General features: G+C 71.0%; 48 protein-coding genes, 2 tRNA genes and 2 pseudogenes. 22 read left to right on the top strand and 30 right to left on the bottom strand.

Features of this window, described 5'->3' with window-relative positions; all coding sequences use genetic code 11:
- Positions 1-161: 161 nt before the first annotated feature.
- From ndk to ACIPXB_RS13435, 3 genes are all read right to left on the bottom strand, one after another.
- Positions 162-572, bottom strand: coding sequence for a nucleoside-diphosphate kinase (gene ndk / locus ACIPXB_RS13445; RefSeq protein ID WP_401448505.1), 411 nt, complete (start codon positions 570-572; stop codon positions 162-164).
- A gap of 145 nt (positions 573-717) precedes the next feature.
- Positions 718-1,074 (bottom strand): DUF4233 domain-containing protein, encoded by a 357-nt coding sequence (locus ACIPXB_RS13440; RefSeq protein ID WP_401448503.1) that lies wholly within the window; start codon positions 1,072-1,074, stop codon positions 718-720.
- A 3-nt stretch (positions 1,075-1,077) separates the two neighbouring features.
- Complete coding sequence (locus tag ACIPXB_RS13435; RefSeq protein WP_401448501.1) at positions 1,078-2,604, bottom strand: bifunctional folylpolyglutamate synthase/dihydrofolate synthase; 1,527 nt, start codon at positions 2,602-2,604, stop codon at positions 1,078-1,080.
- Positions 2,605-2,721: 117 nt separating this feature from the next.
- On the opposite strand from ACIPXB_RS13435, the gene ACIPXB_RS13430 reads away from it, so the two are divergent.
- Positions 2,722-3,771, top strand: a complete 1,050-nt coding sequence (locus ACIPXB_RS13430) for a rod shape-determining protein (protein WP_401448499.1) — start codon at positions 2,722-2,724, stop codon at positions 3,769-3,771.
- Positions 3,772-3,827: 56 nt separating this feature from the next.
- Here the strand turns inward: ACIPXB_RS13430 and ACIPXB_RS13425 are convergent, their stop codons facing one another.
- Together ACIPXB_RS13425 and ACIPXB_RS13420 are read right to left on the bottom strand one after the other, a co-directional pair.
- Positions 3,828-4,976: a sensor histidine kinase gene (locus ACIPXB_RS13425; protein ID WP_401448497.1), complete on the bottom strand. Its 1,149-nt coding sequence runs from the start codon at positions 4,974-4,976 to the stop codon at positions 3,828-3,830.
- Positions 4,977-5,134: 158 nt separating this feature from the next.
- Complete coding sequence (locus tag ACIPXB_RS13420) at positions 5,135-7,756, bottom strand: valine--tRNA ligase (protein ID WP_401448495.1); 2,622 nt, start codon at positions 7,754-7,756, stop codon at positions 5,135-5,137.
- 130 nt (positions 7,757-7,886) lie between these two features.
- Between ACIPXB_RS13420 and ACIPXB_RS13415 the strand changes: the two genes are divergently transcribed.
- Positions 7,887-8,831, top strand: a complete 945-nt coding sequence (locus tag ACIPXB_RS13415) for a hypothetical protein (protein ID WP_401448494.1) — start codon at positions 7,887-7,889, stop codon at positions 8,829-8,831.
- 84 nt (positions 8,832-8,915) lie between these two features.
- Here ACIPXB_RS13415 and clpX read toward each other — a convergent pair whose 3' ends face one another.
- The 5 genes from clpX to ACIPXB_RS13390 all read right to left on the bottom strand — a co-directional run bounded on the left by clpX (position 8,916) and on the right by ACIPXB_RS13390 (position 13,567).
- On the bottom strand, positions 8,916-10,202 hold the full coding sequence (gene clpX / locus ACIPXB_RS13410) for an ATP-dependent Clp protease ATP-binding subunit ClpX (protein ID WP_401448492.1): 1,287 nt from the start codon (positions 10,200-10,202) through the stop codon (positions 8,916-8,918).
- A gap of 103 nt (positions 10,203-10,305) precedes the next feature.
- Entirely contained in the window at positions 10,306-10,974 is a 669-nt protein-coding gene (locus ACIPXB_RS13405) for an ATP-dependent Clp protease proteolytic subunit (RefSeq protein WP_401448490.1), read from the bottom strand.
- A 53-nt stretch (positions 10,975-11,027) separates the two neighbouring features.
- Positions 11,028-11,645, bottom strand: a complete 618-nt coding sequence (locus ACIPXB_RS13400) for an ATP-dependent Clp protease proteolytic subunit (RefSeq protein ID WP_401448488.1) — start codon at positions 11,643-11,645, stop codon at positions 11,028-11,030.
- Positions 11,646-11,910: 265 nt separating this feature from the next.
- The gene (gene tig, locus ACIPXB_RS13395) at positions 11,911-13,311 is read right to left on the bottom strand and encodes a trigger factor (protein WP_401448486.1); all 1,401 of its coding nucleotides are present in this window, start codon (positions 13,309-13,311) and stop codon (positions 11,911-11,913) included.
- Between the two features lie 179 nt (positions 13,312-13,490).
- A tRNA-Pro gene (locus ACIPXB_RS13390) sits at positions 13,491-13,567 on the bottom strand.
- 178 nt (positions 13,568-13,745) lie between these two features.
- Between ACIPXB_RS13390 and ACIPXB_RS13385 the strand changes: the two genes are divergently transcribed.
- Positions 13,746-13,816 (top strand) — tRNA-Gly (locus ACIPXB_RS13385).
- Between the two features lie 73 nt (positions 13,817-13,889).
- Here the strand turns inward: ACIPXB_RS13385 and ACIPXB_RS13380 are convergent.
- From ACIPXB_RS13380 to ACIPXB_RS13370, 3 genes are all read right to left on the bottom strand, one after another.
- Complete coding sequence (locus tag ACIPXB_RS13380; RefSeq protein WP_401448484.1) at positions 13,890-14,084, bottom strand: hypothetical protein; 195 nt, start codon at positions 14,082-14,084, stop codon at positions 13,890-13,892.
- A 143-nt stretch (positions 14,085-14,227) separates the two neighbouring features.
- Entirely contained in the window at positions 14,228-14,689 is a 462-nt protein-coding gene (locus ACIPXB_RS13375; RefSeq protein ID WP_401448482.1) for an HD domain-containing protein, read from the bottom strand.
- The gene (locus ACIPXB_RS13370; RefSeq protein WP_401448480.1) at positions 14,686-16,098 is read right to left on the bottom strand and encodes a pyridoxal phosphate-dependent decarboxylase family protein; all 1,413 of its coding nucleotides are present in this window, start codon (positions 16,096-16,098) and stop codon (positions 14,686-14,688) included. The genes ACIPXB_RS13375 and ACIPXB_RS13370 overlap by 4 nt, the downstream gene beginning before the upstream one ends.
- Positions 16,099-16,181: 83 nt before the next feature.
- Between ACIPXB_RS13370 and ACIPXB_RS13365 the strand changes: the two genes are divergently transcribed.
- On the top strand, positions 16,182-16,829 hold the full coding sequence (locus ACIPXB_RS13365) for a DUF4232 domain-containing protein (protein WP_401448477.1): 648 nt from the start codon (positions 16,182-16,184) through the stop codon (positions 16,827-16,829).
- Between the two features lie 51 nt (positions 16,830-16,880).
- On the opposite strand, the gene ACIPXB_RS13360 is transcribed toward ACIPXB_RS13365, so the two are convergent.
- Together ACIPXB_RS13360 and ACIPXB_RS13355 are read right to left on the bottom strand one after the other, a co-directional pair.
- Positions 16,881-17,660: an ABC transporter ATP-binding protein gene (locus ACIPXB_RS13360; protein WP_401448475.1), complete on the bottom strand. Its 780-nt coding sequence runs from the start codon at positions 17,658-17,660 to the stop codon at positions 16,881-16,883.
- A gap of 173 nt (positions 17,661-17,833) precedes the next feature.
- The gene (locus tag ACIPXB_RS13355) at positions 17,834-18,976 is read right to left on the bottom strand and encodes a PP2C family protein-serine/threonine phosphatase (protein WP_401448473.1); all 1,143 of its coding nucleotides are present in this window, start codon (positions 18,974-18,976) and stop codon (positions 17,834-17,836) included.
- Positions 18,977-19,083: 107 nt separating this feature from the next.
- Between ACIPXB_RS13355 and ACIPXB_RS13350 the strand changes: the two genes are divergently transcribed.
- Positions 19,084-20,316 carry a GNAT family N-acetyltransferase gene (locus ACIPXB_RS13350; RefSeq protein ID WP_401448471.1) on the top strand — a complete coding sequence of 411 codons (1,233 nt, stop codon included), beginning with the start codon at positions 19,084-19,086 and terminating at the stop codon, positions 20,314-20,316.
- A gap of 101 nt (positions 20,317-20,417) precedes the next feature.
- Here the strand turns inward: ACIPXB_RS13350 and ACIPXB_RS13345 are convergent, their stop codons facing one another.
- Positions 20,418-21,224 (bottom strand): Fpg/Nei family DNA glycosylase, encoded by an 807-nt coding sequence (locus ACIPXB_RS13345; protein ID WP_401448468.1) that lies wholly within the window; start codon positions 21,222-21,224, stop codon positions 20,418-20,420.
- Between the two features lie 110 nt (positions 21,225-21,334).
- Positions 21,335-21,823, bottom strand: coding sequence for a ribose-5-phosphate isomerase (locus tag ACIPXB_RS13340; protein ID WP_401448466.1), 489 nt, complete (start codon positions 21,821-21,823; stop codon positions 21,335-21,337).
- A 257-nt stretch (positions 21,824-22,080) separates the two neighbouring features.
- Between ACIPXB_RS13340 and ACIPXB_RS13335 the strand changes: the two genes are divergently transcribed.
- On the top strand, positions 22,081-23,517 hold the full coding sequence (locus tag ACIPXB_RS13335) for an amino acid permease (protein WP_401448464.1): 1,437 nt from the start codon (positions 22,081-22,083) through the stop codon (positions 23,515-23,517).
- A 108-nt stretch (positions 23,518-23,625) separates the two neighbouring features.
- Here ACIPXB_RS13335 and ACIPXB_RS13330 read toward each other — a convergent pair whose 3' ends face one another.
- Entirely contained in the window at positions 23,626-24,222 is a 597-nt protein-coding gene (locus ACIPXB_RS13330) for a biotin transporter BioY (RefSeq protein WP_401448463.1), read from the bottom strand.
- Positions 24,223-24,469: 247 nt separating this feature from the next.
- Between ACIPXB_RS13330 and ACIPXB_RS13325 the strand changes: the two genes are divergently transcribed.
- From ACIPXB_RS13325 to ACIPXB_RS13310, 4 genes are all read left to right on the top strand, one after another.
- Positions 24,470-25,849 (top strand): amino acid permease, encoded by a 1,380-nt coding sequence (locus tag ACIPXB_RS13325; protein ID WP_401448462.1) that lies wholly within the window; start codon positions 24,470-24,472, stop codon positions 25,847-25,849.
- A 223-nt stretch (positions 25,850-26,072) separates the two neighbouring features.
- The gene (locus ACIPXB_RS13320) at positions 26,073-27,494 is read left to right on the top strand and encodes an amino acid permease (RefSeq protein ID WP_401448461.1); all 1,422 of its coding nucleotides are present in this window, start codon (positions 26,073-26,075) and stop codon (positions 27,492-27,494) included.
- 178 nt (positions 27,495-27,672) lie between these two features.
- Entirely contained in the window at positions 27,673-30,405 is a 2,733-nt protein-coding gene (locus ACIPXB_RS13315; RefSeq protein WP_401448459.1) for a PKD domain-containing protein, read from the top strand.
- Positions 30,406-30,575: 170 nt separating this feature from the next.
- The gene (locus ACIPXB_RS13310; protein WP_401448456.1) at positions 30,576-31,232 is read left to right on the top strand and encodes a superoxide dismutase; all 657 of its coding nucleotides are present in this window, start codon (positions 30,576-30,578) and stop codon (positions 31,230-31,232) included.
- Between the two features lie 124 nt (positions 31,233-31,356).
- Here the strand turns inward: ACIPXB_RS13310 and ACIPXB_RS13305 are convergent, their stop codons facing one another.
- Positions 31,357-32,001 (bottom strand): DsbA family protein, encoded by a 645-nt coding sequence (locus ACIPXB_RS13305; protein ID WP_401448454.1) that lies wholly within the window; start codon positions 31,999-32,001, stop codon positions 31,357-31,359.
- A 133-nt stretch (positions 32,002-32,134) separates the two neighbouring features.
- On the opposite strand from ACIPXB_RS13305, the gene pepN (ACIPXB_RS13300) reads away from it, so the two are divergent.
- Positions 32,135-34,690, top strand: coding sequence for an aminopeptidase N (pepN, locus tag ACIPXB_RS13300; protein ID WP_401448451.1), 2,556 nt, complete (start codon positions 32,135-32,137; stop codon positions 34,688-34,690).
- 180 nt (positions 34,691-34,870) lie between these two features.
- Positions 34,871-35,836 (top strand): hypothetical protein, encoded by a 966-nt coding sequence (locus ACIPXB_RS13295; RefSeq protein WP_401448449.1) that lies wholly within the window; start codon positions 34,871-34,873, stop codon positions 35,834-35,836.
- Here ACIPXB_RS13295 and ACIPXB_RS13290 read toward each other — a convergent pair.
- Both ACIPXB_RS13290 and ACIPXB_RS13285 read right to left on the bottom strand, forming a co-directional pair.
- The gene (locus ACIPXB_RS13290; RefSeq protein ID WP_401448911.1) at positions 35,812-36,723 is read right to left on the bottom strand and encodes a pyridoxamine 5'-phosphate oxidase family protein; all 912 of its coding nucleotides are present in this window, start codon (positions 36,721-36,723) and stop codon (positions 35,812-35,814) included. The two genes, ACIPXB_RS13295 and ACIPXB_RS13290, sit on opposite strands and share 25 nt — an antisense overlap.
- 12 nt (positions 36,724-36,735) lie before the next feature.
- Positions 36,736-37,194, bottom strand: coding sequence for a VOC family protein (locus ACIPXB_RS13285; protein WP_401448447.1), 459 nt, complete (start codon positions 37,192-37,194; stop codon positions 36,736-36,738).
- Between the two features lie 137 nt (positions 37,195-37,331).
- On the opposite strand from ACIPXB_RS13285, the gene ACIPXB_RS13280 reads away from it, so the two are divergent.
- Both ACIPXB_RS13280 and ACIPXB_RS13275 read left to right on the top strand, forming a co-directional pair.
- A complete protein-coding gene (locus ACIPXB_RS13280; protein WP_401448446.1) occupies positions 37,332-37,892 on the top strand; it encodes a CGNR zinc finger domain-containing protein in 561 nt (186 codons plus the stop codon).
- A 272-nt stretch (positions 37,893-38,164) separates the two neighbouring features.
- Positions 38,165-41,482, top strand: coding sequence for a S8 family serine peptidase (locus tag ACIPXB_RS13275; RefSeq protein WP_401448444.1), 3,318 nt, complete (start codon positions 38,165-38,167; stop codon positions 41,480-41,482).
- 91 nt (positions 41,483-41,573) lie between these two features.
- Here ACIPXB_RS13275 and ACIPXB_RS13270 read toward each other — a convergent pair.
- A pseudogene (locus ACIPXB_RS13270) lies at positions 41,574-42,325 on the bottom strand (M28 family peptidase); the annotation flags it as partial.
- Between the two features lie 309 nt (positions 42,326-42,634).
- Between ACIPXB_RS13270 and ACIPXB_RS13265 the strand changes: the two are divergent.
- Positions 42,635-43,666: an aspartate-semialdehyde dehydrogenase gene (locus ACIPXB_RS13265; protein ID WP_401448442.1), complete on the top strand. Its 1,032-nt coding sequence runs from the start codon at positions 42,635-42,637 to the stop codon at positions 43,664-43,666.
- Positions 43,667-43,719: 53 nt separating this feature from the next.
- Here the strand turns inward: ACIPXB_RS13265 and ACIPXB_RS13260 are convergent, their stop codons facing one another.
- Both ACIPXB_RS13260 and ACIPXB_RS13255 read right to left on the bottom strand, forming a co-directional pair.
- A complete protein-coding gene (locus ACIPXB_RS13260; protein WP_401448440.1) occupies positions 43,720-44,067 on the bottom strand; it encodes a type II toxin-antitoxin system PemK/MazF family toxin in 348 nt (115 codons plus the stop codon).
- Complete coding sequence (locus ACIPXB_RS13255; protein WP_401448438.1) at positions 44,054-44,284, bottom strand: ribbon-helix-helix domain-containing protein; 231 nt, start codon at positions 44,282-44,284, stop codon at positions 44,054-44,056. Before ACIPXB_RS13255 ends, ACIPXB_RS13260 begins: the two co-directional genes overlap by 14 nt.
- Positions 44,285-44,428: 144 nt before the next feature.
- On the opposite strand from ACIPXB_RS13255, the gene pepN (ACIPXB_RS13250) reads away from it, so the two are divergent.
- On the top strand, positions 44,429-47,011 hold the full coding sequence (gene pepN, locus ACIPXB_RS13250) for an aminopeptidase N (protein WP_401448436.1): 2,583 nt from the start codon (positions 44,429-44,431) through the stop codon (positions 47,009-47,011).
- Positions 47,012-47,065: 54 nt separating this feature from the next.
- Here the strand turns inward: pepN (ACIPXB_RS13250) and ACIPXB_RS13245 are convergent, their stop codons facing one another.
- From ACIPXB_RS13245 to ACIPXB_RS13230, 4 genes are all read right to left on the bottom strand, one after another.
- Positions 47,066-47,641 carry an RICIN domain-containing protein gene (locus tag ACIPXB_RS13245; protein WP_401448433.1) on the bottom strand — a complete coding sequence of 192 codons (576 nt, stop codon included), beginning with the start codon at positions 47,639-47,641 and terminating at the stop codon, positions 47,066-47,068.
- A 112-nt stretch (positions 47,642-47,753) separates the two neighbouring features.
- Positions 47,754-48,200, bottom strand: coding sequence for an ATP-binding protein (locus ACIPXB_RS13240; RefSeq protein ID WP_401448431.1), 447 nt, complete (start codon positions 48,198-48,200; stop codon positions 47,754-47,756).
- A 168-nt stretch (positions 48,201-48,368) separates the two neighbouring features.
- A complete protein-coding gene (locus ACIPXB_RS13235; protein ID WP_401448429.1) occupies positions 48,369-48,590 on the bottom strand; it encodes a DUF397 domain-containing protein in 222 nt (73 codons plus the stop codon).
- Positions 48,587-49,492 carry a helix-turn-helix transcriptional regulator gene (locus tag ACIPXB_RS13230; protein ID WP_401448426.1) on the bottom strand — a complete coding sequence of 302 codons (906 nt, stop codon included), beginning with the start codon at positions 49,490-49,492 and terminating at the stop codon, positions 48,587-48,589. Before ACIPXB_RS13230 ends, ACIPXB_RS13235 begins: the two co-directional genes overlap by 4 nt.
- Positions 49,493-49,683: 191 nt before the next feature.
- On the opposite strand from ACIPXB_RS13230, the gene ACIPXB_RS13225 reads away from it, so the two are divergent.
- Positions 49,684-50,115, top strand: a complete 432-nt coding sequence (locus tag ACIPXB_RS13225) for an ATP-binding protein (RefSeq protein WP_401448424.1) — start codon at positions 49,684-49,686, stop codon at positions 50,113-50,115.
- Positions 50,116-50,294: 179 nt separating this feature from the next.
- Positions 50,295-51,194, top strand: a complete 900-nt coding sequence (locus ACIPXB_RS13220; protein ID WP_401448421.1) for a TauD/TfdA family dioxygenase — start codon at positions 50,295-50,297, stop codon at positions 51,192-51,194.
- A 94-nt stretch (positions 51,195-51,288) separates the two neighbouring features.
- On the opposite strand, the gene ACIPXB_RS13215 is transcribed toward ACIPXB_RS13220, so the two are convergent.
- Positions 51,289-52,062, bottom strand: a complete 774-nt coding sequence (locus tag ACIPXB_RS13215; RefSeq protein ID WP_401448419.1) for a glycosyltransferase family 2 protein — start codon at positions 52,060-52,062, stop codon at positions 51,289-51,291.
- A 65-nt stretch (positions 52,063-52,127) separates the two neighbouring features.
- Here ACIPXB_RS13215 and ACIPXB_RS13210 point away from each other — a divergent pair, with 65 nt between their 5' ends.
- The 4 genes and pseudogenes from ACIPXB_RS13210 to ACIPXB_RS13195 all read left to right on the top strand — a co-directional run.
- Complete coding sequence (locus ACIPXB_RS13210; protein WP_401448417.1) at positions 52,128-53,387, top strand: nucleotide sugar dehydrogenase; 1,260 nt, start codon at positions 52,128-52,130, stop codon at positions 53,385-53,387.
- A gap of 47 nt (positions 53,388-53,434) precedes the next feature.
- Positions 53,435-54,739 (top strand): hypothetical protein, encoded by a 1,305-nt coding sequence (locus tag ACIPXB_RS13205; RefSeq protein ID WP_401448414.1) that lies wholly within the window; start codon positions 53,435-53,437, stop codon positions 54,737-54,739.
- A complete protein-coding gene (locus tag ACIPXB_RS13200; protein WP_401448413.1) occupies positions 54,736-55,893 on the top strand; it encodes a glycosyltransferase family 4 protein in 1,158 nt (385 codons plus the stop codon). The genes ACIPXB_RS13205 and ACIPXB_RS13200 overlap by 4 nt, the downstream gene beginning before the upstream one ends.
- Positions 55,894-55,911: 18 nt before the next feature.
- Positions 55,912-56,139: pseudogene (locus ACIPXB_RS13195) on the top strand (Scr1 family TA system antitoxin-like transcriptional regulator); the annotation flags it as partial.
- Positions 56,140-56,182: 43 nt separating this feature from the next.
- Here ACIPXB_RS13195 and ACIPXB_RS13190 read toward each other — a convergent pair.
- On the bottom strand, positions 56,183-56,693 hold a 511-nt coding region (locus ACIPXB_RS13190), incomplete at its 5' end, for a tetratricopeptide repeat protein (RefSeq protein ID WP_401448411.1).

The following is a 56,693-nucleotide window of genomic DNA, read 5'->3' as shown; positions in this document are numbered from 1 at the left end:
ACCTTCCCCGGCGGAACGGAAACCCGTCCCCTTAGTGGTGACGTTGCGTGTTGCCCATGCGTTCCCGGTGGCGCCGGGAAATACCGAAGGGCGACCGAACTTCATTCGGTCGCCCCAGGTCGAGAGCGCTATTCGGCTGATGTTACGTCAGGATGGCGTCTTCACAGCGCGGGGAAGAACAGCTTCAGCTCACGCTCCGCGGACTCCTCGCCGTCCGAGGCGTGGATCAGGTTCTCGCGGACGATCGTGCCGAAATCACCACGGATGGAACCGGGCGCCGCGGCGATCGGGTCGGTGGGACCGGCCAGCTGGCGGACCCCCTCGATCGCCCGCTCGCCCTCGACGACGAGGACGACGACGGGGCCGGACGCCATGAAGCCCATGAGGGGCTCGTAGAAAGGCTTGCCCTTGTGCTCGCCGTAGTGCGCTTCCAGCGTCTCCTGGTCGAGGGTGCGCAGCTCCATCGCGGGGATGGTCCAGCCGGCCTTGCGCTCGATACGGCCGATGATCTCGCCGATCAGGCCGCGACGGACGGCGTCGGGCTTGAGGATGACGAGCGTGCGCTGGGTCATGGGTTTCGGCTCCTTGCGGCATACGGGTGCGGTCGTACGAGGCTACAGGGGCGCCCGGAGGCGTACGCCGCCGCCCGGCGCCCCGGCGGAAGGCCTGCGCCGCCGCCCGGCGCCCCGCGCCCGCGTCCCCGCCGCCGGCCGGGCCCTACGCCTCCGCCGGTGCCTGGGCCTCCGCCTGCGCCGCCCAGCGGGCCTTGGCCTCGTCGATCTTGCGGCCGTAGTGGATCGAGCACCACCACAGGCCCGCGAAGACCGCGCCCAGGAAGAACATCATCGGGACGACCAGGCCGCTCGCGATCAGTCCGATCTGCAGGGCCCAGCCGATCTGCACCGCGCCGGGGCGGCCGAGCATCCCGCACAGCAGCACGGACAGCAGCATCGCGATCCCGCAGACCGTCCAGACCTGCGCCTGGGTGAGGTCGGGATTCTTCATGGCCACCAGGCCCGCGAATCCGACGACGAAGAACTCCCCGATCAGCGTCGAGGCGCACAGCGTACGCATGGGTCAGCCCCTCTTGAGCAGCAGGCGCGCCTCGCCCACCGTGATCACGGAACCGGTCACCAGGACCCCGGCCCCACCGTACTCGGCCTCTTCCTCCGCCAGCGTGATCGCCGCCTCCAGGGCGTCGTCCAGCCGCGGCTCCACCTGCACCCGGTCGGGCCCGAAGACCTCCACGGCGATGGCGGCGAGCTCGTCCGCGCCCATCGCCCGGTAGGTCGAGTTCGCGGTGATGACCACCTCGGCGAGGATCGGCTCGAAGGCCTCCAGGACACCGCGGACGTCCTTGCCCTCGCTGGTCCCCACCACACCGATGAGCCGGCTGAAGCCGAAGGACTCGGTGACGGCCTCGGCGGTCACGGCCGCGCCCGCCGGATTGTGGGCCGCGTCCAGGACCACGGTCGGGCTGCGGCGTACGACCTCCATCCGGCCCGGCGAGGTGACGCTCGCGAAGGCCTTGCGGACCGTGTCGATGTCCAGCGGCCGCGCCTGCTCCGCGCCGATGCCGAAGAACGCCTCGACCGCCGCCAGCGCCACCGCCGCGTTCTGCGCCATGTGGGCGCCGTACAACGGCAGGAAGATCTCCTCGTACTCGCCGCCCAGGCCGCGCAGCGTCACCTGCTGGCCGCCGACGGCCACCTCGCGCGCGACGACGCCGAACTCCATGCCCGCCCGGGCCACGGTCGCGTCCACCTCGACGGCCCGCCGCAGCAGCACCTGCGCCGCGTCCACCGGCTGCTGCGCCAGGATGACGGTCGCGTCCTGCTTGATGATGCCGCCCTTCTCGGCGGCGATCTCGCCCGGCGTGGTGCCGAGCCGGTCGGTGTGGTCCAGGCTGATCGGGGTGATCACCGCGACCGAGCCGTCGATGACGTTGGTCGCGTCCCAGCTGCCGCCCATGCCCACCTCGACGACGGCCACGTCCACGGGCGCGTCCGCGAAGGCCGCGTACGCCATGCCGGTGAGGACCTCGAAGAAGGACAGCCGGTACTCCTCGGCCGCGTCGACCATCTCCACGTACGGCTTGACGTCCCGGTACGTCTCGATGAAGCGTTCCGCCTCGATCGGGGCGCCGTCCAGGCTGATCCGCTCGGTGATCGTCTGCACGTGCGGGCTGGTGTAGCGGCCGGTGCGCAGCTCGAAGGCGTTCAGCAGGGCTTCGATCATGCGGGCGGTGCTGGTCTTGCCGTTGGTGCCGGTGATGTGGATCGAGGGGTACGCGCGCTGCGGCTCGCCGAGCACGTCCATCAGCGCCTTGATGCGCCGGACGGACGGCTCCAGCTTGGTCTCGCCCCAGCGGGTGGACAGCTCCTGCTCCACCTCGCGCAGCGCGGCGTCCACCGCCGGGTCCTCGGGCCGGCCGGGCACGGGGTCGCCCTGCGGCGGGCCGGCCTGGGTACGCAGGGTGCGGCTGCCGGCCTCGATCACCGCCAGATCGGGATCGCGGTCGGCTGCCTCGGCCACGATCTCGTCGAACTCGTCGAAGGCGTCGGACTTCTCGGACCGGCCGTCGCCGGGCTGCTGCTCACTCACAGGGCCAGTCTACGGACGGGGGCGGCCGGGACTTTCGGCCCGGCCGTTTCGGGACGTCCGGCGCACAGGGCGGCCGGATCGTTATGCAAGCCTTGCGAACAGGAGATAGGGGAACAAATGCCGCAGGCCAGCACCAACACGTCAGCCTCCAGCCGTGACATCGGGATAGACCTGGGGACCGCGAACACCCTGATCTATGCGCGGGGGCACGGGATCGTCCTCAATGAGCCGTCCGTGGTCGCGGTCAAGGCCGGCACCACCACGGCGCTGGCGGTGGGCAGCGACGCCAAGGAGACCATCGGCCGCACGCCCGGGTCCATCACCGCCATCCGCCCGCTGCGGGACGGTGTGATCAGCGACTACGAGGCCGCGGAGGAGATGATCCGGCACTTCGTGCGCAAGGCCGTCCCCGGGCGGCGGCCGCGCACCCGGATGGTCGTCTGCGTGCCGTCCGGGGTCACCCAGGTCGAGCGGCGGGCGATCGTCCACGCCTCCACCCGGGCCGGCGCCCGGGCCGTGCACCTGATCGAGGAGCCGATGGCGGCGGCGATCGGCGCCGGGCTGCCGGTCTCCGATCCGCGCGGCTCGATGGTGGTCGACATCGGGGGCGGCACCACGGAGGTCGCGGTGATCTCTCTGGGCGGCATCGTCACCGCCCGTTCCCTGCGGGTCGGCGGCGACCGGCTGGACGGCGCGATCGCGGATCACGTACGCAAGGAGCACGGGCTGCTCATCGGCGAGCGCACCGCCGAGGACGTCAAGGTCGCCATCGGCTCGGCCTGGCCGGTGCCGGACCGGCCGGAACTGGAGACCCGTACGTTCACGGTGCGGGGACGGGAGAAGGTCGGCGGCATGCCCCAGACGCTCGCGCTGGGCGCGCCGGACGTCCGGGCGGCCCTGGACGAACCGGTGGAGGCGATCATCGCGGCCGTCCGCACCACCCTGGAGGAGTGCCCGCCGGAGCTGTCGGGCGACGTGATGGAGCACGGCATCGTCCTGACCGGCGGCGGCGCCCTGCTGCCCGGTCTCGACCTGCGGATGGCCTCCGCGACCGGCATCCCGGTCTTCGTCGCCGACGACCCGCTGGACTGCGTGGCCCTGGGCTCGGGCCGCTGCGTCGAGGACCTCGACACCCTCCACACCCTCCTGACCCCGGCCCGCGCCTGACGGCGTTCCCGGACCGGCGGGTGCGGCGCCGCTGCGGGGACTCCGCCCCCGAGCCCCTAAAAGCACGGCAGCGTCGCGACGACCTCGTACGCCTCGTCCGTGCGGCGGGCCGTCAGGGTGCCGCCCAGGCTGTGGACGCGTTCGGACATGCTCGCCGTGCCCGAGCCCGCCGAGACCGGGGCGCGGGCGGGCCGGCGGGCCGGCAGCGGGTTGGTGACCGCGATCCGCAGCTGTGTCCCCTCGGCGGCGATGCACACGTCGATGGTCTCGCCGCCGGCGTGCTTGGCGGCGTTGGTCAGGCACTCCTGGACCACCCGGTAGACGGCTGCCTGCCGCAGCGGCGACAGCGCGTGCACGTCGGGGTCCATGGCCAGCCGTACGGGTGAGCCCGCCCGGCCGCTCTCCTCGGCCAGCGCCGGCAGCCCCTCGACGCCGGGCGTGGCCGTGCGTTCGCCGCGCTGCACGATGATCTCGTTCAGGACCAGGTGGGCCCGGCGCGCGGTGTCGGCGAGCTCTTCGAAGTCCTTCGCGTACGCCGTCTCGCGCGACCGCATCGACAGCACCTCGGAGCGCACCGTCAGCATGGTCAGCTCGCGCCCCACGAAGTCGTGGACGTCCCGGGCCACAGAGGTCCGCTCCTGCTGCACCGCCTGCAGGACGGCCGATTCCGCGCGCTGCGCGTCGAGCTCGCGCACCAGGTCCTGGCGGTAGGCGGCGATGCCGACGGCCGAGGCGAGCACCCCGATGGGCACGACCACGCTGAGGAAGGAACTGAGCGTGTCGGCCCGTCCCAGGGGCCAGCCCGGCACGTGGAAGAGGGCCAGGGCGAAGACGAAGTAGCCGACGGTGGCCAGCACCCCGGCCCGGCGGCCCCGGTAGCGGCCCACCGAGTAGAGGGCGAACTGGATGAGGGTGAGTTCGTGCAGCCAGCCGAGGAAGAGCAGGGCGGTGGCGAACGCCAGCCACGGCATCCGGCGCCGCACCAGCAGCGTGGCGGAGCCGAGCGCGAGGACGGCGGCGGCCTGCGGGCCGGTCAGGGAGTTGTCGGCGGCGGCGAGGCCGGGCAGGTCCAGTGCCATCAGCGCGAGGCAGCTGAGCGCGGTGAGCACGTCCAGAGCGTGCGGGGTCCCGGCCCAGCTCTCGGCGCGTCGGCGGCTCCGGGCCACGACCGCCCGGAGCGCGGAGGCGACGGGTTTGACCTGCATGCCCTCCATCATCCGGGTTCGCCGCCGCGAATCCATTCGGCCGGACGGCCGATATGGGTGACAATGCGCACTTCGTGTACGCGAGGGCCCCGCACCATCGCGCACGGTGCGGGGCCCTCGGTGGTCCGGATCGGTGACCGGATCGGTGACCGGATCGGCTAGGCCTCCGGCATGGCCGTCAGCTGGGCCTCGATGCGGGCGATGTCCGCCTCGGCCTTGGCGAGCCGGCCCTTGATCTTGTCGACCACGTTGTCCGGGGCCTTGGCCAGGAAGGCCTCGTTCCCGAGCTTGGCCTCGGCCTGCGCCTTCTCCTTCTGCGCCGCTCCCAGGTCCTTCGTCAGGCGCTTGCGCTCGGCGGCCACGTCGATCGTGCCCGACAGGTCCAGCGCGACCGTGGCGCCCGCGATCGGCAGGGAGGCGGTCGCGGTGAAGCCCTCGTCGTCCGGCTGAAGGCGCAGCAGCTGGCGGATGGCGGCCTCGTGCGCGGCCAGCGCCGTACCGCCGAGGTCCAGGCGGCCCGGGACCTTCTGCGCGTCCTGGAGGCCCTGCTCCTTGCGGAACCGGCGGACCTCGGTGACCACGGCCTGGACGGTCCCGATCTCGGCCTCGGCGGCCTCGTCGCGGAAGCCGCTGTCCCGCGGCCACTCGGCGATCACCAGCGACTCACGCCCGGTGAGCGTGGTCCACAGGGTCTCGGTGACGAACGGGACGACCGGGTGCAGCAGCCGCAGCATGACATCGATGACCTCGCCGAGGACCCGGCCGGAGACCTTGGCCTGCTCGCCGCCCGCGAAGAAGGTCGTCTTGGACAGCTCGACGTACCAGTCGAAAACCTCGTCCCACGCGAAGTGGTAGAGGGCGTCCGACAGCTTCGAGAACTGGTAGTCGTCGTAGAACGCGTCGACCTCGGCCACGGTCTTGTTCAGCCGCGACAGGATCCAGCGGTCGGTGGCGGACATCCGCTCGGGGGCCGGCAGCTCGCCCTCGATGGTGGCGCCGTTCATCAGCGCGAAGCGGGTGGCGTTCCAGATCTTGTTGGCGAACTTGCTGGACGCCTGGACCCAGTCCTCGCCGATCGGGACGTCGACGCCCGGGTTGGCACCGCGCGCCAGGGTGAAGCGGACGGCGTCGGAGCCGTACTTGTCCATCCAGTCGAGCGGGTTGACGGCGTTGCCGAAGGACTTCGACATCTTCTTGCCGCGCTCGTCACGGACCATGCCGTGCAGGGCGATGGTGTGGAACGGCGGGGTGCCGTCCATCGCGTACAGGCCGAACATCATCATCCGGGCGACCCAGAAGAACAGGATGTCGTAGCCGGTGACGAGGACGGAGTTCGGGTAGAACTTCGCCAGGCTCTCGGTCTGCCGCGGCCAGCCGAGGGTGGAGAAGGGCCACAGGCCGGAGGAGAACCACGTGTCGAGCACGTCGGTGTCCTGGTGCCAGCCCTCGCCGGCGGGCGGCTGCTCGTCGGGTCCGACGCAGACGACCTCGCCGTTCGGGCCGTACCAGACCGGGATGCGGTGGCCCCACCACAGCTGGCGCGAGATGCACCAGTCGTGGAGGTTGTCGACCCAGTCGAAGTAGCGCTTCTCCATCTCCTGCGGGTGGATCTTGACCTTGCCGTCGCGGACCGCGTCACCGGCGGCCTTGGCGAGCGGGCCGACCTTGACCCACCACTGCATCGACAGGCGCGGCTCGATGGTGGTCTTGCAGCGCGAGCAGTGGCCCACGGAGTGGGTGTACGGGCGCTTCTCGGCGACGATCCGGCCCTCGGCGCGCAGCGCGGCGACGATGGCGGAGCGGGCCTCGAGCCGGTCCAGGCCCTGGAAGGGGCCGTGGGCGGTGATGATCGCGTGCTCGTCCATGACGGCGAGGTTCGGCAGGTTGTGGCGCTGGCCGATCTCGAAGTCGTTCGGGTCGTGCGCCGGGGTCACCTTGACGGCGCCGGTGCCGAACTCGGGGTCGACGTGCTCGTCGGCGACGACCGGGATGCGGCGGCCGGTGAGCGGCAGCTCGATCTCGGTGCCGACGAGGTGCTTGTAGCGCTCGTCCTCGGGGTGGACGGCGACGGCGGTGTCGCCGAGCATCGTCTCGGCGCGGGTGGTGGCGACCACGATGGAGGCGTCGCCCTCCCCGTAGCGGATGGAGACGAGCTCGCCGTCGTCGTCCTGGTACTCGACCTCGATGTCGGAGATCGCGGTCAGGCAGCGCGGGCACCAGTTGATGATGCGCTCGGCGCGGTAGATCAGCTCGTCGTCGTAGAGCCGCTTGAAGATGGTCTGGACGGCCTCGGAGAGACCCTCGTCCATGGTGAAGCGCTCACGGGACCAGTCGACGCCGTCGCCGAGGCGGCGCATCTGGCCGGAGATCTGGCCGCCGGACTCGCCCTTCCACTGCCAGACGCGCTCGACGAACGCCTCGCGGCCCAGGTCGTGGCGGGACTTGCCCTCCTTGGCGAGCTCGCGCTCGACGACGTTCTGGGTGGCGATGCCGGCGTGGTCCATGCCGGGCTGCCACAGCGTCTCGAAGCCCTGCATGCGCTTGCGGCGGGTGAGGGCGTCGATGAGCGTGTGCTCGAAGGCGTGGCCCAGGTGCAGGCTGCCGGTGACGTTGGGCGGCGGGATGACGATGGTGTAGGCGGGCTTCTCGCTCTTCTCGTCCGCCTCGAAGTAACCGCGCTCTACCCAGCGCTCATACAGCTTCCCCTCTACATCGGCCGGCGTGTAGTGGCTCGGCAGTTCGGAGTCGGGGCTGCTGGGTGTCTGCGTGTTCTCGGTCACGGGGCACAGTTTAGAGGGGTAACAGTCCCGTACTGAAACCGCTATACCGGGGTCCCGGGGCTCCACGGGCGTCCGGCTTCCGACAGGATGTGAGGAACGCATAAAGCAACCTCAGAGGGGGACGCGGGAAATGAGCTACAACCAGCCGGGGCCGTACGGTGGCCAGCAGCCGCAGCAGCCGGGCCCGTACGGGCAGCAGCCGGGCCCGTACGGCCAGCCTGCTCCCCAGCCGGGCTACGGCTACCCGCAGCAGCCCCCGCCGCCGCCGGGCTACCCCCAGCAGCCGGGCGTCCCCCCGCAGCAGGGCTACGGCTACCCGCAGCAGCCGGGCATGCCCCCGCACGCCCAGCCCCCGTACGGCGCCGCCCCGCAGCCCCCGAAGAAGAAGACGGGCCTGATCGTCACGGGCGTGGTCGTCGCGATCGCGGTCATCGCGGGCGGCGGCTGGTACTTCCTGAAGGGCGACGGCGCGGGCACCGTGGCCTCCGACACCAAGGGCTACAAGCTCGTCATGCCGGAGTCGGTCGACGCGTACAAGAAGAGCACGTCGGAGGCAGCGACCAACGGCCAGGACAAGACGCTGGAGGGCGAGCAGAAGACGAAGGCCGAGCTGGTCGGCGTCAAGAACGCGCACAACGTCGCGCAGCAGTACACCAACGGCACGGGCAAGACGGCCAAGCAGCTCAACGTCAACGGCCTGTACGGGCAGATCGACGAGCCGGAGAAGGCCGTCGACAACTACTTCAACAACGTCGGCACCAACAAGGACGCCGAGGCGCTCGGCCTCAAGTACGAACTGGTCGGCAGCCCGCAGGAGTTCAAGCCGGCCGGCTTCAGCGGTGGCGTGATGAAGTGCGCCAACGTCAAGATGACCAGCACCAAGAGCAGCTCGTCCACCGCCCAGGGCCCCAAGGAGGTCACGATCCCCTCGTGCGCCTGGGGCGACTACTCGACGCTGGTCTCCGTGAACGTCGTCGACCCGGCGAAGGCGATGCTCGGCGGCACCAGCGGCACCCTCGACGAGGTCGCGGCCCTCGCCGCCAAGCTCTTCAACACCGCGCGCGTCAAGGCCTGATCACCCGGCGGGTACACGTACACACACGAAAGGGGCGCCCCGGCCGGTCGACCGGGGCGCCCCTTCGTGTCGTGCGGTGGCGGGCTACGCCGACTTCTCGTGCGGGCCCTGGTCCTTCGGGACGATGCGCGGGACCAGCGTCGGGTTGACGTTCGAGCGGACCACGTCCGGGGTGATGACCACGCGGGCCACGTCCTTGCGGGACGGGACCTCGTACATCACCGACATCAGGACCTCCTCCATGATGGCGCGCAGGCCGCGCGCGCCGGTCTGGCGGAGGATGGCCTGGTCCGCGATGGCCTCCAGGGCCTCGCGCTCGAAGTCCAGCTCGACGCCGTCGAGTTCGAACAGCCGCTGGTACTGCTTCACCAGCGCGTTGCGCGGCTCGACGAGGATCTGCAGGAGCGCCTCGCGGTCCAGGTTGTGGACCGAGGTGATGACCGGGAGACGGCCGATGAACTCGGGGATCATCCCGAACTTCACCAGGTCCTCCGGCATGACCTCCTGGAACTGGTCGCTCGCCTCGATCTCCCGCTTCGAGCGGATCGTCGCCCCGAAGCCGATGCCCTTGGCGCCCGCCCGCGACTCGATGATCTTCTCCAGGCCGGCGAAGGCGCCGCCCACGATGAAGAGCACGTTCGTCGTGTCGATCTGGATGAACTCCTGGTGCGGGTGCTTGCGGCCGCCCTGCGGAGGGACGGACGCCGTCGTGCCCTCCAGGATCTTCAGCAGGGCCTGCTGGACGCCTTCGCCGCTCACATCACGCGTGATCGACGGGTTCTCGCTCTTGCGGGCGACCTTGTCGATCTCGTCGATGTAGATGATCCCGGTCTCGGCCTTCTTGACGTCGTAGTCGGCCGCCTGGATCAGCTTCAGCAGGATGTTCTCGACGTCCTCGCCGACGTACCCGGCCTCCGTCAGCGCCGTGGCGTCGGCGATGGCGAACGGGACGTTGAGCATGCGGGCCAGGGTCTGCGCGAGGAGCGTCTTGCCCGAGCCCGTGGGGCCCAGGAGCAGGATGTTGGACTTCGCGAGCTCGATCGCGTCGTCCCGGCCCTGCGCGCCGCCGTTCTCGCCGGCCTGGACACGCTTGTAGTGGTTGTAGACCGCTACCGAGAGCGCCTTCTTCGCCGGCTCCTGGCCGACGACGTAGCCCTCCAGGAACTCGTAGATCTCGCGGGGCTTGGGAAGCTCCTCCCAGCGCACCTCGCTCGTCTCCGCGAGTTCCTCTTCGATGATCTCGTTGCAGAGGTCGATGCACTCGTCGCAGATGTACACACCGGGTCCTGCGATGAGCTTCTTCACCTGCTTCTGGCTCTTTCCGCAGAACGAGCACTTGAGCAGGTCGCCGCCGTCACCGATGCGTGCCACGAGGTGCTTCCCCTTCGCCTGGGAGACGCCTGGTTCAGCGCTCCTGGTGCCTCATATCCGACGGTACCTTGCCGGGGCCCCGCTGCGGGGCCCCGTGCAAGTATCAGGCCGCGTTGCTCTTACGGGTGGAAATGATCTGATCGATCAGGCCGTACGAGAGCGCGTCCTCGGCGGTGAGGATCTTGTCGCGCTCGATGTCCTCGCGGATCTTCTCGATCGGCGTGGTGGAGTGCTTGGCCAGCATGGTCTCCAGCTGGTCGCGCATGCGCAGGATCTCGTTGGCCGCGATCTCCAGGTCCGAGAGTTGCTCACGGCCCGTACCGCCGGACGGCTGGTGGATCAGCACGCGGGCGTTCGGCAGGGCCATGCGCTTGCCGGGGGTACCGGCGGCCAGCAGCACGGCCGCGGCGGAGGCCGCCTGGCCCATGCAGACCGTCTGGATGTCCGGCTTCACGAACTGCATCGTGTCGTAGATGGCCGTCAGCGCGGTGAAGGAACCACCGGGGCTGTTGATGTAGATCGAGATGTCGCGGTCCGGGTCCATCGACTCCAGGCACAGCAGCTGCGCCATGACGTCGTTGGCGGAGGCGTCGTCGATCTGGACACCGAGGAAGATCACGCGCTCTTCGAAGAGCTTCGCGTACGGGTCGTACTCGCGCACGCCCTGCGAGGTGCGCTCGACGAAGCGCGGGACGACGTAGCGGTTGTCCATCGGCGCGCCCGTGTAGAGACCGCTGGCCGAGAAGTTGTTCTGCATCTGGGTGTTCACCATCCTGGTGGCGTTCTGGGCTGGGACCGGCTGTCCAGTCGGGTACGGCCGGGGCGTCAGGCCCCGGTACCGCCGCCGCCCGGGACGAGGGACGCGGCCGAGATGATCTCGTCGATGAGGCCGTACTCCTTGGCCTCCTCGGCCGTGAACCAGCGGTCGCGGTCACCGTCGCGGATGATCGTCTCCACGGTCTGGCCGGAGTGGTGCGCGGTGATCTCGGCCATCCGCTGCTTGGTACGGAGCAGGTACTGGGCCTGGATCTTGATGTCCGAGGCGGTGCCGCCGATGCCGGCGGAACCCTGGTGCATCAGGATGTCGGTGTTCGGGAGCGCGAAGCGCTTGCCCGCCGTACCGCCCGTGAGCAGGAACTGGCCCATGGAGGCGGCCATGCCCATGCCGATGGTGACGATGTCGTTCTTGATGTACTGCATGGTGTCGTAGACCGCCATGCCGGCCGTCACCGAGCCACCGGGGCTGTTGATGTACAGGTAGATGTCCTTCTCCGGCTCGGCGGCCAGGAGGAGAAGCTGCGCCGTGATCTTGTTGGCGATCTCGTCGTCGACCTGCTGGCCGAGGAAGATGATGCGCTCGCTGAGCAGCCGGTTGTAGACATGGTCGCCGAGGCCACCACCGATGGACGGCTCACCCGCGGCGTAAGGCTTCAGATTCGTCACGTTCCACCTGCTCGTCTCCGACGGCCCTATGCCGTCTCAGCGTTTCGTTAAAAGGGCTGAGCCCTCATATTCATGGACCCTAACGCGCAGGTAGGACAACGCCATCCCGCTTCCGGAACTGTTCGCTCGGAGCGCAAGGTGCGAACGATGCCGAAGGGCCCGGGCACGCACGTGCCCGGGCCCTTCAGGTGCAGCTCAGAAGGCCTCGGTCGGCCCTGTCCGGCCTTACGCGGCCTTGCTCGGCCCTACTTGGCCTTGCTTGGCCTTACTTGGCCTCGTCGGCCTTCGCGTCGGCGTCGGCGTCGCCCTCCACGGCGGCCTCGACGACCTCGGCGGCCGCCTCGACCTCGTCCTCGTCGTCGGAGAGGTCGACGACCTCACCGTTGGTGTCGACGACCTTGGAGCCCTCGACGACCAGCGCGAGCGCCTTGCCGCGGGCGACCTCGCCGACCAGCATCGGGACCTGGCCGCCCTCGACGACCGCCTGGGCGAACTGGTCGGGGGACATGCCGGAGGAAGCGGCGCGGCGCATGAGGTGCTCGGTGAGCTCCTCCTGGTTGACGTTCAGCTTCTCCTTGTTGACGAGCTCGTCGAGGAGGAACTGGGTCTTGATGCCCTTGATGGCCTGCTCGCGGGTCTCGGCGTCGAACTCCTCGACCGTCTTGCCCTGGAACTCGAGGTACTTCTCGATGGTCAGGCCCATCTGGCCGAGCTGGTGGTGCTCGAGGTTGTGCTTGCGGGTGTTGACCTCGTCCTCGAGGAGCTTCTCGGGAACCGGGATCTCCGCGAGCTCGATGAACTTCTCCAGCACGCGCTCCTGGGCCTGGGTGGCCTGGTCGTACTGCTTCATGTTCTCGAGGCGCTTGCGGCTGTCGGCCTTCAGCTCCTCCAGCGTGTCGAACTCGCTGGCGAGCTGGGCGAACTCGTCGTCCAGGGCCGGGAGCTCCTTGGCGGAGACCTTGCTGACCTTGACGGTGACCTCGGCGTCCTTGCCCTCGGCGGAGCCGCCCTTCAGCTGCGAGGTGAAGGTCGCCTCGCCGCCGGCCTCGAGGCCCTTGACGGCCTCGTCGATGCCGTCGAGGAGCTCGCCCGAGCCGATGGTGTAGGAGACGTCGGAGGCGATGCCGTCGGGCAGCACCTCGCCGTCGACCTTGGCCTCGAGGTCGATCGTGACGACGTCGCCGTCCTCGGCCGCGCGCTCGACCACGTTGGTGGTGGCGAAGCGGCTGCGGAGCTGCTCGACGGACTGCTCGACGTCCTCGTCGGAGACCTCGACCGCGTCGACCTCGACCTCGATGCCGGAGTAGTCCGGGATCTCGATGGCCGGGCGGATGTCGACCTCGGCGGTGAAGGCCAGCAGCTCGCCGTCCTTCAGCTCGGTGATGTCGACCTCGGGCTGGCCCAGCGGGTTGACCTCGGCCTCGTTGACGGCCTCGGTGTAGAACTTCGGGAGGGCGTCGTTGACGGCCTCCTCCAGCACCGCGCCACGACCGAAGCGCTGGTCGATGACCCGGGCCGGGATCTTGCCCTTGCGGAAGCCCTTGACCGTGACCTGCTGGTTGATCTTCTTGTACGCCGCGTCGAGGCTGTCCTTGAGCTCCTCGAAGGGCACCTCGACAGTGAGCCGAACCCGAGTCGGGTTCAGGGTCTCCACGGCGCTCTTCACGGTTCGGTCTCCTTGTGGCTGACTTCTTGGGGGCTGCTGTGTCGCTGCGTATTCAGCGGTTCAGCGGATCGGGCCCGGTACATCAGACACACGGGCACGCAGCTTGCATAGTAACCGCAAGCGGGAAGCAGCCCACAACGCGATCTTCGCGGGTGGCGGTGGGGATGAAGAGATGATGCTGGTCGGGGTGGCCGGATTCGAACCGACGACCTTCCGCTCCCAAAGCGGACGCGCTACCAAGCTGCGCCACACCCCGTCGGTGCGACACGTAGGGTACATGGCCGGAGACGGTCCGACGCCCGCTGTTTTCGCATCCGGGGCGGCGGGGCGGCGACGGCAGGGACGCGCGGCCCGAATGGGGTGTGCACTCCCCCGGCCCCACCCGCTAGGATGCTCTCTGTGCCGCGGTCCTTCCGACCTGCGGCGCAAGCGTTGCGGGCGTAGCTCAATGGTAGAGCCCTAGTCTTCCAAACTAGCTACGCGGGTTCGATTCCCGTCGCCCGCTCTCAACGGCTCAGGGCCAGGTCAGAGGATTTTTCCTCCGCCTGGCCCTGACGCGTCCCCGGGGACTGTGAGGGTCAGATCTTGATGCCCGCGATCGTGTCGGCCAGGGAGTTGAGGAAACGGTTCACGTCCGGGGCGATGGAGCTCGACGCCAGGAAGAAACCGAAGAGGACGGCGACGATGGCCGGGCCGGCCTTGAGGTGGTTGCCGCGGATCAGCACCACCAGGATGATCGCCAACAGAACCACCACTGACAGCGAAATGGCCACTACTGATCACACCTTCGGTCGTCCCCTGGTCGGCCCGGGGCACGGCCGGCGCACCCCCATATGGACCATCGTGCCACCAACTCGCCCCCGCTACCCGTCCCGTGGCGCCGTTTCCTGCCAACTGTGCCTGTTTTACTGAGATGTCACAGGCCCAGCAGGGCGCGGACACGGGCACACTTCGCGGTCAGGCGCTCACGGGTGGGGGCGTCGAGGACGGCCAGGCGGGCCGGGTCCGCGTTGTGCGCGAGGTCGGATTCCTTGATCAGCAGGGCGCCGGGGGTGGCCAGGATGCGGGCCGTGTACTCCTCGACCGGTTCGCCTGGGCGCTTGGTGACGGCGAGGACCATGTCCTTGACGGACTGCGGCAGGGCGGCGGAATCCAGCCAGGCGCGGCTCAGCGCGTCGTCCTCCACCGCGTCGTGGAGCCAGGCGGCGGCCTGCTGCTCCGGGGTGCCGCCGCGGGCGCGTACGCCCTCGGCGACGGCGGCGAGGTGCTCGGCGTACGGACGGCCCGCCTTGTCCGTCTGGCCCTCGTGCGCGGCGCGGGCCAGGGCCTCCACCTCGGCGAGCGTGAGGTGGTGCGGGTGCCGTGCCGTCCCGGTCATCCGGTCTCCCTAGCCGCCGTACGAAGGGCCTCGGCGGCCCGGTGGACATCCGTGGGGGTGGTGCGCCAGTTGGAGAACGCGGCGCGCAGGGCCGGGGTTCCCGCCAGGACCGTGGGGGTGACGAAGACCTCGGCGGCCGCCGCCTCCCGCAGGGCGGTCAGGCGCTCGGCGGTCGGGGCGTCGGCCAGGGTGAAGCAGACGACGTTCAGGCGGACCGGGGCCAGCAGCCGGAAGGCGGGGTCGGCTGCGAGGGCGTCGCCGAGCGCGCGGGCGCAGGCGATGTCGCGCTCGACGATCTCGCGGTGCCCGTCGCGGCCGTACGCCCGCAGGGTGAACCAGGCGGCGAGGGCGCGCAGCCGGTGGGAGTTCTCGGGAGTGAGGTGGACCAGGTCGGGGCGCTCGCCGAGGGGGCCGAGGTAGGCGGCGGCGTTGGCGAAGACGCGGGCCTGGAGGTCCTGGCGGCGGGTGAACTGCACGGCGCTGTCGTAGGGCACGTTGAGCCACTTGTGCAGGTCGACGCAGACGGAGTCGGAGGCGTCGAGTCCGGCGGTGAGGTGGGCGTGCTCCGGGGAGAGGGCGGCGAAGGCGCCGAAGGCGGCGTCGGTGTGGAGCCAGAAGTCGTGGCGTCCGCGCAGGGCCGCGACGGCGCGGAGGTCGTCGAAGTCGACGGTGTTGACGGTGCCGGCGTTGGCGACGACGACGGCCGGGCCGGGCGTGTCGGCCAGCGCGCGGTCGAGGGCGGCCGGGTCGACGGCCTCGCGGCCGGGGAGGGTGGGGACGGTGACGAGGGAGCGCCGGCCGAGGCCGAGGACGGACAGGGCCTTGGCGATGGAGGAGTGCGGGGCGCCGGACAGCACGCGGACGGGGCCGAGGGCGGCCGCCCCGTCCTCGGACGGGCGGACGCCGAGGCGTTCGCCGAGCCATTCGCGGGCGACGGCGAGGCCGGTGGCGTTGGACATGGTGGCGCCGCTGACGAAGGTGCCGGTGTGGGCGGCGGTGAGCCCGAACAGGTCGCGGAGGGCGGCGACGGTCTCGCGTTCGAGGTCCTGGCCGGCGCCGTCGAGGGCGGAGTTGGAGTTCTGGTCGTGCACGGCGGTCAGCCAGTCCCCGGCGAGGGCGGCGGGGGTGGCGCCGCCGGTGACGAAGCCGAGGTAGCGGGGACCGGCGGAGGCCGAGAAGCGGGGCGCCCAGCGGCGGGCGAACTCGTCCAGGGCCCGGTCCAGGCCGATGCCCGGGCCCAGGCCCGTGCCGAGGGCGGTCTCCTGCCCGGGATCGGGGCCGGGGTCAGGGGCGGCGGGCGGTACGACGGGGCGCGCTTCGAGGGTGGCCAGCGCGTCGGTGGCCTGCCGGAGCGTACGCGCCAGGAGGGCGGGCAGCCGGTCGAGGTCGGCGGCGAGGGCGGGGTGCATGGGCGTCACGCTAGGCCCGGCGGCGGGGCCGGTACCGGGCCAATCACGGGCGGGTGGCCCGGACGGCCGCGTAGGGTCGGCGGATGATCACGAATCGGTGGATACGCAGGCTCGCCGGAGCCGTGGGTGCCGTGGCCGTCGCGGGGGTGCTCGCCGGATGCGAGACGGCGCCGGCTCCGGAGCGGGCGGCGGGGCCGACGGCCGCACCGCCGGCGGACCTGAGGGGGCTGCCCCCGGCCTCGTCCGGTGGGGCCGGCGGGACGGCGGGGGCGTCCGGCGCGCCCGCGCAGGCGGCGTGCCCCGCGGACGGGGTGCGGCTGAGCGAGGGCGGCGGGGACGCGGCGATGGGGCTGCGCGTGGAGAGCGTGGAGCTGACCAACTGCGGGACGGAGCCGTACGTCCTGAACGGCTTCCCGGACATCCGCCTGCTGGACAAGAAGAAGGGACCGGTGCAGGTGGACGTGGGCCACGGGTCCCACGGGGTGTCCACCGTGGACAGCTTCGACGAGGCGCCGCAGCAGGTGACGCTGCGGCCCGGCCAGACGGCGTCGTTCGGGCTGCTGTGGCGCAACCTGGTCACCGAGGTGAACACGCCCGCCGTGGACGGCTGGCACATCGACGTCCAGCCGCGCCCGGGCGCACCCCGCCAGACGCTGGCGCTGACGCGGCCGGTGGACCTGGGCACCACGGGGCGGCTGGGGCTCGGGCCGTGGAAGGCGTCGGGGCGGTAGTCCTGCGGATGCCCGGCCGGGCCTCGTCGGCGGCGGGATCAGGCGGCGGGATCAGGCGGCGGCTGCCGGGATGCCGCGGGGCGGGCGGGCCGTCGTCCGCCCCTCGCTCAGGAGGACGACCTCGTCGGCGTGGGAGGCCGCGACCGGGTCGCGGGTGACCATGACGAGGCTGACGCCGAGGGAGTCCACGGCGGCCCGCAGCAGCGCCAGGACCCCGGCGGCCGCGGTGGTGTCCAGGGCGCCGGTGGGTTCGTCGGCGAAGATCACGTCGGGGCGGGTGGCCAGGGCCCGGGCGAGGGCGGCCCGCTGCTGCCCGCCGCCGGAGAGCTCGGCGGGGCGGCGCCCGCCGGCGCCGTCGAGGCCGACCTGGGCGAGCAGCCGTGCGGCGCGGCCGCGGTCCTCGGGAAGGCCGGCCAGCCGCATCGGCCGCAGCACGTTCTGCTCGACGGTCAGCGAGGGCAGCAGGTTGAAGGCCTGGAAGACGAAGCCGAGGCGGCCGCGGCGCAGCTCGGCGAGCTCGTTCTCGGCCATGCCAGTGATCTCGGTGCCGCCGAGCCGGACGGAGCCGGCGGTGGGCCGGTCCAGGCCGGCCGCGCACCGCAGGAGCGTCGACTTGCCGGAGCCGGCGGGTCCCGTGACGGCGGTGAAGGTGCCGCGCGGCAGGGTCAGGTCGATGTCGCGCAGGGCGTGCACGGTGGCCGGGCCGCGGCCGTACTCCCGCCGTACGCCGCGCAGCTCCACGGCGGGCGCGGGGGCGTACGCCGTCTCCTCGCGCGCCGGGTCGTGGAGCGCCGTTCGGGGCCGTCCGGGGCCGGTCCGCCGCAGTGTCATGGGTGCCGCCTTCCGTATCGTTCGAAGTGATACGTCAGACGCTATGAGGGGGCCGTGGGCGCGGCCATGGCGCGAGCCGGTCGGTCGGGAGTAGGGGAAACCCGACCACACCGACCACACTGGTCACCTGGTCACCCGGTCACCCGGTCACCCGGTCACACCGACCACACCGGTCACGGCGAGCGGCGGATCAGCAGCAGCGCGCGGTCGTCGTTGACGTCCTTGGCGACCTTCTCGATCAGGTGCCAGGCCGCGCCCTCCCAGCCGGCGGCGACGTAGCGGTCGGCCTCGCCGGTGAGGCGGTCGATGCCCTCGCTGATGTCGCGGTCGGCGGTCTCGACGAGGCCGTCGGTGAAGAGCATGAGGACGTCGCCCCGGCGGAGGTTGCCGCGGGCCGGGGTGAATTCCGCGCCGTCGTAGACGCCGAGGAGCGGACCCTCGCCCGCCTGCTCCTGCCAGCGGCCGGTGCCCGCGGAGAGCTGGAGGGCGGGCAGGTGGCCGGCGGAGAGGAGTTCGAAGTCGCCGGTCTCCAGGTCCAGGACGAGGTGGACGGAGGTCGCGAAGCCCTCGTCCCAGTCCTGGCGGAGCAGGTAGCCGTTGGCGGCGGGCAGGAAGTCGTGCGGCGGGAGGGAGCCGAGGAGGCCGCCGAAGGCGCCGGAGAGCAGCAGGGCGCGCGAGCCCGCGTCCATGCCCTTGCCGGAGACGTCGGTCAGGACGACCTCCAGGGTGCGGCCGCCGTTGGTGCGGGCCGCGACGACGAAGTCGCCGGAGAAGGACTGGCCGCCGGCCGGGCGCAGGGCCATCTCGCGGTGCCAGCCGCCGGGCAGGGCAGGCAGCTTGCTCTGGACGCGGATGCGTTCGCGCAGGTCGAAGAGCATGGTGCCGCCGCGCCGCCAGGGCACGCCGACGCGGCTGCGGAACTGGGCAATGACCAGTCCGAAGAACCCGCAGGCGGCGACGACCAGGACGGTACCGGGGGTGACCCGGGCCGGGCCTTCCGCGTACGGGCCGAGGACGAGGGCCTCGACGATCAGCGCGGACGCGGCGGTGGCGTACAGCGCGAGCAGGCTGGCCGGGCGCAACAGCAGGCCGCCGGCGACGATGGGCAGGACGAGGGCGGACGGGGAGCACCAGACCGGGAACAGCAGGGTGCCCCAGGTGATGGCCGGGACGGTCAGGAGCAGTCCGGCGAAGGCGAGCCAGTCGGAGGCGTCGCCGCGGAAGTAGTCGACGCCGGATTTGCGCAGGGCGGTGCGGGCCCGGTGCCACGTCTTGCGCATCCGGGCCGTGAAGGTCTCCGTCCGAGCTCCGGCCATTGCTTCGGGACCCTATCCATCCTGGCTGTGGACGCGCAGGGGTACCCCCCGACCAGAGGCCCGAAATTGGGTCGACCGGGACGGAATGCCCTGGTAGGGATGGTCTTATGGCGATGGAGACGCGTGTATTGCAGCCGGATGAGTGGGATGTCTGGTACACCCACCTTGAACTGGCGTTCGGCGGGGTGGCGGAGACCCCGGAGGAGCGGGAGCTGTACCGGTCGCTGACCGAGACGGAACGTTCCCTGGCGGTCTGGGACGGGGAGGACTGCGTCGGCTCGGCTTCGGCCTTCAGCTTCCGCCTCTCGGTGCCGGGCGGCGCGCTGGTGCCGACGGCGGGCGTGACCATGGTGGGGGTCTCCCCCACCCACCGCCGCCGCGGGGTGCTGACCTCGCTGATGCGGCGTCAGCTGGACGACGTCCGGGCGGGTGGCGAGCCGATCGCGGCGCTGACGGCCTCGGACCCGGCGATCTACGGGCGCTTCGGGTACGGCACGGCGACGTACGCGCTGTCGGTGGACATCGACACCACGCGGGTCCGGCTGGCGGTGCCGGCGGGGACGGACGGGGTGCGGCTGCGGATGTCGGACCCGGAGCGGGCGCTGGCCGCGTGCGAGAAGGTGTACGCCGAGCTGGTGCCGGAGCGGCCGGGGATGCCGGCGCGGCAGCCGGGCTGGGAGCGGCAGGCGGTGCTGGACCCGCCGGGGGACCGGAACGGCGCCTCCCCGCTGAAGTGCGTGCTGGCGGAGGACGAGGACGGCACGGTGCGCGGGTACGTCCGCTACCGGGTCCGGGCGGACTGGGAGGCGACGGGCTCGGCGGGGTCCGTCGAGGTGCAGGACCTGGAGGCGCTGGATCCGGCGGCGTACGCGGCGCTGTGGCGGTACGTCTTCGACATCGACCTGACGTGGAGCGTACGGGCGTCCCGGCGGCCCGTGGACGACCCGGTGCTGCACCTGGTGACCGACGTGCGGCGGGCGCAGGCGCGGACGCGGGACTCGCTGCACGTGCGGCTGGTGGACCTGCCGGCGGCGCTGACGGCGCGGACGTACGGGGCTCCGGTGGACGTGGTCCTGGAGGTGGCCGACGCGTTCTGTCCGTGGAACGAGGGGCGGTGGCACCTGGTGGGCGACGCGGAGGGCGCCTCGTGCGTCCGTACGGAGCGGGCGCCGGACCTCGCCCTGTCCGTGCGCGAGCTGGGCTCGGCGTACCTGGGCGGCGTGACGCTGACCTCGCTGGCGGGGGCGGGCCGGGTGACGCAGCTGCGCCCGGGCGCCCTGGCGGCGGCGTCACGGGCCTTCGCCGGCGACGTGGCCCCGTGGCTGCCGCACGGCTTCTAGGGCTGCGACCCGCCGCGTCGGTGGTGCGGTGATCCCGCCCGTCGTGCCGTGACCACGCCCGTCGTGCCGTGACCCCGCCCGTCGTGCCGTGACCCCGCCCGTCAGCGTGGCTGGCAGGCGGGGCACCAGAACAGGTTGCGGGCGGCGAGGTCGGCGGTGCGGATCTCGCCGGCGCAGATGTGGCAGGCCATGGTGGCGCGGCGGTACACGTACACCTCGCCGCCGTGGTCGTCCACGCGGGGCGGGCGGCCCATCGCCTCGGGGGTGTGTTCGGGGCGGACGGTGTCGATGCGGTTGTTGCGCACGCCCTCGCGCATCAGGTCCACCAGGTCCCGCCACATCGCGTCCCACTCGGCGCGCGTGACGTCCCGGCCCGCCCGGTACGGGTCGATGCCGTGCCGGAAGAGGACCTCGGCGCGGTAGACGTTGCCGACGCCCGCGACGATCTTCTGGTCCATGAGCAGGGCGGCGATGGTGGTGCGGGAGCGGGAGATCCGCGCCCAGGCCCGGTCGGGGTCGTCGTCGGCGCGCAGCGGGTCGGGGCCGAGGCGGTCGTGTATCGCCTTCTTCTCGGCGCCGGTGATCAGTGCGCAGGTGGTCGGGCCGCGCAGGTCGGCGTAGTGCGCGTCGTTCAGCAGCCGCAGCCGGACGGTGTCCGTGGCGGGCGGCGCCGGTACGGGTCCGAAGCCGTACGTGCCGAAGAGGCCGAGGTGGATGTGGATCCAGTCCTCGCCCAGGCCCAGGAACAGGTGCTTGCCGTGGGCCTCGGCGACGTCGAGCTCGCGGCCGTCGAGGAGGGCGGCGCTCTCGGCGAAGCGGCCCTGGGGGCTGCTGACGCGGACCGGGCGGGCGGCGAAACGCTCGGCGTGGTCCTGGGCGAGGCGGTGGATCGTATGCCCCTCGGGCACGGTGTTCTCCTGCGGTCCTGGGCCTGGGGACGGGGCGTCCCCCGGCCGCCGGGGGCGGGAAACGCCGTGCCGCCGGGCCCCCGTCAGGGGTCCCGGCGGCACGGAGGGGACTACTGGTCCTGCGGGTGGTGGGCCGGGATCGGGGGCAGCTCGCCGGTGGTCTCGTACGCCGAGAGCATCTCGATGCGGCGGGTGTGGCGCTCCTCGCCGGAGTACGGGGTCGCCAGGAAGGCCTCGATGAAGCCGGTGGCCTCGTCCTGGGTGTGCATCCGGCCGCCGACGGAGATCACGTTGGCGTTGTTGTGCTCGCGGCCGAGCTTCGCGGTCTCGACGCTCCAGGCCAGGATGGCGCGGACGCCCTTGACCTTGTTGGCCGCGATCTGCTCGCCGTTGCCGGAGCCGCCGATCACGATGCCGAGGCTGTCGGCGTCCGCGGCGGTCTTCTCCGCGGCGCGCAGGCAGAACGGCGGGTAGTCGTCGACGGCGTCGTAGATGTGGGGCCCGCAGTCGACGGGCTCGTGGCCGTTGTTCTTGAGCCAGTCCACCAGGTGGTTCTTGAGCTCAAAGCCGGCATGGTCGGATCCGAGGTACACGCGCATGGCACGAGTGTGGCACGGGACACCCTTCCGGGGCGCATGCGGGGGCGCTCCGGGCGGCCGCGGGAAAAGTGTGGCGTACGCCACTCCGAAAGCTCAAGTAATCCCAAACTACCCAGATGGGACGGGGGTGGTGGCAGGTGGGACGAAGGTCCCGGACCTTCGTCCTCCGGCAACGATCCGGATTCGGGTCTTCCGTCTCGCGTTCATCCCGGGTTTTACTTCCGGGGCTCGCAACCCGAGAACCTAAGGATCCGTCCATGAGCTCCACGACGACCCTTCAGAAGGCAGGCGGACCGTCCGGCGAACCCGGCACCCCCCAGTCTTCCGACGGTCTGAAGGCCGGTCTCAAGAACCGCCACCTTTCCATGATCGCCATCGGCGGTGTCATCGGCGCCGGTCTGTTCGTCGGCTCCGGCGGCGGTATCGCCAAGGCCGGCCCCGCCATCCTGATCTCGTATCTGCTCGTCGGCGCGATGGTCGTCTTCGTCATGCGGATGCTCGGCGAGATGGCCGCCGCCATCCCCAACTCGGGCTCATTCTCGGCGTACGCCGACCGCGCGCTTGGCCGCTGGGCCGGCTTCTCGATCGGCTGGCTGTACTGGTTCTTCTGGGTCGTCGTGCTGGCCGTCGAGGCCACCGCCGGCGCCGCCATCCTCGAAGGCTGGATCCCGGCCGTCCCGCAGTGGGCCTGGGCGCTCATCGTGATGGCGGTCCTGACCGTCACCAACCTGGGCTCGGTCGCCTCCTACGGCGAGTTCGAGTTCTGGTTCGCGGGCATCAAGGTCGTCGCCATCGGCGCGTTCGTGGTCATCGGCATGCTGGCCGTCTTCGGCGTCCTGCCGGGCTCCGACAACCCGGGTGCCGGCTTCGCGCACCTGACCGACACCGGCGGCTTCTTCCCCAACGGGTACGGTGCCATCCTCACCGGTGTGCTGATGGTCGTCTTCTCCTTCATGGGCAGCGAGATCGTCACGCTGGCCGCCGGTGAGTCCGAGGACCCGCGCCGCGCGGTCACCAAGGCCACCAACTCGGTCATCTGGCGCATCGCCGTCTTCTACCTCGGCTCGATCTTCGTCGTCCTGACGCTGCTGCCGTGGAACGACCCCTCGATCGTCGAGAAGGGCTCGTACGTCGCCGCCCTGGACTCGATCGGCATCGCGAACGCGGGCACGATCATGGAGGTCATCGTCCTGACCGCCGTGCTGTCCTGCCTGAACTCGGGTCTGTACACCGCTTCCCGCATGGCCTTCTCGCTCGGTGAGCGCGGCGACGCGCCGAAGGCGTTCGCCAAGGTCAACAAGAACGGTGTGCCGGTCGCTGCGATCCTGGGCTCCACGGTGTTCGGCTTCGTCGCCGTCTACTTCAACTACGCCTTCAAGGACACGGTCTTCACCTTCCTCCTGAACTCCTCGGGTGCCATCGCGCTCTTCGTCTGGCTGGTCATCTGCCTGACCCAGCTGAAGATGCGCGGGATCCTGCTCCGCGAGGCGCCGGAGAAGCTGACGGTCAAGATGTGGCTGTTCCCGTACCTGACGTGGGCGACCGCCGCGATGATCACCTTCGTGCTGGTCTACATGCTCTTCGACGACGCCAACCGCGAGGTCGTGCTGCTGTCGGTGCTGGTCGCGGCCATCGTCGTGGTCGCCGGCTTCATCGTCGACGGGCGCCGCAAGCGCGCCTCCGTGGACGCCTAGTCCGCGCCTAGTCCCGCAGGGATACCCCGTACGTACGCCGGAGCCCGGCCCGCTGCCTGCACAGCGGGCCGGGCTCCGGCGTATCGGCGTACGGGTGGGGGGCGGCGCTCAGCCGCGGCGGCCCGCCAGCTTCCAGGCGGCCGGCAGCGCGCCCATGGCGAGGGCGGCCTTGAGGGCGTCGCCGAGCAGGAACGGGACCAGGCCCGCGGCCACGGCGGCGGACAGCGACATGCCGGTGGACAGCATCAGGTACGGGACGCCGACCGCGTAGATGACCGCGGAGCCCAGGACCATCGTGGCGGCGGTCCGCACCACCGAGCGGTCGGCGCCGCGGCGCGCGAGCGCGCCGACGACGGTGGCCGCCAGCAGCATGCCGAGCACATAGCCGAAGGACGCGCCGAACGCGCCCGAGGTGCCGCCCGCGAACCACGGCACACCGGCGGCCCCGGCCGCCGCGTACAGGGCGAGCGAGAGGAAGCCGAGGCGGGCGCCGAAGGCGGTGCCGACGAGCAGGGCGGCGAACGTCTGGCCGGTGACGGGCACCGGGGAGCCGGGCACGGGGACCGCTATCTGCGCGGCGAGCCCGGTGAGGGCGGCGCCGCCGACGACCAGCGCGATGTCGCGGGCCCGGCTGGCCGGGAGCAGGTCGGCGAGGACGGCTCCGGGCCGGACGGTGGCGGCGGAGGAGAGGGACGCGGTGCTCATCGGGGCTCCCAGGGTGAGGGGTCTGGCGGGACGGGACACCGTGACGTTAGTCCCGCCGCCGCCCGGTCCTCACCGTCGCGCAACCACAAAGCCACGCTCCGCAACATGGTGGGGAGTGAACAAAGAGCGGCGTCTCCGACGGACCCCCGACGGGCCGGGAGCGTCCGAAGTGATGCGTATCACCCAGCCTTTTGGTTGCTCCCCGTCCGTTTTGCGTGGCCGCTCCCGGCTCGGGGACACTGTGGGGATGTCACAAGCACCCCTGCCGGATCTCGCCGAAGAACCCCTCGGCCACGGTCTGAAGCAGCGCCACCTGACCATGCTGGGGCTCGGCGGCGTCATCGGCGCCGGTCTCTTCGTCGGCTCCGGGGCCGGTATCACCCTCGCCGGTCCGGGCATCATCGTGTCCTATCTGCTCGCGGGCGCCCTCGCGATGCTGGTCATGCGGATGCTGGGCGAGATGTCCGCCGCGATGCCCGCCTCCGGTTCCTTCTCCGTGCACGCCGAGCGGGCCATGGGCCGCTGGGCCGGGTTCTCGGCGGGCTGGCTCTACTGGTTCCTGCTGGTCGTCGTCCTCGCCGTGGAGGCGACGGGCGCCGCGAAGATCGCGAACGGCTGGCTGCCGGACGTACCGCAGTGGAGCTGGGTGCTGATCTTCATGGTGGTCTTCACGGTCAGCAACCTGGCCGCCGTACGGAACTTCGGCGAGTTCGAGTTCTGGTTCGCGGCGCTCAAGGTCGGCGCGATCGTGCTGTTCCTGGTCCTGTCGACGCTGGCGATCCTCGGCCTGCTGCCGGACACCGACCCGATCGGGCTGACGAACCTGACCGGACAGGGCGGCTTCCTGCCGGGCGGCTGGGCCGGGGTGATCTCCGGCGTGCTCGCGGTGGTGTTCGCGTTCGGCGGCCTGGAGGTCGTCACCATCGCGGCGGCCGAGTCCGACGACCCGGCGCGCTCGGTGGCGCGGGCGGTGCGCAGCGCGGTGTGGCGCATCCTCTTCTTCTACATCGGCTCGATGCTCGTCATCGTCACGCTGCTGCCGTGGGACTCGCTGACGCCGGGCCAGAGCCCGTACGTGGCCGTCCTGGACTCCATCGGGATCCCGGGGGCCGGGCAGATCATGAACGTGGTGGTGTTCGTGGCGCTGCTGTCCGCGCTCAACGCCAATCTGTACGGCTCCTCGCGGATGGTGTTCTCGCTGGCCGAGCGCGGTGAGGCGCCCAAGGCGCTGCTGAAGGTGTCCGGGGGCGGGGTGCCGCGGCGCGCGGTGTTCGCGTCGGTGACCTTCGGATTCGTCTCCGTGGTGCTGAACCTGCTGTGGCCCGACACGATCTTCCTCTACATGCTCAACGCGGTCGGCGCGGTGCTGCTGTTCGTGTGGGCGCTGATCGCGGTCTCGCAGCTGCGGCTGCGCCGCCGTATCGAGCGGGACATGCCGGAACGGCTGACGTTGCGGATGTGGGCGTTCCCGTACCTGACGTGGGCGGCGCTGGCCGGCATGGCGGCGGTGCTGGTGCTGATGCTCTTCGACGACGCCGCGCGCCCGCAGCTGCTGTGGTCGACCGGTGCGGCCGTCGCGGTCCTGGCGGTGGCGGGGCTGCGCGAACTGCGCGACCGCAGGCGCTGATCCACGGCCGATGAGCGGCGGAGCCCCCGTGCGGTGCACGGGGGCTCCGCCGTTCCCCGTCCCGGCGTCCCGTACGGGAGTGATCACGTCCGGTGAGGCCGACGTCCGGATACCGGACGCGATCCGTCCGGTCAGCGGACGAAGGCCAGACTGGGCGCCTCCTTCCGCATACCCGCATACCCGCACACCCGCACACCCGCACACCGGACAGGCACCACCTGAGATGAGCCAGACCACCGTCACGCCCCCCGCACCGCCCACCGGCCCCACCGGCCCCACCGGATCGCCGCTGGCGGGCGGGCTCAAGCAGCGCCATCTGTCGATGATCGCCCTCGGCGGCGTCATCGGCGCCGGCCTCTTCGTGGGCTCCGGCGCCGGTATCGCGGCCGCCGGACCGTCGATCGTGCTCGCGTACGCCGCCTCCGGGCTGCTCGTGATGTTCGTGATGCGGATGCTCGGCGAGATGTCCGCCGCCAACCCCGCCTCCGGCTCCTTCTCCGTGCACGCCGAGCGGGCCGTCGGCCCGTGGGCCGGGTTCACCGCCGGCTGGATGTTCTGGACCCTGCTGTGCGTCGGTGTCGCCATCGAGGCGATCGGCGCGGCGGCCATCATGACCGGCTGGTTCCCGGGCACCCCGAGCTGGCTGTGGGTGCTGCTCTTCATGGCCGTCTTCTGCGGCTCCAACCTGGCCGCCGTCTCCCACTTCGGCGAGTTCGAGTTCTGGTTCGCCGCGCTGAAGATCGCCGCGATCGGCCTGTTCCTGGTCCTGGGCACGCTGGCGATCCTGGGCCTGCTGCCCGGCACCGCCGCCCCGGGCACCGCCAACCTGCTGCACGACGGCGGCCTGCTGCCCAACGGCGTCGACGGCCTGCTGGTCGGCCTGCTCGCCTCCGTCGTCGCGTACGGCGGCCTGGAGACGGTGACCATCGCGGCCGCCGAGTCCGACGACCCGGTCCGCGGCGTCGCCAAGGCCGTGCGCACCACGATGTGGCGCATCGCCGTCGTCTACGTCGGCTCGATGCTGGTCGTCGTCACCCTCGTCCCGTGGGACTCCGAGGGCGTCGCCGCCGGCCCGTACGCCGCCGCCCTGGACCACCTGGGCATCCCCGGCGCCGGCCAGGTCATGAACGTGGTCATCCTGATCGCGCTGCTGTCGGCGATGAACGCCAACATCTACGGCTCCTCGCGCATGGCCTACTCGCTGGTGGCCCGCGGCCAGGGCCCCAAGGCGCTGGGCAAGGTCTCCGGCGGCGTCCCGCGCCGCGCGGTGCTGGCCTCCTGCGGCTTCGGGTTCGTCACGGTGCTGCTGTCCTACTGGTACCCGGACACCCTCTTCGCCTGGCTGCTGAACATGGTCGGCGGGGTCATCCTCGTGGTCTGGGGCTTCGTCGCGGTCTCCCAGTTCGTCCTGCGCCGCCGCCTGGAGCGGGAGGCTCCGCAGAAGCTCGTCGTGCGGATGTGGGGCTTCCCGTACCTGACGTGGGTGGCACTGGCCGGGGTGGCCGGGGTGCTGGTGCTGATGGCGTGGGACCCCGACACCCGGGTCCAGGTGGTCTTCACCGGCGGCCTGACCCTCGCCCTGGCGGTCACGGGGTACGTGATGCAGCGCGCCAGGGCCTCGACCGGGACCGGTGCCGACGCCTGAGCCCCGCGGGGAGGTTCCTGAATGAAGGTGACAGGCACTGTCCGAAAATGGATGATGGTGATCGTCTCCGCGGATCCGCGTGCACCCGACGGTTGTTGGGGGGAAACCGACCGGGCACCGGTCGTGAAGCAGCGCACCCGTGGGATTCCACATCACTCCAGCCGAAGGAACCTTCCTGGTGCGTCCCACGCGTACGACGATCCTGCTGACCACAGGTCTCGTCACTCTCCTCGGGATGCCGGCCGCCGCCGCGGCCGGCACCCCGGACACCCTCCATGTCAACAACCGGCCGGAATCCGGCTGCTCCGACAGCGGGACCGGTTCGCAGGCCGTCCCGTACTGCACGATCTCGGCCGCGGCCAAGGTCGCGCAGCCGGGCCAGACCGTGCGGATCCAGGGCGGCACCTACCCCGAGTCCCTCACCCTCGACCGGTCCGGTGAGCCGGGCAAGCCGATCGTCTTCGAGGCCTCGGCGACACTGGCCGGCAGCCTCACCGTCAACGGCGCCTCGCACGTGGCGGTGCGCGGACTGAAGGTCGACAAGGGCCTCCAGGTCACCCGCTCCACCGGGATCGAGCTCGACAGGCTCCAGGTGAACCCGGCCGAACCCACGGACTTCGAACGCCCCGCCGTCGTCATCGGCGAGGCGAGCGCGGACGTGCGGCTCACCCGGGGCAAGCTGTTCGGCGTCCGGGTCGAGGGCGGGGCGCAGCGCACCGTGCTCGGCCGCAGCGAGATCTACGGCGTCCTGCACGCGCCGGTCGACGCGCAGGACGCGCCCGGCACCGCCGTCACCAACAACACGCTCCACCTCGACTGCGGAGCGGCCGTCTCGCTGACCGGCACCTCCACCGGGTCCGCGGTGTTCAACAACCTGGTCCGCCCGATGTTCGGCGGCACGTGCCCGGCGCCCGAGCGCGTGGGCATCTCGGTGGCGCCGAGCGCCACGTCCGGGACCCGCGCCGACTACAACCTGCTGATCGAGGGCGCCAAGAGCCAGCTGACGGCCTACCGGTGGGGCGGCACCGCCTACGAGACCGCCGCCGAGTTCGCGGCCGCGACCGGCCAGGGCGCACATGACATCCTCGTGCCCTCGGCGATGGGCGTGGTCGACGGCGTGGACGGCTCTCCCGCCATCGACTCCGGCGACCCGACGGCGCCGGGCGTGCTGCCCTCCGACGAGCGCGGCTTCCCGACCGCGGACGACCCCCGGGTCCCCAACACCGGCAAGGACGGCGGTTTCATCGACCGCGGGCACCGCGAGACCCAGGACTACCTGACCAAGGTCTCGATGACGCTCGACCAGCCGTGGGCGCCGGCCGGGACCCCGGTGACGGCCACGGCCACGACCGACAGCCGCTGGCCCGCGGGCCTGACGTACCGCTTCGACTTCGGCGACGGGACGGCGCCGGTCGTCACCAAGGAGCGCAGCGCCACGCACGTCTACGCCTCGCCGTGCGCGTGCACGGTCAAGGCGACGGCGGTCACCGGCGTGGGCGTCGAGGTCTCCGGCGAGCAGGCGGCCAAGGTGACCGCGCCCGACGTCCCGCTGACCGCCGGCCTCAGCGGCCGCGAGGTCCTGCCCGCCGCGGGCGACCTGCGCAGCTACGTCGCCCCGCTGAGCGTCGACTTCGAGCCGACGGCCCCCACGGCCCCGTGGCCGGTCCAGCGCTGGGAGGCGGACTTCGGTGACGGCACCCAGGGCAGCGGCAGCAGCCTGGAGCGCTTCCGGCACGTCTACGCCCAGCCCGGCGAGTACAAGGTGACGGTCACGCTCCACGACGCCAAGGGCGCCAAGGCCACCGCCACCACGTCCGTCCGGACCGGCTACGCCGCCTCCGGGTACGTGCCCGTCACCCCCAGGCGGGTGCTGGACACCCGTGCCACCAACACGCCCCTCCAGGGCGGCACCCCCGCCAAGCTGGCCCTGCCGGCCTACTACGAGGGCTCGGGCGGGATCCAGCCGGGCGGCATGGCCGCGGCCGTGCTCAACGTGACGGTCACCGACGCGAGCAACGACACCCACCTCAACGTCTGGCCGGCCGGTCAGCCGCGGCCGGCGACCTCGAACGTCAACGTCCTCAAGGGCGGCACGGCCTCCAACACGGTCACCGTGCCCGTCGGCGCGTACGGCCAGGTGATGGCCCAGCTCAATGCCGGTACCGCGGGGCTCGTCGTCGACTTCGTGGGCTATTACCAGCCGAACTCCGGTGAGCGCTTCAGCCCGGTCGCCCCGGCCCGGGTCGCCGACACCCGCACGGCCGGCGGCCCGCTGGGCGGCGGCCAGACCCGTACCGTGAAGGTCGCGGGCGTGGGCGGCATCCCCGCCGACGCCGCGGCGGTGGCGCTGAACCTGACGAGCACCGGTTCCTCGGCGAACTCGCACGTGATCGCCTACCCGGACCCGGCGCAGCGCACCGCGACCTCGAACCTGAACCCGGAGCCCGGCCGCGACAAGTCCAACCAGGCCATCGTCCCGGTGGGCCCGAACGGCACCATCACCCTCTACAACCACACCGGTTCGACCGACCTGGTCGTCGACGCGGTCGGCTTCTACGGCAAGGGCGGCACGTCGCTGTTCCAGCCGGCCGTCCCGAAGCGGCTGGCCGACACCCGGGAGACGGGCAAGCTCGCTCCCGGCGCCACCACCGTCGTCGCGGGCATCCCGTCCAACGCCACCGGCGCGGTCGTGAACGTCACCGCGACCGACACCAGCGCCCCCGGCTTCCTGACGGTGTACGCGTACGGCGGCATCCGGCCGGAGGCCAGCAGCCTCAACACGCGGCCCGGTGCCACCGTGCCCAACCACGTCACCACCCCCGTGTCGGGCGGCCGGATCAACGTCTCGAACAGCTGGGGCGGCAGCAACCACGTGATCACCGACCTGCTCGGCTGGTTCACGCAGTCCTGACCCGTTCCCGAAACGTTCCGCCAAACGGCCGTGGGCCCCGTGCGAAAGCACGGGGCCCACACCCGTTTTACAGAGGTAACCCTTAGCTGCCTGCAGGAATAGATACTGCTAGCGTGCAGTTGCGCATTGATTGCAATAGCAGTGAGCACGCTGAGGGGACCGACTGACGCATGGCCATCTACACGCTTCCCGAGCTGCCGTACGACTACGCGGCGCTCGAGCCGGTGATCAACCCGCAGATCATCGAGCTGCACCACGACAAGCACCACGCGGCGTACGTCGCCGGCGCCAACACCACGCTGGAGCAGCTGGCGGAGGCGCGCGAGAAGGAGAACTGGGGTGCGCTGAACGGCCTGGAGAAGAACCTGGCCTTCCACCTCTCCGGTCACATCCTGCACAGCATCTACTGGCACAACATGGCCAGCCCGAAGACCGGTGAGGGCGGCGGCGAGCCGACCGCGGCCGACGGCGTGGGCGACCTCGCGGACGCGATCACCGAGTCCTTCGGCTCCTTCGCGAAGTTCAAGAAGCAGCTGACCTTCGCGTCCTCCGCGACGCAGGGCTCCGGCTGGGGCGTGCTCGCGTACGAGCCCGTCAGCGGCCGTCTGGTCGTCGAGCAGGTCTACGACCACCAGGGCAACATCGGCGTCGCCAGCACCCCGATCCTGGTCTTCGACGCCTGGGAGCACGCCTTCTACCTGCAGTACAAGAACCAGAAGGTGGACTTCATCGAGGCGATGTGGAACGTCGTCAACTGGCAGGACGTCGCCAAGCGCTACGCCGACGCCAAGGCCAACACCCCGCTGCTGATCCCCGTCAAGGGCTGAGCAGCACCCGTGGGCCCGTCCGCCTCGTGATCGTCTTCTCAACCTTCACCGGCGGGCGTGTGTAACGGAAGGCCCCCGCGAGGACGTGACTCGCGGGGGCCTTCTGTCGTCCTGCTCCGGCCGGCTACTCGAAGCTGGGCGCCGCCGTGCGGGTGCGCTTGATCTCGTAGAAGCCGGGGGTGGAGGCGACCAGCAGGGTGCCGTCCCACAGCCGGGCCGCGGCCTCGCCGCGCGGGATCGGGGTGACGACCGGGCCGAAGAAGGCCACCTCGGCGCCGTCCGCGCCGGGTACGGAGATCACCGGGGTGCCGACGTCCTCGCCGACGCGCGAGATCCCGTCCTTGTGCGAGGCGCGCAGCTCGACGTCGTAGTCCGCCGAGTCCGCGAAGTCGATCAGCTCCGCCGGCAGGCCGACCTCGGCCAGGGCCTCGGCGATCACCTCGGGCGTGACGCCCCGGTCGTCGTTGTGGATACGGGTGCCGAGCGCGGTGTACAGCTTGCCGACCACCTCGTCGCCGTGCTTCTGCTGGGCGGCGGTGACCACGCGGACCGGGCCCCAGGCCGTGGCCATCAGCTCGCGGTAGCGCTCCGGCAGCTCGTCCAGCCGGTGCTCGTTCAGCACGGCGAGGCTCATCACGTGCCAGCGCACCTCGACGTCACGGACCTGCTCGACCTCCAGCATCCAGCGGGACGTCATCCAGGCCCAGGGACACAGCGGGTCGAACCAGAAGTCGACAGGGGTCTTCTCGCGCACCTGGATGTCGGACATCTCTCTCCTCTTCACACGGCTTCACAGGGGTCTGCTCCGGTCACGTCCGTGAACGCCAACCGGCAGCGGGCCCGCCGCATTCCCCATGGGAGGATGCGGCAGAAGCCCAGTGATCACGCACGAAGGAGTGCCGGTGCCCGCAGAGAATCTGTCCCGCGACGAAGCCCGTGAGCGGGCCGAGCTGCTGTCGGTCGACGGGTACGAGGTCGCCCTCGACCTGAGGTCCGCGGTCGACGAGGCCGAACCGGCCGAGGGCCCGCGCACCTTCAGGTCGGTGACCACGATCCGCTTCCGGGCCGCCGTACCCGGCGCCGCCACCTTCGCCGACCTGATCGCCCCGTCGGTCGACGCGGTCACCCTCAACGGCCGCGCCCTGGACCCGGCCGAGGTGTTCGACGGCGCGCGGATCGCGCTGGCGGACCTGGCGAGCGAGAACGTCCTGGTCGTCGAAGCGAACTGCGCCTACAGCCGCACCGGCGAGGGCATGCACCGCTTCGTCGACCCCGAGGACGGCGAGGTCTACCTCTACACCCAGTACGAGCCGGCCGACGCCCGCCGCGTCTACGCCAACTTCGAGCAGCCGGACCTCAAGGCCCCCTACCGCTTCGAGGTGGCCGCGCCCGAGGGCTGGCAGGTGTGGAGCAACGGCGCGGAGACGTCCCGTGAGGGCGGGGTGTGGCGGTTCGCCGAGACGGCGCCCATCTCGACGTACATCACCTGCGTGGTGGCCGGTCCGTACCACTACGTGACCGACACCTACACCCGCGGGGACCTGACCATCCCGCTGGGCGCCATGTGCCGCAAGGGGCTGGCCAAGCACTTCGACGCCGACGACGTGTTCCTCGTCACCAAGCAGGGGTTCGACTTCTTCCACGAGCACTTCGACTACCCGTACCCGTTCGGGAAGTACGACCAGGCGTTCGTGCCGGAGTACAACCTCGGCGCGATGGAGAACCCGGGGCTGGTGACCTTCCGCGAGGAGTACATCTTCCGCGGGAAGGTCACCAAGGCCTCCTACGAGCGCCGCGCGAACGTGATCCTGCACGAGATGGCCCACATGTGGTTCGGCGACCTCGTCACCATGAAGTGGTGGGACGACCTGTGGCTGAAGGAGTCCTTCGCGGACTTCATGGGCACCTTCTCGCTGGTCGGGGCGACCCGCTTCGACAACGCGTGGATCACCTTCGCCAACAACCGCAAGGCCTGGGCCTACCGCGCCGACCAGCTGCCCTCCACGCACCCGATCACGGCCGACATCCGTGACCTGGAGGACGCCAAGCTGAACTTCGACGGGATCACCTACGCCAAGGGCGCCTCGGTGCTCAAGCAGCTGGTGGCGTACGTGGGGCGGGACGCGTTCCTGGAGGGCGCGCGCCGCTACTTCAAGGCCCACGCGTACGGCAACACCACGCTCGACGACCTGCTGTCGGTGCTGGGCGAGGTCTCCGGCCGCGACATGGCCGGATGGTCGCGGGCGTGGCTGCAGACGGCGGGCGTGAACGCGCTGACGCCGGTGGTGACGTACGACGCGGCCGGCCGGATCACCGAGCTGGCCGTGCTCCAGGAAGGCCAGGAGCTGCGTCCGCACCGGGTCGCGGTGGGCCTGTACCGGCTGGACGTCGACGGCTCGCTGGTGCGCTACGCGCGGGCCGAGGCGGACGTGGCGGGCACCCGTACCGTCGTGGCGGACCTGGCCGGGGCCGAGCGGCCGGACCTGGTCCTGGTCAACGACGAGGACCTGACGTACTGCAAGATCCGCTTCGACGAGGGGTCGCTGGAGACGCTGCGCCGGCACCTGGGCGACATCACCGACCCGCTGGCGCGGGCGCTGTGCTGGTCGGCGCTGTGGAACCTGACCCGTGACGGACTCATGCCGGCCCGTGACTTCCTCTCGCTGGTGCTGGCCTTCGCGGGCCGCGAGTCGGACGTGGGCGTGCTCCAGATGCTGCACAGCCAGGCGCTGTCGGCGGTCACCCACTACGCCGCGCCGGAGCGGCGCGAGCAGAGCGGCCGGGACCTCGCGGCGGGCGCGCTGCACGAGCTGCGGCTGGCCGACCCGGGCTCGGAGCACCAGCTGACGTGGGCGCGCTTCTTCGCGGCGTGCGCGGCGACGGAGGGCGACTTCCAGCTGCTGCTGGGGCTGCTGGAGGGCTCGGCGCGGATCGACGGGCTGGAGGTGGACCAGGAGCTGCGCTGGGACTTCCTGCTGCCGCTGGCCGCGCACGGCGCGGTCGACGAGGCCGTGCTGGACGCCGAACTGGCCCGTGACGACACCGCCTCGGGCAAGCGGCACCAGGTGCGCTGCCTGGCGGCGCGGCCCTCGGAGGCGGTCAAGGCGCAGGCGTGGGCGGCGGTCGTGGAGTCGGACGCGCTGTCCAACGCGCTGGTGGAGGCCACCATCGCGGGGATGCAGCAGCCGTCGCAGCGGGCCCTGCTGGCGCCGTTCACGCAGCCGTACTTCGCGGTGATCGAGCGGCTGTGGAGCGAGCGGTCGATCCAGATCGCCATGGACGTGGTGAAGGGGCTGTACCCGATGCTCCAGGACGGCGAGGCGACCCTGGCCGCGACGGACGCCTGGCTCGGTGAGCACGAGCAGGCGGCGCCCGCGCTGCGCCGCCTGGTCGTGGAGTCCCGCGACGACCTCGCCCGGGCGCTGCGCGCCCAGGCCTGCGACGCGGCCGCGGGCTGAGTCCGGGCCGGGAGGGGCCCCGCGCCGCGGGGCCCCTCCCGGCGACGACGACGGCAGCGACGGCAGGCGCACCGCCCATCGGCAGTCGAACGGCAGTACTTTAGTGCGGGGTTGTCCGGGTTTGGCGACGGGCGTGTAACAGCGGTTAGGGGGCCGGGGGCGGGCGGGAATCTCCAGCGCATGAACCACAACACCCCCCTCCCCCTCCGCCACCTCACCGGCGCCGGCGCCCGTCCCCGCGTGCTGACCCTCGCCCAGCTGCGCGAGCACGGCGTCACCGCCGCCGACGCCGCCGAGCGGCCCTGGCAGCAGATCCTGCCCGGGGTCTTCCTGCTCCACGCGGGTCCCGCCACCAGCGAGGAGCGGCTGCACGCCGCCCTGCTGTACGCCGGGCGGCGCGGCGGGGAGGCGATGATCACCGGGCTGGCGGCGCTGGCGCTGTACCGGTTCAACGCCGCGCCCCCGCTGCTGGCGCTCCAGCACATCGACGTCCTCGTGCCGGGCACCCGGCGGCTGCGGCCGGCGGGCTGCGTACGCCTGGTGCGGGCGACGACGCCGCCCCGGCCGGTGGAGGTGACCGGGCTGCCGGTGGCGCCCGTGGCCCGGGCGGTGGCCGACGCCGTCGCCCAGCTCGCCGACGCGGGCATGGTACGTCGGCTGCTGAGCGAGGCCGTCCGCGCCGGACACTGCGAACCGGCCGCCGTGGTACGCGAGTTGACGGTGGCGCGGCTGCTGAGCCGGCCGCACGTCGTCGACGCCGTGGAGTCCCTGCTCGCCGAGGGGCGGGCCATGGCCGAGGACCGCCTGTACGCCCTGGTGCGCGACCACCGGCTGCCGGACCCGGTCTGGAACGTGGACCTCCGGGTGCCCGGCGGCCCCCACCTCGGCGGCGTGGACGCCTACTGGCCCGACCACGCCGTCGCGGTCGAGATCGACACCCGCGCCCCGCGGCAGGGCGAGGACGACCAGTGGTCGGAGTGCGTGCGCAAGCGCGAGAACCTGGAGCGCCTCGGCGTGACCGTCCTGCACCTCACCCCGCGCAAGCTGCGCGACCACGCCGAGCAGCAGGCCGCGGTCGTCCGCACGGCGCTGACGGCGGCCGGCGACCGCGACCCGGCGGCCTACCTCGTGGTGCTGCCGAGGTGAGGGTTGGCCGGGGAGTATTCCGGCGCGCTCCAGCGCAGCCGTCCCGGGTGGCGGCCCTCCACGACGGAGGCGACCTCGAAGACCACCGTGCGGGAGCCGTCGGCGCCGAAGTCGGTCCGGGCCCGGCCGCTGAGCTGGAGGACCGCGCCCGTCTCCCAGTCCGGGAAGAGCAGTCCGGCGCGCGGATCGGCGGCGAGGTTGCCCAGGGTGAGGAACATGTTGTTGCCCGGGTAGTCGGGCCAGGCCAGCTCTCGCGGCGAACGCACCTCGACGAAGCCCGGGTTGCCGCCTCGGTGACTGGCGTCGACCCCGTCCGCCGCGGTGGTGGCGACGAAGAAGGTGTCGGCCGCGCGGACGGCCCGCTCCTGGCCGGGGGTGAGCGCTCCCCCGCGCCGCACGACGCCGGGCCCCTGCGGCAGTACCTCCAGCGGCTGCCGTTTCTGCAGGTACTTCGGGCAGTTGGCGAATACCTGCTCTGCGCGGACGGCGAAACGGCCGGCGACCGGATCCGCCGCGAGCGTGCCGTTCAGCCGCATCCGGCGGCGGGTGCGCGGGTCGAGCGCGAGGGTCCCGACCGCGGTCCCGTCGGTGGCCAGGGCCCCGGCGAGCGGATCGCCGGCCGGCACGCCGCCCTCGACCGTGACGCGGTGCGGGCCGCGCGCCCGTACGAAGCCCGGCGGGCCCGTCAGCAGTGACGCCCACAGCCGGCCGGCGGCGTCGGCGGCGCCGACGACCAGGAACGGCTGCTGGGCGAGGAAGACCGCGGCGACGTCCTTGATGCCGGGCCCGATGGAGCGCCCGACGTGGTCGGCGAGCTCACGGACCCCGAGCCGGTCCTGGAGCTCCCGCGCCCCCGGGTGGTAGGCGGTGTCCATGGTGGTGTGCATGACGGTCACGTCCTAGAAGAAACCGCAGGTCGGGGCATCGGTCACGGGGACGGGGGCCTCATCGGCGCCCAGCGGCGCGGAGATCTCCAGCCGGGTGCCGTCGGGGTCGTGGAAGAAGATACCGCCGGACTCCGCGCCCGCCCCGTGGGCGACCAGGCCCTCGTACGCGAATTCCACGCCGGCCGCGCGCAGCCTCTGCTCGTACGCGCGGACCTGCTCGACATCGGCGGCCGACAGCGCCAGGTGGTGCAGACCGGCGGCAGCCGGGGCGTAGGGGCCGTCGGCCTGCTCCCACAGGGTCAGGGCGAGCTCGCCGGCCAGGCCGAGGAAGGCGAAGCGGCGGCCGTCCTCCTTGCCCTCGCCGAGTACGTCGAAGCCGAGGGCTTCCTGGTAGAAGCCGAGCGAGCGGGCCAGGTCGGTGACGTTGAGGCCCACGTGGCCGGTGCGCAGTGCGCTGACGGCGGTCGTCATGGCGGATCCCTTTCCCCTGAGCCTTCCCGGCTCCCCGATATTTTCTAACCTTCTAAATCGAAGTTACTGGTTAGGCGCGAGGGTGTCAACCAGTCACGTACTCTTGAAGGGTTAGCCGACGCGCCTGGAGGACGAAGATGACGGCGACGGATCCGCGCCCGCTCACCGGGGAGCCGGTCTCCCTGGACCTGCTGAACACCCGCTGGATGCAGGACGGCGAGCCGCAGGACCTCTTCGCCGGGGCCGCCGGGCTCACCCGCGTCGAGGGCCTCGCCCTCTGGCTGCGGTCCAACGCCCTGGACGACCGGTTCCGGGCCGACGCCGCGACCCTGGTCCACCTGCTGACCGCACGCGAGGCGATCGCCCGCGCGGTCGCCGATCCCGCCGACGCCGGGGCCCTGGCGCTGCTGGACGGCGTACTGGAGCACGGCCGCATCCGGCTCACGGTGGGGGCGGACGGTCAGGGCGAGCGGGCCGAGTTCACCGACCGGACCTGGGGGCCGGCCTGGACGGCCGTGCGCGAGCACCTCGGGCTGCTGGCCGCCGGGCCGGACCGGATCCGCCGCTGCGCGTCCGAGCGTTGCGTCCTGCACTTCTACGACACCTCGCGCAACGGCACCCGGCGCTGGTGCTCGATGGCCGCCTGCGGGAACCGGGCGAAGGCCTCCCGCCACTACGCGCGCACGCGCGAGCGCTGACCGATCGGTATCTGTCACACCCGTCCCACGGGATCATCCCGCCACATGGCTGACACAAGGCCTGTAGATCGATAAATCGACTCATCAGCACCCCGAGGTCGTCCGGGTCTGTCCCGGTACGGCCTTCCTGGCGTATACAACGCGGTGGCGAGAGTCCGCCATGAGGTGAACCGTTCTCCAGCAACCCTCCCCAAACAGCTGTCACTTGCGCAAAGCTGACCGGTCATCCGGCACCGAATTCCGGACCCTTTCTTCCACTTACAGGGATGCTGATGACCCTCGAATCCCCCAGCTCCATATCCGGAGCCAGACGCGTGGCCCGCGTCGCGGCGGCCGCGGGCCTGGTCGCCGCGCTCGCGGCCACCGGCGCCGCACCCGTTCTCGCGGCGGGAACCGCCGAGACCCCGGGCGCGTCCGCACCGGTCAAGTCGGCCGACAAGAAGCTCGGTTCCGCCGATGCCGAGCTCCTCCAGGAGGCCGAGGCCAAGGGCGAGAAGACCGTCACCGTGATGGTCGCCACCGCCCCCGGCCAGACCGAGCAGGTGGCCCAGCAGCTGGACGCCGTCCAGGGCGCCTCGGTCGGCAAGACGTACGACGACCTCGGCTACGTCCGCGCCACCCTGCCCACCGACAAGGCGAAGGACGCCCTCAAGGCGGCCGCCAAGCTCGACTCGGTGCACGGCATGGACCTGCGCCACGAGATCCAGCTGCCCGACCCGCGTCCGGACGCCGACCGCGAGACGGGGACGGTGAAGAAGACGGCCGCCGAGAGCTTCGCGGCGCCGGACAAGAACACCCCCGCGAAGAACCCGTACAACCCGTCCTTCGAGACGGGCGCGGTCGACTTCGTGAAGGACAACCCGCAGGCCGACGGCCGCGGCGTGACCATCGGCGTCCTGGACTCCGGTGTCGACCTCGGCCACCCGGCCCTGCAGACGACCAGCACCGGCGAGCGCAAGATCGTCGACTGGGTCACCGCGACCGACCCGATCACCGACTCCGACGCCACCTGGCGTCCGCAGGTGACCCCGGTCAGCGGCACCGAGTTCACCGCCGGCGGCCGCACCTGGAAGGCCCCCGCGGGCTCGTTCCAGTGGAGCCGCTTCAGCGAGTCGATCACCGCGACCGGCGACATGGCCGGTGACGTCAACCGCGACGGCGACAAGACCGACCAGTTCGGCCTGCTGTACGACGCGGCGGCCGGCACGGTGCGCGTCGACACCGACCAGAACGGCGACTTCACCGACAACGAGCCGATGAAGCCGTACAAGGACGGCTTCCAGATCGGCTACTTCGGCACGGACGACCCGGCGACCGAGGTCGCCGAGCGCATCCCGTTCGTGATCGAGATCCGCAAGGACGTCCCGATGGACCCGTTCGGCGGGGACTGGGTCGGCAAGAAGGCCGACTTCGTCAACGTCGGCATCATCGAGTCCGAGCACGGCACGCACGTCGCCGGCATCACCGCCGCCAACAGCCTCTTCGGCGGCCGGATGAACGGCGCGGCCCCCGGTGCGAAGGTCGTCTCCTCGCGCGCCTGCTCCTGGTCGGGCGGCTGCACCAACGTCGCGCTGACCGAGGGCATGATCGACCTCGTCGTCAACCGCGGCGTGGACATCGTCAACATGTCCATCGGCGGCCTGCCGGCGCTGAACGACGGCAACAACGCGCGCGCCGAGCTCTACACCAACCTGATCGACAAGTACGGCGTCCAGCTGGTGATCTCCGCGGGCAACTCCGGCCCCGGCCTGAACACCATCGGCGACCCCAGCCTCGCGGACAAGGTCATCTCCGTGGGTGCCGCGGTCTCCAAGGACACCTGGGCCGCCAACTACGGCTCCGGCGTGAGCGCGTCGTACAACATGTTCCCGTTCTCCTCGCGCGGCCCGCGTGAGGACGGCGGCATGACGCCGACCATCACCGGTCCCGGCGCGTCCATCAACACCATCCAGACCTGGCTGCCCGGCGCGCCCGTGAAGGAGGCCGGCTACAGCCTCCCGGCCGGTTACGGCATGCTCCAGGGCACCTCGATGTCCGCCCCGCAGGTGGCCGGCGCGAGCGCGCTGCTCATCTCGGCCGCCAAGCAGCAGGGCATCAAGCTCACCCCGGCGAGCCTGCGCACCGCGCTGACCAGCACCGCGAAGAAGATCGACAACGTGCCGGCGCACGCCCAGGGCGCGGGTCTGATCGACATCGTCGGCGCGTGGGAGTCCATCCAGCGCGGCGCCTCCGCCAACGACTACACGGTCAAGGCCCCGGTCGACACCGCGCTCGACCAGTTCCTGAAGACCCCGGGCTCCGGCACCGGCGTCTACGACCGCGAGGGCGGCCTGAAGGTCGGCCAGAAGAAGACGTACAACGTCGTGGTCACCCGCACCACCGGCGTGAAGTACGGCACCCGCCACAACCTGAACCTGCGTCACAACGACGGCACGTTCAAGATCCTCGGCGGCTACGACTACGCCACGCTGCCGCTGAACAGGCCGGTCACCATCAAGATCGAGGCCAAGGCGAAGACGGCCGGCGTGCACAGCGCCATCCTGGAGCTGGACGACGAGTCCACCGAGGGCGTCGACAAGCAGATCCTCTCCACGGTCGTCGTCTCGGCCCCGCTGGTGAAGCCGTCGTTCGGCTTCTCGGAGTCCTCCTCCGTGCAGCGCAACAGCCACAAGTCGTACTTCGTGACCGTCCCGCCGGGCGCCAAGGCCCTCGAGGTCGGCCTGAGCGGCCTCGCGGACGGCGCGCAGACCCGCTTCATCTCGATCCACCCCTACGGTGTGGCCGTCGAGAACACGGCGACGACGATGTGCTACCCGAACTACGACAACCCGGCCAACACCTGCCGCCCGGACCTGCGTTCGTACGCGAACCCGCAGCCCGGCGTCTGGGAGATCGAGGTCGAGGCGCGCCGTACCTCCCCGGTGCTCGACAACCCGTTCAAGCTGGACGTCTCCCTCCTCGGCGCGGCGTTCGACCCGGCGGTCAAGGTCCTGCCCGAGGTGAAGCAGGGCACCCCGGCGCCGGTCCAGTGGACCGTGAAGAACGAGGCCGCGGGCATCACCGGCGGCAAGCTCAAGGGCGGCGCGCTCGGCTCGGCGAAGGTGGCCAAGCCGACCATCGCCGACGGTGAGACCCACACCAGCACCGTCACCATCGGTGCGGGCGCCTCCCGCCTCGACGTCGCCATCGGCAAGGTCTCCGACGCGGGCGCCGACCTCGACCTCGAGGTCTACAAGGACGGCGTCAAGGTCGGTTCCTCCGCGGACGGCGACTCCGAGGAGGCCGTGAGCATCGCCAACCCGGCCGCCGGCACCTACACCGTCAAGGTGATCGGCTACGCGGTCCCGGCCGGCAGCACCACGTACGACTACCGCGACGTGTTCTTCTCCACGGCGCTCGGCTCGGTCCAGGTGGACGAGGCGGCCGCGGTGAACCTCGCGAGCGGTGCCTCGGCGAACGTCTCGGCGAACGTGCTGGTCACCGGCGCCGCCCCCGAGGGCCGGCAGTTCTTCGGCGAGGTGCAGCTGCTCAGCGGCCGCGGCACCGCCGCGGGCACCGGCAGCGTGCAGATCGAGAAGGTCACCCCGTAACGGTGTGCTGACCGCATGAGGAAGGGGCCGGTGCTCGACGGCGAGCACCGGCCCCTTTCCGTTCCCCCGGAGTGGGGCCTACTTGCCCAGGGAGCTCGTCGCCCGCCCCGTGGTAGTTGGGGTCGTACGGGGCGCCGGCCGTGCCGCCGTATCGCTTCGCCTGCTCCGGCGTCTTGATGCCCTCGGCGCCGGTGGAGGTGCCGCCGGCCGGGATGCCGCCTCCGATGAACGGGCCGAAGTCGGAGCGGCCGTCGAAGTCGCTGCCCTCGTGGGGCTTGCCCTTCCGGTCGAGGAAGCCGTTGATCAGCGCCTCGATCTGCGCGGAGCCCGCCGGGCCGGCGCCCGCGCCGGTCTTGTCCGAGTCGTCGCCGTCGTAGACGAACTGCGCCGGGTTCGGCGAGGCGATCATGTCGAAGTTCAGGTAGAGCGCGATGTTCTTCTTCTGCTGCTCGGACAGCTGCGCGACGTAGTGCTCGGAGCCCAGCAGGCCCAGCTCCTCCGCCGACCACCAGGCGAAGCGCACCTTGTTGGCGGGGCCCTTGCCCTTCTTGTCGGCGCCCTCGTCCGCGAGCTTCAGGGCGTGGTCTTCCTGAGGTGCTCCTGGCCGAGGTCCAGGCGTACCTTCACCTCGCCCTTCGCGGCGGCGGCGTTCTGCTTCTCCACGAAGGTGCAGGAGCCCCGCTTGACCAGGGCGATCCGGCCCGCGAAGGCGCCCGCCGGGTAGTCGGCCGCGTCGCAGCCGGGGGTGTCGTCCACGCGGGCGAGGGCGATCGGGGCGGTCAGGCCGCCGGCCGGCGTGGAGCGGGTGAAGGTGAACGCGGCGGTGGCCAGCTCGCGCCCGGCGCCGCCGCCCTCGCCCAGCACCGTGGTGCGCTCGGTCCTCGTCCTCGGTCGTGGTCGCCGGCCATCGGCAGTCCGATGGCCGAGACGCCATGTCCGGAGTCCGAACACGGCAGAATCGGACCGCAACCGGCCCCCACCTGCGAAAACGCCCGCTCCGGGGCGATGCAACACACCCGCCACACACGCGTCACACCCGTACACACTCCGGCCACCGTCCGTTCCTCGGACAATGGATTGGACAAGTCGCCCGGGGTCGAACGCATGATGGCTGCACGCGCGCCCGCGTCGTACGAGGAAGAAGGAGTCACCGTGAGGGTCGGAATCGTCGGAGCCACCGGTCAGGTCGGCGGAGTCATGCGCAGCATCCTGGCCGAGCGGAAGTTCCCGGTCACCGAGCTGCGGCTGTTCGCCTCGGCCCGCTCCGCGGGCTCCACCCTCGAGTGGGAGGGCCGGGAGATCACCATCGAGGACGCCTCGACGGCCGACTACTCCGGCCTCGACATCGTGCTGTTCTCCGCCGGTGGCGCCACCTCCAAGGCCCTGGCCGAGAAGGTCGCCTCGCAGGGCGCCGTCGTGATCGACAACTCCTCCGCCTGGCGCCGCGACCCCGAGGTCCCCCTCGTCGTCTCCGAGGTCAACCCGCACGCGATCAAGAACCGCCCCAAGGGCATCATCGCCAACCCGAACTGCACCACCATGGCCGCCATGCCGGTGCTGCGCCCCCTGCACGAGGAGGCCGGGCTGACCGCGCTGGTCGCCACCACCTACCAGGCCGTCTCCGGCTCCGGCCTGGCGGGCGTCGCCGAGCTCAAGGGCCAGGCCTGCGCGGTCTCCGAGGCCGCCGACCAGCTGACCTTCGACGGCGGGGCGATCGACTTCCCCGAGCCGCAGGTCTACAAGCGGCCGATCGCGTACAACGTGGTCCCGCTCGCGGGCAACCTGGTCGACGACGGCACCTTCGAGACCGACGAGGAGCAGAAGCTCCGCAACGAGTCCCGCAAGATCCTGGAGATCCCGGAGCTCAAGGTCTCGGGCACCTGCGTGCGCGTGCCGGTCTTCTCCGGCCACTCCCTCCAGGTCAACGCCCGCTTCGACCGCCCGATCAGCGTCGAGCGCGCGTACGAGCTGCTGGCCGGCGCCCCGGGCGTCGAGCTCTCCGAGATCCCGACCCCCCTCCAGGCGGCCGGCAAGGACGCCTCGTACGTGGGCCGCATCCGCGTGGACGAGACCGTCGACAACGGCCTCGCGCTCTTCCTCTCCAACGACAACCTGCGCAAGGGCGCGGCCCTGAACGCGGTGCAGATCGCGGAGCTGGTGGCCGAGGAGCTCCAGCAGGGCTGACCCGCCCGGACGTCTGAGGGGCGGCACCGGACGGTGCCGCCCCTCCGGCATTCCTAAAGGGCCAACTGCTGTCGCAGCGCGCGGTCGATCTCCTTGAGCACCTGCGCGGGCACGGTGCCGATCCGCCGCCCGAACCTGGCCAGGTCCAGCGCCCGGATCTGCTCGCACTGGGCCTTCGAGTCCAGGTTCAGGCCGCATTCCGCGGCGGACAGGAACACCTGGAACGTACGGACGTGCGCGACGTTCGACGTCACCGGCACCACGGCCAGAACGCCACGCCCGGCACGGTCCGCCATCCGGTTCGCGGCATCGTTCGTGACCAGGACGGCAGGCCGCGTCTGGTTCGCCTCGCTGCCGACGGTGGGCTCCAGGTCGACCAGGTAGATGTCACCGCGCCTCATCGACCAGCCCGTCCCCCGCCGTGCGGTCCCACAGTGCCGCGTCCTCGCTCTCGTACCACTCGTCCCAGGCCTCCAGGTACTCCTTCTCCAGAGCCGACTCGCGCAGCAGCTGGATCGCGGCCTGTATGACGGCCGATCTGGACTCGGCCGACGTCTCGGCGGCGTACTGATCGACGAAGGTGACGTCCTCCTGCGGCAGACTCACACTGATCTTCATACCTGGGATGCTACCGCCAGGGATACCGGTGGCGCCACCGCGTTGCCCCCGGGCGGTCCGTTCGCCCGTGGATTACTCCCGGGCGGTGGGGCGGGGCCCGTGGAAAGATGGCCCGGCAACGTCACCATCGAAGGAGATGAACGCGTGCCTGGCACGAACCTGACCCGTGAAGAGGCTCAGCAGCGGGCGAAGCTGCTCACCGTCGACTCGTACGTGATCGACCTCGACCTGAGCGGCGCGCAGGAGGGCGGGACCTACCCCTCCACGACCACCGTCCGCTTCCAGTCCGCCGAGGCGGGCGCGGAGACCTTCATCGACCTGGTCGCCCCGGCCGTGCACGAGGTCGTCCTCAACGGCAAGTCGCTCGACGTGGCCGCCGTCTTCCGCGACTCGCGGATCGCCCTGGCCCACCTGAAGCAGGGGGACAACGAGCTGCGCGTGGTCGCCGACTGCGCGTACACGAACACCGGTGAGGGCCTGCACCGCTTCGTCGACCCGGTCGACCAGCAGGCCTACCTGTACACCCAGTTCGAGGTCCCGGACGCGCGCCGCGTGTTCGCCTCCTTCGAGCAGCCCGACCTGAAGGCGACCTTCCAGTTCACCGTGAAGGCCCCGGCGGGCTGGACGGTCATCTCGAACTCGCCGACGCCGGAGCCGGCGGACGACGTGTGGGTCTTCGAGCCCACCCCGCGGATCTCGACGTACATCACGGCCCTGATCGTGGGCCCGTACCACGCGGTGCACAGCTCCTACGAGGGCCCGAAGGGGCAGTCGGTGCCGCTGGGCATCTACTGCCGCCCCTCGCTCGCCGAGTTCCTCGACGCGGACGCGATCTTCGAGGTCACCCGGCAGGGCTTCGACTGGTTCCAGGAGAAGTTCGACTTCGACTACCCGTTCGCCAAGTACGACCAGCTCTTCGTGCCGGAGTTCAACGCGGGCGCGATGGAGAACGCGGGCGCGGTGACCATCCGCGACCAGTACGTCTTCCGTTCGAAGGTGACGGACGCGGCGTACGAGGTGCGGGCCGAGACCATCCTCCACGAGCTCGCCCACATGTGGTTCGGCGACCTCGTCACCATGGAGTGGTGGAACGACCTGTGGCTGAACGAGTCGTTCGCGACGTACACCTCGATCGCCTGCCAGGCGTACGCGGACGGCTCGAAGTGGCCGCACGCGTGGACGACGTTCGCGAACTCCATGAAGACCTGGGCGTACCGGCAGGACCAGCTGCCGTCCACGCACCCGATCATGGCGGACATCCGTGACCTGGACGACGTCCTGGTCAACTTCGACGGCATCACGTACGCCAAGGGCGCCTCGGTGCTCAAGCAGCTCGTCGCCTACGTCGGCATGGACGAGTTCTTCAAGGGCGTGCAGGCGTACTTCAAGGCGCACGCGTTCGGCAACACGCGCCTGTCGGACCTGCTGGGCGCCCTGGAGGAGACCTCCGGCCGCGACCTGACCGCCTGGTCGAAGGCCTGGCTGGAGACCGCCGGCATCAACATCCTGCGCCCGGAGATCGAGACGGACGCGCACGGCGTCATCACCTCCTTCACGGTCCGCCAGGAGGCCCCGGCGCTGCCGGCGGGCGCCAAGGGCGAGCCGGTCCTGCGTCCGCACCGCATCGCGATCGGCTTCTACTCGCTCGACGCCGCCAGCGGCAAGCTGCTGCGCGAGCGGCGCGTGGAGCTGGACATCGCGGCCGCCGAGAAGACCGAGGTGGCGGAGCTGGTGGGCCACCACCGCCCGGACGTGGTCCTGCTCAACGACGACGACCTGTCGTACGCGAAGGTCCGCCTGGACGAGGCCTCGCTGGCCAAGGTCACCGCGCACCTCGGCGACTTCGAGGCCTCCCTGCCGCGCGCCCTGTGCTGGGCGTCGGCCTGGGACATGACGCGCGACGGCGAGCTGGCCACCCGCGACTACCTGGCGCTGGTCCTGTCGGGCATCGCCAAGGAGTCCGACATCGGCGTGGTCCAGTCCCTGCACCGCCAGGTGAAGCTGGCGGTCGACCTGTACGCCGACCCGGCCTGGCGCGAGACCGGCCTGGCCACGTGGACCGAGGCGACCCTGGAGCACCTGCGGGCGGCAGCTCCCGGCAGCGACCACCAGCTGGCCTGGGCGCGCGCCTTCGCGGCGACGGCCCGTACGGACGAGCAGCTGGACCTCCTGGCCGCCCTGCTCGACGGCTCGCAGACGATCGAGGGCCTGGTCGTCGACACCGAGCTGCGCTGGACGTTCCTGGAGCGGCTGGCGGCGACCGGCCGCGCGGACGAGCCGGAGATCGCGGCGGAGCTGGAGCGCGACCGCACGGCGGCGGGCGAGCGGCACGCGGCCACGGCCCGCGCGGCGCGCCCGACGGCGGAGGCCAAGGCCACTGCCTGGGCCTCGGTGGTGGAGTCGGCGGACCTGCCGAACGCGGTGCAGGAGGCCGTCATCGGCGGCTTCGTCCAGACCGACCAGCGTGAGCTGCTCGCGCCGTACGCGGCGAAGTACTTCGCGGCGGTCAAGGGCATCTGGGAGACCCGCAGCCACGAGATCGCCCAGCAGATCGCGGTGGGCCTGTACCCGTCGCTGCTGGTCTCGCGCGAGACCCTGGACGCGACGGACGCGTGGCTGGCCTCGGCCGAGCCGAACGCGGCGCTGCGCCGCCTGGTCTCGGAGTCCCGCGCGGGCGTCGAGCGCGCGCTGAAGGCCCAGTCGGCGGACGCGGCGGCCGCGTCCTGACCCCTGCCCCGGGGCCGGGGTGCTAGGGCACCCCGGCCCCGGGGAGCCGTTTCCTCAGGCGGGGATCAGGCTCCACCGCTGGCGGTCGCTGTTGTAGTCGCAGATGGCGGCGTTGGCCGCGTGCGTGTAGCCGTTGACGCAGACCTGGTGGAAGTGGCTGAGGCGGTACCACGCCCGGATGTGCAGGCTGTTGAAGCCGGGGCCGCGGCCGTCGAGGTAGCTGCTCTCGGGCTGCTCCCAGCAGTTTCCGGCGGCCAGCCCGGGCCTGGCGTCGCCGGCGCCCTTCCACATGGACAGGCACTTCCCGGTCGCCCGGTTGCGGAACTGGAACCGGAAGTGCTGCCCGTCCAGGGACTTCTTGTACGCGGGGTCGATGCCGTCGCTGGAGATGTCCCAGGTCTGGAAGTCGTTCCCGCGCTGGCAGGCGCGGATGTACACGCTGCCGGCGTGGTCGGAGTCGAGGCAGCGGCCCGTCTCGGCGTTCCTGAGGAGCCCGCTGCGCGTGGCCGCCTCGGCGGGTGCGGGGGTGGCCACCGTGCCGGCCAGGGCGAGGACGGTCCCGAACACGCCGACCGCCACGAGTCGCCCGATTCGCCCCGGCCGCCGCCGCTGTACGTGTTCACGCTTCATGTGATGGTCCCTCACGGTGATGGATACGCAGGACGGCTGGCACCGCCCCCGCCATGCTCGGCCACGGGCCCCCGCCCCGACAGACGATCACCGATGACGGAATTCTTACGTCCTACCGCGCGCCGTTCGGGTCCGATACGGCCGCTGCCGCCCGCGTGACCAGCGCCGCACCGGCGCGGTCCACGGCCCGGACGGTGTCCAGCAGCACCCGCTCGTCCTCGGTGAGCCGCCGGTCCGTGGCGGCCCGGAGCCCGGCCACCAGCCCGGACGCCGGCCGCTTGGGGACGGTGGCCCAGACGACCTTCCCGACGGTCGCCCCGTACACCCCCCAGTCACTGGCCAGCGCGTCCACGAGCCGCATTCCGTAACCGCCCTCGTGCGCGCCTTCAGCCCGCAGGAACGGCCGCTTCTCCCCACGCGGATCGCAGACCTCGACCAGGAACACCTCGGGCAGTTCCGTGACCGCGACCCGGAATCCCCTGCCGGGGACCCGACCATGGGTGGCGGCGTTCGCGGCCAGCTCGGCGACCACCTGCACGACGGCCGTCGTGCGCACCATCGCACGCACGGCACAGCAGATGCTCGCCGTGCCGCGCGCAGCCAGGCACCTGAACCATCCCGATGGGGCACCGCCGAGCGATGCCCCATCCCGCGTTCCACGGCCGCCAGGCGGCCGACCCATCACGCTGCCCGGCCGCAGCGGACAGCGCCGGCCGGGGTGTAGCACCTACCTTGCGCAGGCCGATGCCGTGTAGCCGACGAACACCTTGAACGCGGCCGGGGAGATCACGATGACCGGGCCGCCCTCCACCTTTGTGTCTTGCACGGCCACGCCGTCCGACCCGATGGGCGCGAGCGTGGCGACCCCCACGCACTGGCTTTGATCGTTGCCCGAGTATGACGACTTGAAAAAGTGCAGGGCCGCGAGCTGGGAGGGGCTGAGCTTCATGCTTTGAGCCTTTCGAGATGGGTTTCCAGAAGCTCCCGGGACTGATCCACGGGAAGAGCGGCGGACGCGGTGAAATCGAACCCGGCGGCCTGGAGCTCGACCTCGCGCGGGTCATCGGTGTGCTTTCCGCCCGTCGCCGAGTCCACGGATGCGACCGGCGCCCAAGGATGCGCGAACTCCAGCAGCGTCAGCCCGCCGTTTGACCCGTACGCCGGGTGCGTCGAGAGCGGCACAACCTGAACCGTGATTCCCGGCCGGCTCCCGAGGTCCAGCAGGTGACGCACCTGGTCGGACATCACCGTCCCTCCGTCACCGAGATGCGCATGGAGCGCCGCCTCGTGGACCAGAGCGTGAAGCTCCACACCCTTGCCGGCGCGGGACAGCACCTCCTGACGTCCCAGTCGTACCGCGACCAGCGTCTCGGCCCGCTCCGCAAGCTGCTCCTGAGACCGGCCGATCAGCTCCCGCGCATAGCCGGGCGTCTGGAGGAGGCCGGAAACGACCACCGGATGCATCAGCCGAAGCCGCACGGCGTCGCCCTCAAGTTCGATGAAGTCAACGAAGGACTGCGACAGATGCCGGGCGTAGGGCGCCGTCCAGCTCGATCCCGGCGGAGTCTCCGCCGCAGCGGCCACCGCCCGAACTGCCACAGGATCCGTGATCTTGTACGCGGCTGCCAGCCGGAGGACGTCGCCCTCTCCCATGTGGTATTTCGCCTTCTCCAGCCGAGATAGGCGGGTGAAGTCGATCGCGGCGCCCTCGGCAGCTTCCCGGAGCGTCAGTCCTGCGGCTTCCCTCCACGCCGTCACCATCGCCGCCGCCCGCCGCGCCTTCACCGAAAGCGCAGGCGGCTTCCTCCGTGAGGCGCGAGATTGCGCCTCTGTTGCGCGTGTCTGCGTCATGCGGCGCAGCATCCCACAGCCCGGAGCGCGCCCAACACCCCGCGCATATGCCAAGTTTCGGCGAATGCGTGCTCCTTGTTGCGCAACGGACGCGGATAGGAGCAGGCTACCGCTCACGCGGTGATGCTCACTGAAAGTGCACCGTGCAACTACGCACAGCCATGTCCGTAACCGGCCCGAAAGCCGAAACCATGACCCTTCACGCGCGACCCACCACCCACGCCACCGGGCTCCCCGCCTACACGGAAACCCTCCCGGCCCTGCCGGAATCCGTCGGCAAATCCCGCCGCCTGGTCCGCCTCGCCGTCACCACCTGGAGCCTGGAAGCGCTGGCTGACGACGCAGCCCTGATCGCATCCGAACTCGCCACCAACGCCGTCCAGCACGCGAACGTAGCCAGCTTCCGCATCACGGTCATCCAGCTGGATGACCGCCGCGTCCGGGTCGCCGTCATAGACACCAAGGAGACGTTCGTCCCCACACCCTCCGCCGCCGAACCCGACGCCGAGCAAGGCCGCGGCCTCGGCCTCGTCGCCGCCCTCGCCCACGCCACCGGCCAGGAGCCCCTCAACTGGGGCAAGCGCATGTGGGCCGATGTCCAATGCGCCTCCCCCCGCCCGTAGTCCCGCGTGCAAGTCCGCAGCCCTACGTGGCCATGAGCTGCATCCAGGCCGACTGCACGGCCCGCCCCGCCCCGAAGCCTCATCAGCCCCCGCAGCTGGCCCGTCCAGGACCGGCCCCCACCGAGAGCACCACCCGGCCCCAGCGACTCCAGTAACTCCAAGAGCGAAGGAAACCCCTCATGCTCATCGACATCCCGAGCGACCTCGAAGCCGCTCTGGTCGCCCTCACCCTCCCGACCTGGAAGCTGGACGGGCCGGCCCTGGCAACGTCCACCATGGAGGAGTACCGGACCGTGCTGACCGCCAGCCCGCGGTTCGCGGAGACCGCCGCGACGCTGCGCCGCGCGCTGACTGGGGAGGGCGGCGGATACGCCGTGCTGCGTCTGGGAAACCTGGCCCAGGCGCTGGGGGCCGACGACGAGCGGTTCCTGCGGCTGGCGATGGCCTTCGCGGCCGAGGTGGCCACCCCCTTCTCGCCGTTCCCGCGGTGGCCCCTGTGGAAGGACATCGGGGTCAAGGTCGACAAGGACCCCGGCAAGTCCAGTGGCATCGGTTACAACGCCTTCCACATGGACCTGGTCAACGGGACCCTGCCGCCGGACTACACCACGCTGCTGTGCATCCGCCCCGACCCGCTCGGCGGCGGCCCCAGCATCCTCTCCGACGCCCACGCGGCCGTGGCCCGGCTGTCGGAGGACCACCGCGCCGTGCTGGCCGAGTCGGGCTACCACTACGGGACCTTCTACGACCTGCACGGGGTCGGCGAGGAGTACAAGCCGTTCCCGATCCTGGACGGCGGTCCGGGCGAAGGCTTCGTCCGGTTCACCGCCAAGATGCTGGAGCGGTGCGAACTCGGCCAGGAGCACGCCGACGCCGCCCGCGCGCTGGCCGAGGAGCTCGTCCAGGGGCAGGTCTCCTTCATGCTCCAGACCGGGGACTACCTCATCGTGAACCAGCGCCGCTTCCTGCACGGCCGGGAGGCTCTCCAGAGCGGCCAGGAGAACGTCCCGGCCGCGGACCGCCGGCTGCTGCTCCAGCTGTTCCTGCGCACGGCATCCGGCACCGGCTCTGCCGCATAGCCCGCCGCGCGGGCGCCGTCGCCCCGCGCGGAGTCCCGCCCTGGCGGGCCCGCCGCCGATCATGCGGCGCGGCCACGAGGCGGGCCCGGCCGGGCTAGATGCGGGAGTTGCGCACCGACTGCCACATGGCACCGGCCAGCGCCCGCGTCGCCCGCGGCACTGACAGATGCTCGTGCTCGCGGTACAGCGCCCAGTTGTACTGGACGAGCGAGAGCTTGTTGGAGGACAGGGAGCCGGCCCGGTGGGCCCTGTACACCGCGAGCGGCTCGGCCAGACCGCGGGCGTCGGCGCCGTCCCGCATGATCGACAGCCAGAGGGCGTAGTCCTGGCGCTTGCGCATCTCCGGCATCAGCCTCGTGCCAAGGACGTTGCGGTCGTACATGGCGGTGAGAGCTCCGATGTGATCGCGGACCAGCATCGCGCGGTAGTCCACGTGCTCCCGCGCACGGACCACCCGCCCGTTGGGGACCCAGTCGGTGCTCTCGCCAGCGTAGTCGGCGTCCATCTTGAAGTACGAGGTGAACGTCAGCGGCGCGGTGGTCTGAGCAGCGAAGGCGAGCTGCTTGGCGGTCTTCTCCGGCAGCCACATGTCGTCACTGTCGAGGAAGGCGATGTAGTCCCCGCGGGCCCGCTCGATCGCGCGGTTGCGGGCCCGGCCCGCGCCGCCCTGCTCGGGTGCGCGTTCTGGCAGGACGCGCTCGTCCTGCCGGGCGAACTCCACGAGCAGGTCCATCGAGCCGTCGCAGGACTGGTCGTCGGTGACCAGCAGCTCCAGGTCGCTGTGGGTCTGGGTGAGCACGGACCGGACGGCCTCACCGAGGGTCGTCGCCGAGTTGTACACGGGCATCACGACAGACACCAGGGGCACAGCACTTCTCCTTGCCAGAGCATGAACGACCCCCATTCAAACACCGCAACCGAGTAGGAGCTGCCATGCAGATCGTTATTGCTGGTCAGGGCTACGTAGGGCTCCCCCTGGCCGTACGCGCCGCAGAGGTCGGTCACCGCGTCGTCGGCTACGACGTCGACCTGGACCGCATCCGGCGACTCACCGCCGGCGACTCGTACGTGGAGGACGTGCCCTCCCCACGGCTCCGGGCGGTGCTGGACGCCGGTGCCTACGGCGCGACCGCCAACGCGGCCGCGCTGGCCGGCTTCGACATCGCGGTGATCACCGTGCCGACGCCGCTGCGCGACGGCGTCCCCGACCTGAGCTTCATCGAGGCCTGCGCCCGGACCCTGGGCAAGCACCTCAGCCCGGGCGCGACGGTCGTCCTGGAGTCCACGACCTATCCGGGCACCACCGAGGAGCTGCTGCTGCCGGTTCTGGAGGAGGTGTCGGGTCTCAAGGGCGGGGTGGACTTTTTCGCCGGATTCAGCCCGGAGCGCATCGCCCCGGGCAACAAGAAGAGGTGGTCGTTCGAGACCACGCCGAAGCTGGTGTCCGGCATCGACGCCACATCACTCGATGTGATCAAGGGCTTCTACGACAGCATCTTCGGGTCCACGGTGCCGGTGTCCGGGCCCAAGGTCGCCGAGCTGGCCAAGCTGCTGGAGAACACCTTCCGGCTCGTCAACATCTCCATGATCAACGAGCTGGCAACGCTGACCAACCGCCTCGGCGTGGACATCTGGGAGGCGATCGAGGCCGCCGCGACCAAGCCCTTCGGCTTCACCCGGTTCACCCCGGGACCAGGCGTCGGCGGTCACTGCCTGCCCGTCGACCCGCTGTTCCTCTCCTGGAAGATCAGGGAAGACCTCGGCGTCCCCTTCCGGTTCGTAGAACTCGCCCACGACGTAAACCGCGACATGCCCGGCTACGTCGTCCGCCGCGTCGCAGCAGCGCTCGACCAGCGCGGCAAGCTCGTCAGCGGCTCCCGGATCCTGCTGCTCGGCCTGACCTACAAGATCAACGCCACCGACCTCCGTGAGTCGCCCTCAACCCGTGTCGCCGAGCTCCTGATCAACCTCGGCGCAAACGTCCGCGGTGCCGACCCCAACATCCAGGACGCCGACCACACCAAGCTCAACGTGCCCCTGGTCGACGCGAGCGAGCAGGAGATCACGGCCGCCGACGCCGTGGTGCTCCTCATGGACCACGCCACCTTCGACCTCCCGATGATCGGCGAGCGCGCGCCCTACGTCCTCGACTGCCGAAACCGCCTGTCCGGACCGCACGTAGAAACCCTTTAGCTCCTCGAACCCCGCCGGCCCTCCGCCGCCCCTGCCCAGGAGTTCTCTTGCGCGACGAATGGGAACACGCCCACACGGACTACACCGTGCCCGCGCAGCGCCAAATGCCCGCCTCACTAGCCGAATCCGAAACCGACTGGCGCCACCATCTGGAACACTCCACCCCCAACGGCTGGCTCATCCGCCACTCCGCCATGACCGAAGCACTCCTCAGCGGAAAGCCGCTCTACCTGCTGCACACCACCAAGGACATCGACGCCATCCGCACCAGCCGACAGCTGCACGTCTCCACCGGATGCCTGGTCGGAGCCCTCTACTGCTCACCCCTCACCAGCCAGCGCCAGGGGCTGCGCCCCCACAACCTCGGCACCTACCTGATGGAGACCAAGCCGTCCACCGAACCCCTGGTCTTCGAGGTCACCCCGGACGCCCCGATCCAGCCCAAGGGAATCGACTACCTGCACCTCGGCCCCATCCACCTGCGCACCTACCTCCGCTACCAGAGCTTCCTCACCCAGGCCGAGCACGACCAGCTCAACCGCGCCGTCCTGACCGGGCTGCGCTCCGCAGCCGCCTTCCTCGACACCGCCCTGCGCAACGCCGCCGGCCACAGCACGTCCGCACCGGCGTTCATCAACATGCTCTCCGACGCCGTCACCGGCGTTCCGTTCCTCGGCTACCTGTACTTCGAGGTCCTGTCCGAATACCTGATGCTCCACTCCACGACGCCGGAGACCAAGTCCTACGCCCAGGCGGGAGAGCTGAACAACCGGCTGTACAAACGCCTCGCCTTCGCCGCCGTCGACAGCATGGGCCAGCTCTTCGACCTGGCCCGCTTCAACCCCGGCCACCGCCAGCTCGTCCAGCTCATCGAAGGCATCGAACCGGCCCTCGGCCCAGGCGCTGCCGAGTACGTACGACGTCGGCTGTCCCACCTGTTTGCCCGGACCGCACTGCACCCGTCCCAGGATGCGGGATCGTTCACCTTCCAGGGCGCCGACCTCGGCACGCTCCAGGGCGCCGCGCCCGGGCTGATCGGCCAGCTGGTCTTCCGTGAGATCCGGTACATGGACCGCTACAGGCACCTCTACCACTGCTTCGAGAAATCAAAGGCCCTTGAGGCGTGGGATTACTGGAACAACGAGGGGATCCCCACACCCTTCAACGGGATCCTCCCCAAGGGAGAGATCGGCATCAATCCCGTATACCCCCGCTCGTCAGTCAGGGTGTGGGCGGCAGAACAGGACGAGGACGGCTACCTGCATCCGACCCAGGAGGTCCTGGCCGACTTCACCCCGCACCTCGCGTCGTGGTGGGCGCCACCCCGTCAGCGCAATGGAGTCACCCCATGACCACCAAGCTTCTGAACATCCTCACCGGCATCAACCGCGCCTCCGCGCCGTCGTCCGGAAGCATGATCCTCGTGCACGACCTCTACGGCGCGATGCCGGAACTGCACACGACCTTCCTCGGCAGGGCCCCGGTCGATCCGTCGTGGGCGACGTCCTTTGACCAGCTGATCACGCTCTCCACGACGAAGCGCCCTCAGGGACCGGATTTCGACCGCTACCTCGACGAGCTGACGCGCGAAGTGGGTGGCCTCGTCCAGAAGATCCAGCCGGACGTCATCCACGCCCAGTACGTCGGACTCGCCCTGAGTCTGGCCTTCGCCCGGACAGCCGGCACCATCCCGATCATCGCCATCGCCCACGGCCCCGATGTGATGGCGGCCGAGCGCAGCCCGCTTGAACATGAGGCCCTGAAGGAAGTCGCAGGCGCGAGTGCCGTGATCGTAGCGCCGACCTCCGCCCTCGCCGACCGCATCGACAGCCTCACAGAACACCGGTTTACAGACCGGCTCACCGTGCTCCCTTGGGGTATTCCACTGAGCGATGCCCAGGTGCGCGATCAACTGCCTGTCGGCACCGGAGCCCTGGCGCTGGTACACGCCGGTCGCCTGGACGAGAACAAGTCCACGATCACCGCCATCGAAGCCCTCGCTCTCACCCATCAGCCGCATCACCTGACCGTGATCGGCCACGGAGCCCTCCGGGAGCATCTGGAAGAACGGGCCATCGAACTCGGGCTGCGGGACCGCATCCGCTTCGAGCCGTTCCTGCCCCGCGCCGAACTCTGGAGCCGCCTGCCGTACTTCGACGCCTTCGTCTTTACAACCAGCGGCCTGGAGGCGTTCGGGCTCGTCCTCATCGAAGCCCAAGCCCACGGTCTCCCGGTCGCCTACTCCGACCTCCCTGGCGTGAGGCACATCCTTGGGGACGCCGGCGTTCCCTACACCCCGGGAGACCCCCGCTCCCTGGCCATGGCCCTGGATGAGATGGGCCGAGGCTTCCACCGGCGCACAGCCCTGGCCAAGAAGGCTCTCGATAATGTGCGCCGATACGACATCGCGATCACCGGCCGCCAGCTTCGAGAACTGACGCTCCGCGTTGCGCGGGATCGGCCGGGTAAGGTCACGCGCGGCGTCGACCGCGCAGGAGGCTGGTGAGTCTGGAGTCGTGCCTCGCCGTTCGACATGGGTTAGCGCCGAACCATCGGTCTGCCCCTTGTCCTGCTGACCATGCCCGACCGGTCCTTGGCCACCTACGCGGAGTAGCAAGCACAGGGATGTGTGGACCGCGAACCCGCTTCGGTCCTGCCGCTGCTGACGGCCTTCCATCAGCTACAAGCCGAAGCGCTCTCCCAGGCGGCATCCGTCGCCATGATCAGCCAGCATCACAAAGACCTCCCGTGACGGCCGAGCCACCAGGGCCTCCATGCCCCGGGACAAGGACTACTCATTCCTGCGAGTCGGTCTGCGGTTCGTTCGCTGCAAGCCAGACGTGGATGGCGCGTGCCTCACGCCGATGCCCGAGGCTGATGAGTAGCCCCGCTTGGAGGCGCAGCGCATTACAAAGCGGTGAAAGGAACCGCTCAGGTACAGCCGTCACGAGCCTGCGGTAGATCTCCACTGCTTCTCCCGTCGCTCGGAGGGCGCGGGAGAGGTTCTGCTGTGCTTCATGACGCACCCATGCCCAAGCGGTCAGCGAGAGGGCGAGGTCGGGTTCGTGGGCAGCCGGATTACCCGCCACCAGCCGACGCCCGATCTCCACCGCCTCCTCAACCGCGATCAGGGCCTCAGCCCACCGCCCTACCCCCGACAACCGGTTGCCCAGATTGGACAGCGAACGAGCGAGGTCGGGTTCGTAGGCGGCCGGATTACCCGCCACCAGCCGACGCCCGATCTCCACCGCCTCCTCAACCGCGATCAGGGCCTCAGCCCACCGCCCTACCCCCGACAACCGGTTG

Origin of the sequence: Streptomyces sp. NPDC090022 (assembly GCF_044748145.1) — a bacterium.
In the GTDB taxonomy this organism is placed as follows: domain Bacteria; phylum Actinomycetota; class Actinomycetes; order Streptomycetales; family Streptomycetaceae; genus Streptomyces.
This window is presented reverse-complemented; position numbering and strand designations above follow the sequence as displayed.

Bases quoted from the DNA above. Each gene is read 5' to 3' on its own strand.
- ACIPXB_RS13260 (WP_401448440.1), bottom strand. From the start codon at position 44,067: ATGAGGCGCGGTGACATCTACCTGGTCGACCTGGAGCCCACCGTCGGC.
- ACIPXB_RS13245 (WP_401448433.1), bottom strand. From the start codon at position 47,641: ATGAAGCGTGAACACGTACAGCGGCGGCGGCCGGGGCGAATCGGGCGA.
- ACIPXB_RS13290 (WP_401448911.1), bottom strand. From the start codon at position 36,723: ATGCACACCACCATGGACACCGCCTACCACCCGGGGGCGCGGGAGCTC.
- ACIPXB_RS13280 (WP_401448446.1), top strand. From the start codon at position 37,332: ATGACGGCGACGGATCCGCGCCCGCTCACCGGGGAGCCGGTCTCCCTG.
- ndk (WP_401448505.1), bottom strand. From the start codon at position 572: ATGACCCAGCGCACGCTCGTCATCCTCAAGCCCGACGCCGTCCGTCGC.
- ACIPXB_RS13310 (WP_401448456.1), top strand. From the start codon at position 30,576: ATGGCCATCTACACGCTTCCCGAGCTGCCGTACGACTACGCGGCGCTC.
- ACIPXB_RS13305 (WP_401448454.1), bottom strand. From the start codon at position 32,001: ATGTCCGACATCCAGGTGCGCGAGAAGACCCCTGTCGACTTCTGGTTC.
- ACIPXB_RS13405 (WP_401448490.1), bottom strand. From the start codon at position 10,974: ATGGTGAACACCCAGATGCAGAACAACTTCTCGGCCAGCGGTCTCTAC.
- ACIPXB_RS13320 (WP_401448461.1), top strand. From the start codon at position 26,073: ATGAGCCAGACCACCGTCACGCCCCCCGCACCGCCCACCGGCCCCACC.
- ACIPXB_RS13255 (WP_401448438.1), bottom strand. From the start codon at position 44,284: ATGAAGATCAGTGTGAGTCTGCCGCAGGAGGACGTCACCTTCGTCGAT.
- ACIPXB_RS13430 (WP_401448499.1), top strand. From the start codon at position 2,722: ATGCCGCAGGCCAGCACCAACACGTCAGCCTCCAGCCGTGACATCGGG.
- ACIPXB_RS13230 (WP_401448426.1), bottom strand. From the start codon at position 49,492: ATGACGCAGACACGCGCAACAGAGGCGCAATCTCGCGCCTCACGGAGG.
- ACIPXB_RS13275 (WP_401448444.1), top strand. From the start codon at position 38,165: ATGACCCTCGAATCCCCCAGCTCCATATCCGGAGCCAGACGCGTGGCC.
- ACIPXB_RS13370 (WP_401448480.1), bottom strand. From the start codon at position 16,098: ATGCACCCCGCCCTCGCCGCCGACCTCGACCGGCTGCCCGCCCTCCTG.
- ACIPXB_RS13200 (WP_401448413.1), top strand. From the start codon at position 54,736: ATGACCACCAAGCTTCTGAACATCCTCACCGGCATCAACCGCGCCTCC.
- ACIPXB_RS13285 (WP_401448447.1), bottom strand. From the start codon at position 37,194: ATGACGACCGCCGTCAGCGCACTGCGCACCGGCCACGTGGGCCTCAAC.
- ACIPXB_RS13365 (WP_401448477.1), top strand. From the start codon at position 16,182: ATGATCACGAATCGGTGGATACGCAGGCTCGCCGGAGCCGTGGGTGCC.
- ACIPXB_RS13335 (WP_401448464.1), top strand. From the start codon at position 22,081: ATGAGCTCCACGACGACCCTTCAGAAGGCAGGCGGACCGTCCGGCGAA.
- ACIPXB_RS13325 (WP_401448462.1), top strand. From the start codon at position 24,470: ATGTCACAAGCACCCCTGCCGGATCTCGCCGAAGAACCCCTCGGCCAC.
- ACIPXB_RS13340 (WP_401448466.1), bottom strand. From the start codon at position 21,823: ATGCGCGTGTACCTCGGATCCGACCATGCCGGCTTTGAGCTCAAGAAC.
- ACIPXB_RS13440 (WP_401448503.1), bottom strand. From the start codon at position 1,074: ATGCGTACGCTGTGCGCCTCGACGCTGATCGGGGAGTTCTTCGTCGTC.
- ACIPXB_RS13220 (WP_401448421.1), top strand. From the start codon at position 50,295: ATGCTCATCGACATCCCGAGCGACCTCGAAGCCGCTCTGGTCGCCCTC.
- ACIPXB_RS13375 (WP_401448482.1), bottom strand. From the start codon at position 14,689: ATGACCGGGACGGCACGGCACCCGCACCACCTCACGCTCGCCGAGGTG.
- ACIPXB_RS13360 (WP_401448475.1), bottom strand. From the start codon at position 17,660: ATGACACTGCGGCGGACCGGCCCCGGACGGCCCCGAACGGCGCTCCAC.
- ACIPXB_RS13240 (WP_401448431.1), bottom strand. From the start codon at position 48,200: ATGGTGCGCACGACGGCCGTCGTGCAGGTGGTCGCCGAGCTGGCCGCG.
- ACIPXB_RS13225 (WP_401448424.1), top strand. From the start codon at position 49,684: ATGACCCTTCACGCGCGACCCACCACCCACGCCACCGGGCTCCCCGCC.
- ACIPXB_RS13210 (WP_401448417.1), top strand. From the start codon at position 52,128: ATGCAGATCGTTATTGCTGGTCAGGGCTACGTAGGGCTCCCCCTGGCC.
- ACIPXB_RS13295 (WP_401448449.1), top strand. From the start codon at position 34,871: ATGAACCACAACACCCCCCTCCCCCTCCGCCACCTCACCGGCGCCGGC.
- ACIPXB_RS13235 (WP_401448429.1), bottom strand. From the start codon at position 48,590: ATGAAGCTCAGCCCCTCCCAGCTCGCGGCCCTGCACTTTTTCAAGTCG.
- ACIPXB_RS13355 (WP_401448473.1), bottom strand. From the start codon at position 18,976: ATGGCCGGAGCTCGGACGGAGACCTTCACGGCCCGGATGCGCAAGACG.
- ACIPXB_RS13415 (WP_401448494.1), top strand. From the start codon at position 7,887: ATGAGCTACAACCAGCCGGGGCCGTACGGTGGCCAGCAGCCGCAGCAG.
- ACIPXB_RS13350 (WP_401448471.1), top strand. From the start codon at position 19,084: ATGGCGATGGAGACGCGTGTATTGCAGCCGGATGAGTGGGATGTCTGG.
- ACIPXB_RS13330 (WP_401448463.1), bottom strand. From the start codon at position 24,222: ATGAGCACCGCGTCCCTCTCCTCCGCCGCCACCGTCCGGCCCGGAGCC.
- ACIPXB_RS13425 (WP_401448497.1), bottom strand. From the start codon at position 4,976: ATGCAGGTCAAACCCGTCGCCTCCGCGCTCCGGGCGGTCGTGGCCCGG.